Raw genomic sequence first — 54,589 nt, forward strand, 5'->3', positions numbered from 1 at the left:
CAATGGTGTGGACAACGCCCTGGCGGCCAAATTGGGTCGTTTGCTGGAAAGTTGTGATTTTCTGCAGGAACTTAATAAATAGCGAATAATCGGTATTGTAATCAATATTCAACAGGCCACCTCAATGGCACCTTTATGCAACTGCTGGTATAGCAATAGTCTTAACTCAATTCTTTCTTTAACGCTACAAGTACCAATACTAGCAGAATAATGGAGTAGAGATAATTACAAATAACACAAGGGGCAATGCAACTTAAATCGTATTTCAAAATAACAAGCCCCATCCGAGCATCAATACCACCATTGTAAGAATAAACCAAGCAACTGCCTTAATCAAGGGGTGTGCTGAAATACGAAGTAGCTTGCTTGCAAGAGTAATGATCTTGTAAAATACCTGTAATCCATTAATTAATGTATTTTCACAACATTTGGGGAATCCAGTTGTTGCTATTACAATCGGTTATAATATTGATCGCGCATGAAAAACACTTTGATAATTCTAATCCTGCCCGTTACTCTTGTCTACAAAAATTCTGCAAGGGCTCAAAAAGCCTACGATTGGATTAGTATAAGTCAATTGTAAGAGCAGCCAAGCAACACTAAAATTGGCAGACGGCTATCTGCTGGCGAATAAAATAACCATCCGCACAAAATTCGGAAAGTAGGTATTTACGCCCTTGGCAAATGAGCCGGATCAACAGGGTGAGTTAAGTTCGAACGCGCGAATTCCACTGGAAAGCACATAGGCAACTCTAGATCATGAATAATGCTTAAAAAGTTAAACGATGCGGAATATCCATCACAGATTAAATCAGTTTACTGGGATGGTAAGGTACAAAAAGTGGTAGTCTTTAAACAGCAGAATTGAATATGAAGTTCGAACGGACTGTGAAAGAAGCAACAATTACAAACTAAATTGGCAACACAGAATGCGATATTTACTATTTATCATGTTAATAAGCCTGAATTTTTATCTGTTATTCTCCTTTTCTAAAAAATTTGAACGGCAATACCTCCTAAAATTATTTCCGGCCATGATACCAATTGTTATCGTATTGTTTTTCGGGTTCGGTTTCGCACTGAAATTATTGCACATTCAGATGAATTTTGTTACCAGCGAGACCTTAATATCAGCTATGATGTCGTTGATTGTTATATCATTGATCAACTTTGTAAACCAGTTTTTTTCTTACATAGTAGATCTGGTTGTCACATTTCATCAAAAGAAAAATGCAGCAAACTTGGGCAGACATCCGATAAAGTTTTTTGTTGATAATCAAATTATGCTAAAGCGTGTTACTACGCTAATCTGGTTTTTCGGTTCTGCATTGATGCTTTATGGTATATGGCTCGGCGGTTAGCTGTAAGTTCATTTAAATATGTGCTTTTAAGTTTGCAATGATATGAAGGCAATTAAATTAGCGTAGTACATATTGCTGGTGGTTTTTATCCCAGTCTCAGCGATCCTGGTTAAGGCTGTTAATGAATCCGCAACATGGTCTTAACGACATTGGTCAGTCACAAGATTTCCAGGTAGCCGTTACTGCAGCAGTAATGGAAAGATATATTATCTAAAAGGTGGGTTGGGATATTTTCCGGTTGAACAGGCTGATGTAGCGACTTTTCAGGCGCGGAACACGGTTAATGACCGGGGAGTAATTTGGTAAGAATGCAAAGCATTTATTTTACAAGACGTCTATCATTTCTATCGTCAATCCAGAAGCGATCGTTTACTTAGGGAATAATTATTTTAAAGCGGGCAGCAATGTATTTATGGAAACACATTATTAAAAGCAGCCGATGCAGGTTCCTTAAGTTTATCAAAGGATATTATACAGCTGATAAAAGCCACATATACTATAAACAAAGTCTGGTTACAGTAGCAGAAGCTAATACTTTGAATTCCGACAAAAATTATAAGCTTCCTACCGAATACATGGCTGACCGGCAAAGGTATTTTACAAGGGCGAGGTAATCGAGTCTGCGTATCTCGGTACATTCACAATTATCTCTATAGAAGATGACTACTGGGAAACCCAGTATGCATTTAATGATAACTATTATTTTTTTAAGAAATATCCTATACTTGTAGATCATGATGAACGAAAAAAACATTTACGGCTGTTTAGCATCAATAGTGGCAGAATCGGAGAGTTCAATAAGCTCTTTCCCATCACTCGCAATGATTGACACCTCAAATCCTTCTCTGATTAACATCTCAATTATACTCTCGTGGAATCACAACTCGTCTTCGGCATATCCGATACGAATAGATAATTTTTTTTTGCTCTTTTGATCCTCCATCTGAAATTGAGTTTCGGTTCTCTCCTCAGAATAAACAACTAAAATGCTTTGAAGAGCAAAAAAAAAATTCTAATTCGCCTCCTATTTAAACAGTAATCAAAATGTAATTAGCATTTCAATTCGCAAATACAAGGAAAAACCTGTGGCTAACTTCGAATAGCTAAATCCTTTCTAGCTCAATAATCACCAAACGGCTGGAGCGTGCTGAATACCCTTCATTGGTAAGAAGTTACTCCAAAGTACGAAACTAAACTGGAGGAATCGCCGTATAACGAATGGTACGTACAGTGATGTGAGAGGACAGGCTGAGAAATAATTCCAGTCTTCCCACTCGATTTTAAGAGCATAATTATTAATCAACTTTTTTTAATACTTATGGCAAGCCCACCTCCATTGGCAAGCTTTAGTTTCAAAATTGTACCTGCATTGACCTTTAAGGTTTCGATTTTATAAGCTTCGGGATTATTCTTCCAATCAGCCTGATCTGCATCTTTATAAATTGTAGCTATATACTTTGCTCCTTTCTCTAAAAAAGTAAGCGGAATAACAGCAGTTCTACCATTTTCATCAGTAATTGAGCCAATAAACCAATTATTAGTTCCTTTCCCTTTTCTGGCAATTGTAACGTAATCACCTGGCTCAGCTTCAATTATTTTAGTATCATCCCAATCGGTTGGCACATCTTTAATAAACTGAAAAGCATCCATATGTGCTTCATAGTTTTCAGGGTAATCGGCCGCCATTTGTAAAGGGCTATAAAGCGTTACGTAAAGTGCCAGTTGTTTGGCAAGTGTTGTATGAACCTGTCTGCTAGGCGCATAAGAAGCATATCCTTTCAATTTGAAAATACCAGGCGTGTAATCCATTGGCCCACCCATAAGCCTTGTAAAAGGTAAAATGGTTTCATGCTCGGGGGCATTTCCATCACTAAAAGCATTGTATTCATTTCCTCTTCCTGCTTCGCTTGCTATAAAATTTGGATAGGTTCGGTGCAGGCCAGTTGGCCGCATTGCCTCGTGCACATCGATCATCACTTTGTGATCGGCGGCCTTTTGATTAACGCGATTAAAATGATTAACCATCCATTGCCCATCATGATGTTCTCCCCTTGGGATAATCTTACCTACATAACCTGTTTTTACCGCAGGGTAATTAAATTTATTCATAAACCTAAAAGCGGTATCTAATTGGCGTTCATAACTGGTTGCTGAGCCCGATGTTTCATTATGCATAATCATTTTCACTCCTTTTGATTCGGCATATGCTGTAATCTCTTTCAAGTCAAAATCAGGATATGGTGTAACAAAGTCAAAAACTTCTTCCTTCCAATTGCCAAACCAATCCTCCCAGCCAGTATTCCAACCTTCCACCAAAACTCCTCCTATTCCATTTTTTGAAGCAAAATCAATATATTTTTTTACATTTTTTGTGTTGGCTCCATGCTTTCCACTAGCTATTAAATTACCATCCATATCAACAGAATTCATACTTTCTGCATAACTCCAGGTGCTTTTTCCGGTTTGCATTTCCCACCAAACGCCTACAAATTTCATCGGTTTAATCCAGTCTGTATTTTTAATTACAGATGGTTCGTTTAAATTCAAGATCATTTTCGAATTCAATATATCACTAGCCTTATCGCTAACAATGATTGTCCTCCAGGGCGTATTAAAAGGAACGTGTAGATAGGCTTTATTTCCTAGAGCATCGGGAACTAAATTTGTAGATAGACTCGAGCTGGAACGATCTACATGTAACTGCATAGCTGGATAATTAATTAGAGCAGCTTCATGAATATTAATGTATAAACCGTCGGCAGTTTTTAGCATTAAAGGTGTTTGAACTGCAAATTGATCAGGTACCGTTCTTACGGCGATATCTGTAGCAGCTTTTTGAATCTTCCAGGCATCAACCTGACTCAATGCAGAAGTTGTGTAAACATATTCATTTGAGTCATAATCGCCAGGAATCCAAAATGATTTATGATCGCCAGTCAGGCTAAACTGTGTTAATTCTGCCGTAATGATAAAATAATTGAGTTCTGGCTGCTTAGGAAATTCGTAACGGAAAGCAAATCCATCTTCAAACACCCTGAAAACGACATCAAGTAATTTAGGATTTTTGCCTTTTTCCTTTAAATGAACTTTTAATTCCTGATAATGATTACGGATCGAACTTACTTCGCCCCAAACTGGTTTCCAGGATTCATCTTTATCACTTTTATCGGCTCCAAGCAATTCAAAATTGCTATTTAAATTTACCTGATCAGCAAGTTTAAAACCCATGGCAGATTTTTTTATAATGGGTTTACCTTTATACCAGGCTGCATATTGCGGAACACCATTCTGATCAAGTATAAATTCCAATTTTGTATTACCCAGTTCAGCAACAGCAGAATTTTTCTGTTGTGCCATGAGGTTCGTTGCAATCGCTAAACCTAACAAAAAGGTGGCTATCTTTTTTATCATCATAAATTGTGTTTAGCTTTTAGTGTTTTCTACCAAAAGCGGGATTATATTCTGTAGAAAAAATTGGTTTAAATCCTTCAAACAGATTATTATAAAAACTATTAAATTCTGTGCTGTATGAATAAGTTATTCTGTCAGCCCGATAAGGTGTGTTTGTAATGCCTTCCGGTGTAATTAGTTCTGCAACGGTTTTATTGTTTCGTAAAACAGATAACTTAACGATTCCTTCTTTCATTGGAAATTTTGAAACAGAAAGACCACCTGATGCATTAATGAACTGATTATTCAACCTGATTTTTGCTGAAGATTTTAATATAGTGACAACTTCTATTGAGTCTTCTGTTTCAGGAGAAATGGTTTCTTTTTGAAAAGCGACTACAGGAATATGAAATGGTTCGGGTAAAATATCATGCCTATACTTTTTGAAGAAAACAATACCAACATCTTTTCCTGCGTAAGGCGATTCGAGCCCTTTCCATTTGCTTTTATAATAATTTAAGAGGATTGAAAATCCTTCATTATGATTAATTTCCGGTGCCAGATGATGTCCTTCAGGATAATCGTTCCAGGTAATTACATTAATTATTGAAGCATCTTTTTCAATTCCAAACTCCAGAAGTTTCCTGAAATTATAGGAAAGCCCAGTGGTGATATATTTTCGTTCTACATTGTCAATTCCAGCGTTTACAGCATCTTTTACGTTGTGATACATGTTCCATGTTCCTTTTTTAAGCAACTTAGATGTATAAAAATCATTAAAAACAGAAGCTGTGAAGGTTCTTTTCCGTTCTTTGCATTGTGCTGCAATTCGATTTCCAATATAATTGTGATCATAAGGTAATGTCCAGATCCACGTTGCCGGGAAATAATCCAGAAATGCATTTAAATCTTCTTCGCTAATCTCTTTATTGATGGTAAAAACACAAGCAAATCTTTCATTTACCGCATTGGATAATCTTTGGTAAGCCCTCGCGATGTAATATTGATTTGGTAAGCCTTTTTTATCATTAGGAATATCGGCCAGATTTTCACCATCCCATTGATAAATAATTAATCTGCCATCAGGCGTACGAAGCCAATGTTTATTGGTTCTGCCCGCAGCATCTAATATGCTATTCATTCTTCTGGCGAATTCGGCTATCTTCTGTTCTTCAGTACTTCCATCAGGATGAGAAATGCAAAAGGTAAATTTAAAATCAATATTTTTTTCGTCCGCAACCTTTAAATAGGCTTTGATAATCTCATCCGATGAAGGATTTCCTAAAGTATAATAAAATTGAAATCCATCAATTCCCGAACGAATAGCAGCTCTCATTTCAAATTCAACAGCCTCTTCTAATGATGCATTTGCAAGTAAACTATCAGACATTACTTTTACCTGCGTTAAGCCACCTAACGGAGCCGAAACGTTGCCCTTTCCAGCATAATAATCTGGGTTACAACTATCTTCAAGTGGATGTCCCCTAAATCGAATAATATTAGTCATGCAATGTGCAATTACTAATTTCTGATCGGTAAGCGGCAGGCTATACTCCGGCAGGTTTTTCAGAGAATCTTGTGCCCATAAATAATTGCAGCTGCTGAGAAAGAAAAAACAAAAGACAAGAAGAATACCTTCGGTCTTTAATGCACGAATAAGTGTCATAATCTAAAAGATAAATGCATGCAAGACTTGAAAAAATAAGTCTTGCATGTATAGATTTCTAATAACCAGGATTTTGTTGTCCTGCTATTTTAGCATTTGCATTAAACTCTGTTAAAGGAATTGGCCATGAATAGCTTTTTGCCTCGTTAAAGGTTAATGGTGTACTTAAATTTCTGGCTGTTCCGTAGAATGTTGCCTCCTGAGGGCCAAGCCTCCAGCGACAAACATCGAACCACCAGATTCCTTCGTGAAAAAATTCTGCCCAACGTTCGTAACGCAATGGATTTGTTCCTAAAACCGGGTCGCTAATTGCAGGAGTTGCAGCCGTTAATGAAGTATAATCTCTTGCAGAAACTGTATTAATTGGTAAATCATAAGCTCTTCTATGAACTTTGTTAATATATTCCAAACCAGTTACAGCATCTCCCGAACCGATACTAGCTTCAGCATAAAGCAAATAAATATCCGCCATGCGTAAAAAGTACCAGTTCCATTTATCATAATTCACATTGTTGATGTGGTAATCAATCGCTGCATATTTTCTAAATCCCCAACCATATGTATTCGGCTGTCCGGCAAGGTAATCTGGTTTAGAAACAGGTACATTTTGTTTTGGTGCACCATTCCAATCTGTATTTAACACATCAACCCAAGGTTGAACTAAGTTTACATACAAACGTGGATCGGCCGTTTTATTGGTTCTTACTAATTGAGCCTGGGCTTTGTAAACCGGATCCATTACCTGTGCCGGATTACTGAAACTAGCAGGTTTTGTATTATCAAAAGCAGGATTGGTAACCAAATTATAATAGCCCAAAGGATAACCGAAACGGGTTACGTTTTTATCATGAACACCCAAATTACCGCCATAGCCAAGTGGTCTTGCACCAGTTTCAGTTCCGGCTTCGCTTAAAATATATGGCGACCAGATTACTCCATTTAAGGTGGAAGCATTAGGAACACCACCCCAAGGACCATAATTACCCTTGTTATCTGCATCAACGTTAAGCTCGAATAAAGATTCTTCATTAAATTCGTTAGCTGTATTTCCGTTAAAAGCGTCTTTATATTTTGCGAAAGGCATTAAAGTTTTTCCGCTATTATTAATTACATCAAGCAAAGTCGTTTTTGCATTTGCCCAATCTTCTGTAAAAACATAAGCTTTTCCTAATAAGGCCTTAGCCGACCATTTTGTTGCTCTACCAATTTCTGCAGCTGGCCAAACTTTTGCATCTAATAAGGCAGCGGCATCTTTCAAATCTGCTTTAATAAAATCCCAAACCGCTTTTGTAGTTGCTCTTGCCTGTTGTGTAGTTTCGACATTTTTAGGTACTTCCTTGTATAAAGGAATCCCCATTTTACCTTCGTTAACACCGCCAGCTTTTATATAAGCTTCGCCAAAAAGTGTTTCCAATTGGAAATAGTAAAAGGCACGCATAAATTTGGCTTGGCCACGAATGGCGTCTATATCTGCTTTTTGAGCCGATGAAGCTTTATTTGCTTCAAAAAAATCAGCCGCTGCAAGAGTAACATTACATGTGGTTACGCCCGCATATAGGGCTGTCCAGGCATTTTGCGATTTTCCGTTTGTTACACTTAGGTTGTTGGCAGTCATTTCATTCCATGCCGCATCGCCATTATAATTTGCATCACCTGTATGGGTAGAATTTTCAAGTGCTTTAGGCATCAATTCAAATCCCCATAAACCAATACTTTTTAAATTTCCGTAAGCCGGAGCAAGTATTGTATTGAGTTCATCAAGTGTATTAGGAAAGGATGAAGTAGACACTCTATCGGTTGGAACAACCAGAGCGGGATCTTTTTTACAACCGGCTAATAATCCAAGAGCCAGTATTGTAATATATATTTTTTTATACATCTTATTGTTTTTATAGCTTTTAGAAATTAACATCCAGACCGAAAGAATAAATTCGTGTTTGCGGATATTGGCTTACCACATCTATTCCTCTTGCGGTTACACCCGAATATCCAGATGGTGAAAAAGAAGCTCCAAGTTCAGGATCAAGTCCGCTGTATTTGGTTATGGTGAAAAGGTTATTTCCCATTACAAATAACCTTAGGCTTCTAACTTTAATTTTCTGCATAAAGCCACCGGTAAAGGTGTAACCGATCTGAAGATTTTTAAGTTTCAGGTAATCGCCTTTCTCAACGAAATAGCTGTTTACAGAAGAGTAGTTTCCATTAGGATCAAGGTTGAAGCTTCCATTTGTATTTACTACACCTAAACGCGGTTGATCAGTAAGTCCGTTTCCAGCAAGGAAAGAAGCACCCCAAACTTTAGGCGAAGTATTTCCATCGGCGAAAGGACGCATTTCGTAGGCCTTAACCCCATTAAAAAGATCTACACCTGCAACACCATTAAATAAAAGGGCTGCATCAAAACCTCTGTAATTAAAACGAAGGTTTAAACCGTATACAAATTTTGGATTTGGATTACCAATAACTTGTCGATCCTGATCATTAATTACACCGTTACCATCCAGGTCTTCAAAATGCAAATCTCCGGCATGTGCTGCAATTCCATTAACTGTTTGCTTGGCAGCTTCGGCATCTGTTTGAAAAACGCCTAAAGATTTATAGCCATAAAATGATCCGAAAGGCAAGCCTTGTTTTGTTGTAGTAATGGTTTGATTTGGCATAATCTGAAAGGATACATCACCATTATTGTAATAGTTATAACCATCGCTTAATTCAGATGTGGTTTGCGAAGTTAATTTCGTCACTTCATTTTTGTTATAGCCACCAGTAAAACTTACATCAAAACCGAGTTTACCGATGTTACTTCTATAGCCTAATAAAAGCTCTACTCCTTTATTACTTACCGAACCAATATTGGTAATATATGCGCCTGAAATACCTGCACTAGGAGCCATCGGTAATGCATAAAGCATATCTTCGGTTTTCTTGTTATAGTATTCTACTGTAAAATAAACCTTGTTTTTAAGCAATTCTCCATCTACACCAAGATTAAACTCTTTTATAGTTTCCCAGTGTAAATCAGGGTTTGGAATTGCACTGTATGTTGTGCCAGGGATTATAGTCGCACCCGGGGAAAAGTTAACACCACCTGCACTTCCATTTCCTAAACTTGCAAAAGGCTGGTAAACTGATAAATAAGAATATGGAGCGATATTACTATTTCCTAGTTCGCCATAACTTGCTCTTATTTTTAAAATATCGAAGGTTGGAAGTACCTCTTTAAAGAAAGGCTCCTCTGAGATATTCCAGGCTGCAGAAGCTGCAGGAAAAGTTCCTTTTTGCTTGTTTGGACCAAAAACGGTAAAGTTTGCATCACGTCTGATTGAAGCTGACAAATAATATTTACCTGCATAATTATAATTTAACCTGGCAAATAGTGATTTAATTAAACCGTTATTATCATTCTGACCGGTAAATAAATAGGTGGTTTTAGCCGTTTGGATAAATGAGTAACCTGCAGCTGCTGTAGGTGATACATCGTTTGCAGTAACATTAACATTATTAAATTTACTTGTGATCTGCTCGTAACCAGCAACCGCATTAATATTATGCTTAGCAAAAGTCTGGTTATACGTTAAGATAAAGTTAGTCAATAATGACTGGCTCTCTACCGAAAGTTTATTTAAAGAGTTTGTTCCGGCACCTACACCTCCAATTGAAAAAGCATTTTGGAAGTAGTTTTGAGTTTGATTATAATAAGAATACCCAACGTTGCTTCGAAAATTTAAATGAAATGGCAATTGAACTTCTCCAAAAATATTCGCTTGTAAGTTATTTCTAAAATCTTCCACATTTGCATTATCAATTGCACCCACTGGATGGCTTCCTGAAAATGCTAGTCCCGGATAACCGGTTGGCAGAGTACCATAACTTCCGTTCTTGTTATAAAGTGGAATTATAGGTAGCGTTCTAAAAGGCGAATTATGAAGCTGGGCTTCTACCCCAACATTTTGTGGATTTGAAGTTTTCCTACGAGAAATAGAAAGTTGTTCGCCAAATTTGAAAATTTTACCAAGATTAAAATTTGTGTTAATCCTTGCGCCACCAATATTTGAAAAATTCTTTCTGGCTACTCCCTCTTGTTTATTATAAAAACCAGAAATAAGGTAATTTCCAATTGGAAACGAACCACTTAATGATAGGTTGTGATTCTGTTCATTTGCATTACTAAATGTTTCATCAACCCAATCGGTATTAGCTAAAGTATCTAACCTTGCCGCATTTGTAAACCTACCCGGATTGATGATGTTCTGCAGTTTGATATAACCATCCTTATCAAGCAATTCGCCTACCTTAGGGGTTGTTATGCCATAACGCATATTGTAATTAACCTGGGGAGCAGATGATGTTCCTTTTTTCGTGGTGATTAAAACCACTCCACCTGCCGCTGCCGCACCATAAATAGAGGCTGCTGCTGCATCTTTTAAAACATCCATTGATTCGATATCCTGAACGTTTACATTATTCACATCGTTTACACGAATTCCATCAACAATATATAATGGATTTGGCTGATTAAGGGATGATAAACCACGAATAATAATTGTCGGCTGTGCATCGGGCGCACCTGAGCTTTTAACAATATTTACACCTGCAATTCTTCCTTGCAAAGCTTCAGTAGCATTTGTTATTGGCTGATTTTTAAAAACATCTCCCTTAACTGATGATACCGAACCCGTTAAATCCTTTCTCTTTTGGGTTCCATAACCCACAACAACCACATCATTTAATGAATTGGGTTCTTCTTTTAGTTGAAGATTAATGATGGTTTGTTTATTTACATTGATTTCCTGTTTTTGAAAACCAATCATTGAAAATATCAACACCTCTGTATTGGTGGCTGATATGGTGTAACTACCATTTCCGTCGCTTGTAGTTCCCCTCGAGGTTCCTTTAACGGAAATACTAACACCTGGTAAAGCTGTTCCTGATCCATCGGAGATTTTTCCGCTAATGGTTACACTTTGTGCCCTGCCTGAGAAAGTTAGGAGCAAAAGCAAAGGAATAAAAAGAAACTTTTTAAGTAATAGTTTTTTGTCCATTGTACTCTTTGTTAAGTTTATATTTGGTACTCAAAGAGAAACTATAAATAAAAAGAGAACAAATTTCAACGAACGAATATAAATGAATTTTGAATTGTATTTTCGTAATTAACTGATAAACAGATAATTAATTTTAAGTCTTCACTCAAAAATATAAACGTAATATAATGGATTTTTGAAGTTTAAACTGCCTTGATCGTCATTATTGCATCTTCAAAATCATCATTCGGAATTAAAGATTTACATTTCAACCGAGCTTTATAGTTGTAAATGGTATTAACGGAATACCCTAAAATATGTGCAATCTTTTCAGTATCAGTAATACCTAACCTAATAAGCGAAAAAATCCTGAGATCAGTATTTAGTAATTGATTAGGTAATAAACTTACCTGATTTTCGGGAATGAACATGGTATTAAATGAGGGCACAAAATTTGGAAAAATCTTAAGAAAAGCCCGGTCAAAATTGACAAATAGTTCTTCTCTTTCCTTTTTCAAATTAATATTATCTACCAAAAAGCGAATGTCATCATACCTTTTTGTAATTAGTTTATTGTCAACTGATCGTTTGAACTTTTCGAGTTTCTCAATGTATTCAGAAATTAGGTTAAAATAATAACCAATATATTCTTCTTTAATTTTGTTAGCCTCATCCAATTTGTGAATGGTTTCCTGAAGGTTGTGATTGGCTTCAAGAATAATTTTATCTGCAATCTTAATTTTTCGAAGCTGTTTATAAATGATCACTGCAAATACAACCAAAATAATTGCCAAGGCAGTAAGTAATGATGCATAAAAAAATAATGCACGTCTTTGTTCCTCAACATTGTTAATCCTTTTGCTGGCAATTAAAGGCAAAATTGCACCCATTTGAATTTTACGCTGGCGGGCACCATAATAGGTTGCATCATCCATCGCTGCCTTTATAAAAATGTAGGCATCATCAACATCGCCCCGCTGGTGAAGTAACTGTGCCAGGTTACCTAGTGCGGCAGCTTCCTTTGTAGATGATTTTACATCGGCAATTGCGGCCAACATGAGCAAATTAATGGCTTTATCTCTTTGTTGGTTCTGAATAAAAATATCACTCAGTGTAGAAGCCGTAACTGCAAACTGATGATCGGATAATTTATAATCTTTTACATTGAGTAATTTCTCAAAATTGATAATTGCCTTTTCCTTATCTCCTGCTTTTAAAAATTTTAAACCATTATAATATAAATATTCAAAAGAGTTAACTGCATAAAGCGACAAGGCTGAATCGATATATTGACCTGCCGATTTGTTATATATCGGACTGTAATAATTATCTTTTGTAAAATCTGCCAGATCGTAATAGGTTCTCGCTGTAATTAAATAATATTCCTTTTTGGCTTCAGTTGATAAAAGATTTACTTGAACAGTTTTTAAAGAATCGAAGGTTTCTTTAAACATGCCAGATGACAGTAAGATAAATCCGAGCTTAATTTTACCATAGGCGATTTTAGCTTGATCATGATTTAAATGGCCAACCTCCTGCAATTTGGTTGCATAATTAAACGCCTTATCAAAATTAAATGATTTGTACTCATTATATAATTTAAGGTAAACATTGTACTTAAAATCTACGTTGTCATTTGTGCCAAGGGACTTTTCAAGATTAGAAATTCTCGTTGTTTTCTGCTCATCATATGCTCCCTTCTTATTTAATTCAGAATGTAATTTATTAAGTAAATTTTCTTCATTCAAAGCTATATTATGCTTCTGTGCCAGACAAATTACATGGAGAAAAATAAACAGATGAATAAAAAGCAGGCGTTTCATTAAGAAAGATCTTAGTTTGGTTAGGTTGATTACTTCCAAATTTAGAAAGCAATGATTCATTAAAATTAATAAATATATTGATTGTTTTATCTGGAACAAAAGCGGATTAAATCTGTTAATAAACAAATGTGTCCATTAAGCCACTTTTAATAAAGTTTTATAATGAATTACTAATAGTAAGGGTTTTAATTTAGACCCTGTAAAGACTAAGTTTACAAGCTTTTTCAGGAATCCAAATGTTGTTATTGTAGGAGAAAGATACAATTAAAGCGAGCAAATCCATTATTTGGTTCCTCAACTCAAGCCTGCCCCATTTAAGAAGGAAATAATTTTGGTTGGAAAAATAGAATTTTTATCTAAGGGGCAAGTCCGTCATGACCTAAATTAATGAATGTGGAATTTTTCACATCTATATTGTTCATTTTCGGATTCTTAATACATGTAAGTTACTGCACATATTTTTATTTTACGATCAAGGCCATGCATGTATTGGGTTTCATTTCTGGACAGCCATCTATTGTTTCTTTTTATGCATGCAACGGCACCTCCATTATTTTACCCAAGCCTAGGTTGAAGCCTATCTTTGAGTTAGAATGAAAAACGACAATGGATTGACTTCCTCTCGCCGGAAATTATATCACTAATTATCTTGCCGTTACGGATTTGGCGATACGGGGTCAAATAGATTGGTTTTTCACCTAGCAGGGTTCTTCATACTTTGTTGTGTCAGACGATATGCTTTAAGCTTTCGTGATTGGAAGTAGTGCACTGGGAGACTTTCCAAATTTTTTTTTAAATGCAAACGAAAAATGAGAAAAATCTTCAAATCCTACTTCAATATAAACATCGCTTGGTTTATGGTTATTTTGGGAAATCTGGAAATAGGCCTCATCAAGGCGTTTCTTCTTTAGCCATTGTCCAGGCTGTATATCGAAGGTTTTTTGGAAATCTCTTTTAAAGGAAGATAGGCTCCTACCGGTGAGGTAAGCAAACCTTTTCAAGCTTATATTAAACCGGAAATTGCGGTTCATGTAAGTTTCGAGCTCAGCCTTGTGTGGCATTCCGAAGTTGAAGAATATATTCGCCAGATCAGGTGCCGACTTAAGTAAGATGAGCAGTAGTTCTTCCCTTTTGATGGATGCAAATGTTTCATCCAATTGTTGGTCGCCTGAGTAATAAGGCGATAAAGATTGGATGTAGTTCTTAATCAGCTTATTTTGTTCAATCGAAAGGAAGGCATCCTGTGTTTTTGGGGCCTGAACTGGGTAGGTGTGCCGATGAAAAAACTCTTGCAAAAATGGCTCATCAAAAGTGATGATAATTTTTTCAAAAGATCCATTATCCCTTAACTTTGTATATCTAACCAAATGGTTTTTTCTGGCCAGATAACAGTCTCCAGGGTTTATTTCGTAATTTTTATGACCATCATAAGCTTTCATAGATCCCTTAAGTAGGTATAAAAAGTAATGTTCCTGAATTAACGATTCGGGAGATATTTCTGGGCCTAAATGGCAGGATTGTATATTGCTATCTTTCAATTGCTGAGTATCACGGTAAACAAAATTAAAAAAATAACCTAATACAAGCTATCTATGCTTGCCAAAAGGGCTTCTTCACGGTTAAGAGGTGTCAAACCTAGGATATCTAGCGCCTTTCTGTTTGAAATGACAGTATAGAACTCGGGAGCAGTTGGATGCATTTCTGCAATTTTTGAGGCCAAAGTTGGGCGTTCTTTTTTGATGAATTCTGCTACATCATAAAAGCTCATTGCGCCTTCAGCAGTTGCTAAAAAACGTTCGCCTTTAGCCTTCGGATGCAACATTGCGCTAATGTGAATAGCTGCTACGTCACGTACATCTACCACGTTGAACGTGAACGAAGGACTTTCCTTAATTGACCCCTCAATAATACCTTTTATAACGGTATCCAACGAGGCTGAACTGATACCGCCAATTACAGGGCCGAAAATTCCTACAGGATTAATTACCGTTAGTTCCATGTCACCACCTTCTGTTTCCATAAAATTCCAGGCCGCTTTTTCAGCAATGGTTTTTGATTTTACGTAGGCAGCAATAGGTTTATTCTCATCTGTCCAATCGGCCTCTGTAAAAATATAGCCATTTGGATCTTTACTGTAACCCACCGCTGCAAAAGATGAAGTAAGCACAACACGTTTTACACCCGCTTTTTTAGCAGCTTTTAGCACACGCAAAGCGCCTTCACGGGCTGGTATGATGAGGTCATTTTCATCTTTTGGATTTTCTGCCGGAAAGGGTGATGCAATGTGCAGTACATAATCACAATTTTTTGCTGCGTCATCCCAACCCTGATCGCTTGTAAGTTCTGCTTCATGAAAAGACACCCTCTCAGAATTGGTTATTCCTGCTTCGCTTAATGCCTGAAGTATCGTGTCTTTTTTAGCTAGGGAACGTAATGTTGTTTTAACGAGGTATCCCTGTTGTAACAACTGTACAATGGTGTGTATGCCTACAAATCCTGTTCCCCCTGTTACCAATACTGTTTGATTTTTCATTTCTTGATGTGTATGTATATAATATTCTTTAGTTGATGATACAAAATTAGGGCTTTTAATATCTAAAAGTTTTGTTGTGGAGTTCAATTTTTATTTGTTGTGAGGTTCAAAATAGCTGTGCAGTGATAAATAGGATATAATGGTCGTGAAAAAGTAAAAAGGATTCCAGGTTTCAATAATATATTCGTTAAACTGAGATAGGAATTGATATTACAATTGGATAAAATATATAATTTTCTTTAAAAATCAATCTCACGGATTTTTCTATTTATCCAATCATGATACACAACCTAATAGCATATTAAAGATGCTATTGGAATATATAAACAATGTTTTCGATTATCTTTATTCTTAATAAGAACTTAAAAATTCTGCCAACACTCAGCCAAATCACCCAAGATAACAGATAAAAAAGTGCTTTAAAGCCATCAAAAATAGCATTTTAACGATGCAATTGATAACATATCCACTCCGATATTAGATACGGAAAAGCATCGGGACTGAAAATGGTATAAGTTTAGCATCCTATTATGCACAACTTAAAATATTCATTATCTTTATAAGCAAATAAAAAACCGTTACAAATATTTAACGGGATTTCTTTTAAAAATTGTAATTGACTGATTAAGATTTAGTTAGAAATGGGTAGCGTCCGTCTGTTAATCAGAGGGTCGCTGGTTCGAGCCCAGCAGAGGGAGCCTTAGTGGGCAAGCACGTTTTAACGGTCGCTTGCCCCTTTTTTTTGCCTTCTAATTTGCTGTTAATCTGATAGATAAGCCTGAATAAAAAGCTTAGGTTAGCGGTTCGATGTTTAAGATTTTCAAAAGTGAATTTTTCGGGGAACATCGAACCAATTATCCTTCTTTGAACGTAAACGCCTGAATTACTGTAGATTGAAATAATATCCGTAAATTTGATAATTGCCTTGTCCAAAACCATTTCCACATCAGCCAATTCCATGAGGTTAATTGGGATTTCCGATAGCTTTGCTTCAAGTACTGCAATCTTTTTTTCCGCTTCAGTCTTTATTATCTTATAGTCATCGCTCTCCAGATCACCTGCCAATAATAGTTCCCTACATGTAGTAATGCGATTATTTAGCTCACTAATCTCCTGAATACATTTTTGCTTGTTCTCCCGGTCGTTTTTGGTAACTGCTTCAAAACTCTCCATTATAGCGATTTTGAAATGTTCTGCTGATACTTCATTCAGTGCACATTTTTCTAATTCGTCGAAGAATGCTTCATTTACCACTTCCACTTTCGTACGATAACCGCATTGAGAGGAACAATGATAATAGTAATAATAGGTGTTGCGTCCTTTTGATGCACTCGAAGTTAGCGTGCGGGAACATCTTGAGCAATTTAGAAACCCCCTCAATGGCATCTTGTCATGAGAAGCAATGGTGGTCTTGATTTTTCTTTTGCGGCCATCTAAAATATCCTGTACCTCATGAAACAGTGCTTCCGAAATCAAAGGCACATGCTGTCCTTTAACCAAATGCTGTTTTTCATCCTTGTATGCCACAATGATAATCTTACCGCAGTACATCGGATTTCTTATTGCCTGTAGGAAGCGATTTTTATTACAAGCTAACCCCAGTTTCTTCGCTTGATTGAATATCTGCTCGCTTGAATATTTATTCAACGCAATCTCATTGAATGCCCATTTCATCAATTTTGCCTGTAAGCCATTTGGGGCAATGTATTTTTTACCATCTGGACTACTCAGATTAATATATCCAATTGGAGCGCCACCAGTCCAACGCCCTTCTTTTCTCGCCCTACGCATCCCGTAAAATGTGTTCAAGGCCCTACGGTCGTTTTCGATCTCTGGTGCGGTCAGATAGATGGCAAGCATCATTTTATTTTCTGGCACTGACATATCCAATGGCTGTTCGATTGCCTGCGGTTCTACACCCAGTGTCTTTAACAGGTTAATCATCTGGTAGGCATCAGGGGCATTCCTGCTAAACCTATCCCATTTAGTAAAAAGGATTAGGCTTGTTTGACGTTTGTGCTGTTTGAGGCTTAACAAAAGTTTTTGCCATTCTGGTCTGACAAACGTCTTGGCGGAATGATCTTCAAATATGACATTACGGAAAGTAATTCTATTCTGTTCGCAATACTTTTTTAGAACTTCTTCTTGGCTACGCTGTGAATATCCCTTGTCTGCCTGTTCGTCTGTACTTACTCTTATGTATAAATCTGCTATTTTCATTTTATAAAATTCTGATCAACGACCACTCTAGCTAAGAAGTAAATGAGGTCAATATACTTCTCGGCTTCTTCATAGGTAACTTCGATTCCCCTTGTGCGAAAATCTTCGATTACCTTAAAAGGGGTCAAACTTCTTGTTTCTTCAATTAATGGGTCCATACTGCTCCTTTTGGGAACAATTATTGAAATTTCACCTAAAATTTAATGGTTTACCTTGGTATATCCCAAAAAGATTAACCTGGCTAAAAATAAATATAGTTTTATAACTAATTGAATTAAAGCAATTTAATGAAAAATATTAATTAATGCAAATGATTTAAAATCGATTCTATCGATGAAGAATGGCTAAAATCTAGAATAAAATCTATAGTGTAAATTTTTTGGTTTTTAATTTCGTATTATCGTTAAGCTGGTCATATTTATCTACATAAACATCAAACTTGATTAGATCACTTCTACCTAAATTACTGTAAAACAGATATTCTGGAATTATCTTTGATAACACTTGTTCTTCTGTGCCAGACAGTTTGCGTAAGGTTTGATCTAACTCTTTGAATACCCTTCTTCTATTATAAAAAGACATCAGCTGATTAAAAGACTTGGCTTGGGAAAGTGCCGCCTTTGGCGAATCGATGTGTTTGTTATCGGTTTTGCTTAAAAATGTATATGCATCAGAGACTGCGGAAGTTCTGATAACGTAGGAAACAAATTCCAGCCAATTTTGATGGATAGCCTCAGTAGATGCCATTTTCAGATTGTTCAATAGCCTCAAGTATAAGATTGATCCAGTGGAGATATTTATCGGAAGATATGTGGTTGTAACCGATAGGCACTGAGTTTGAAAAAATGCATTCGCGATTGTGTTGATGGTACCATAAGTTGGTGCCGTATTACAAGCGGAAAGAAATATAAGGGGCGCATGTATATTTCTCTCAACGATTTTTTCACCTGTCAGCTGTTCATCGCCAAGCAGCAAATACGAGCTGTTTGTGTTAGCATCATATCCTCCGTGGCAATCGAAAATAAGCAAGTCCGGTTTGAATTTTTCTATTGCTTGTACCATGTCATCGACGCTAAGGCAAACCTGTGTAGTAAAACCATGTGTCCGCGACAATGCATTCACGGGATTTTGCCAAACTTTAAAAGCTGGTTCGTCGCTTCCATAAATAACAAGGGTTTTCTCCAAGATATCAGTGGGCACGGAATATTCGAGTTGCTCATTGGTCGTAAAAGAAGCCAGAAGCCCATGTAGTGAGGTTTCAGGAATTCTGCAAACATCATGAGTAAAAGATAATGGAATGCCATCAATATCCAACCACTCAATTGGCAAGTCAGTAAGTGCAACAATTTGACGGTTCTTTGTAATAAGGCTCTGTTTTACCTTTTCGGATATTGTTCTTTTTGCCAAATCGTGACCAAACCGACTGATGGTTTTCTTGATGTTCTTGCGGTTCTTAGGCTGGCTTATTGCCCCCAGTGCTTCAGTTCTAAAAAATGATAAATTTCTATAAATTGATTTTCCTTGGCTTGGGAGTCGCAATATTGGAGAGAAATCAAATGAGGCATGTAATAGCGAGACATTGTCCAAATATTCGTTTTTAGATTTTGCCAGTTGGCCAGTAAGTTTTACTGCGTCCTCGCCGTGAGTTAAAGAATTGCCAATGTAGTTTTGTGTCTGCTCAATGTCCAATGACCTGAGAAAGGTTTTAAAAATTTCGTCCTCTCCATTTTGGTTGGCACTTTTGATGTGTCTGATATCTGGATTGTGAAATGGAGCAACGATTATTAGTGGCGAAAATATTGGGTTTATCTCATGTACAGGAGTTATCAACTTTTCCTTTGATAAGAGAAACGAGAAATAATCTATCTTTTTTATCTCTCTGCTGATCATATCCATTCGCGTAAATGAGTTGGGCTCCTTGAATGCTTTTTTCGATTCGTTGGAATGTAATTCTATCAATTCCTCCATTGTAGATTCTTTTCCTTTCCCGCACGTAAAGTTGCCCAGCATAGAATTGACAATATGATAGTTCGTCTGTGCTGGTATAAAGTAGGGATAGTCATAGAACCCCTTTTCATATACGCTAATATTTGGTGCTATGGGTTTTTTCGGAAAGTTCATCAACTCAAGTATCCTTTCGTTATTCAAGATGACCGACTCCATAAACTGGCCTGGAATTTTAACCTTGTTACCAACATTGAAATCTATCTCGTTCTCGACCCCAAACAAATTGTAATAGTGCAGATCGGAATCAGCTTGTTCGAGAGCATCAAGTACTTGCTTAATTGCTGGTATTTTACAATCTACAAAGAAAAGTTTTAACATATCTTTTCTTGCAACATCTAGGTACGTTTCTACATTGTTGCTATAGACAACGTGAAAACGAATTGGGTTATTTAGCCCTGTTCTCTTGATGAGCTCAAAATAATCCAGTCCACCAGGGATTTGAACAATGTCCTTCGGCAATTTGCTCATGAAGTTAAAAGCCTCAGACTTAACCTCTGTAGGAGGTAAAAAAGGTCTCAGCAATGGCTCGTGGTCGGTAATAAGTACATATTGTATCTCAGACTGCTGGTCTCCTCTAATTCTTATCATAGCTTGGGTTATATTTGGTAGGCGACAAAGATACTTACAATAATATCCTAATCGGAGTTGAATGCCTTTCTCAAATTTGCCGGTGAATTCCTTATTAATAAAAAATATTCTGGTATATACTATACTAACCCAATGGCTATAAAGCTAACCATTGAAATTTGCTGTATTTAAATCCCACTATGAAAAGTACAGCAACGTCCACCACAACCCCATTTTTTATCCGCATTGCTTCGGGCTCCTCGCAATGTCCTTTTCCCTTCAAAGAAAAGGAGCAAGCGGAAGTTAGGCAGAGCCTTACTTTATGCCCCTACGCTACTGCTACGGGGTGTGGAAGCATTCTCCGGGAATGCTTTACTAATCAAAATGTTCAGTTAAGTGGCAAAAGTGAATTCCCTAAAAAATTCCAACTGCTAATAAATATCGGATAACCAATATGGAAAAGGAAAACGTTAACACCATCAAATACCCTGCTATGCTGGATGCCAAACTGGATAAGATAGCTCTTGAGCTAGGGCTAAGCAAGCGGGCTTTATTCATCAAAATGGTAGAATACTTTTACAGGACAAAAAAAGATCCCACAGATGTAAGTGATGACCTGTTAAAGAATTCATTTGCCAAAAGCCATAAAACCTACACCAGTTTCATCAAGACCCAAGAACAGCTATTGCTCATCCCGATGAAAGAGGCAATGGACAAGATGATCTCCAATCAAAAGGATATCGTCAAATACTTCAACGAGCAGGTCGTTGGTGCAAACAAAACCATCCTTAAAAACCAGCAGGAACAAAATTCCAAACTTTTGGAAACAGAAAAACTGTTAGCCAAGGTGATAGATGGAAAGGAAAAACTAAAGGCAAATTTTATCCTAATCCTTAATGCTTACATCAGAAACCGCGAAGAACTGGGCTCGTTCAAATCAAGGGAAAAAGAAGAACTCATCGAAGATGTTAGAAAACAGGTAGCAAATCTTTAGGCAATGTACATCAATATAACCGATAGTGAAAAGGGAGATAACAAAGCCAGTAGCGGAGCGCTGGTACATTATCTGGACAAGGAGAACAGGCTGTACAAGCCCGAAGAACCAATGTTATGGTTCAATGGCAGTACCGATACCGTCCAAGCTTATGAGGTCAAGAATAAACTGGACAACAATGTGGCAAAACTATGCAGAGAAGATGCAAAATTCTTCCTGATCAACATCAGTCCAAGCCAAAAGGAGATCAGCCACCTAAAGGAACTTTATGGCGAGAATGGTGCAAGGGAAAACCTGAAAGCTTATGCAATCAAGGTGATGGATGGGTACGCAAAGAATTTCAAGCGTGCAGATATTAATTCTGGCAGTGACCTTTTATGGTTCGGCAAACTTGAAAACTACCGCTATTATTCATACAAGGATAAAGAGGTAAAAAGCGGACTGGTAAAACGGGGAACGGCAAAGCCTGGCGAACAGATGCATGTTCAGGTGATCGTAAGCCGAAAGGATATCACCAACAAAATCAAGCTGAGCCCGATGAACAAATCAAGGGGCAGAAATGCAGAACATTCTAAAAAATTGGGCCAGTTTGATCGGGTAGCGTTCAAGAACTCGGGAGAAAAACTGTTTGATCAGCAGTTTGGATTTGACAGGCCAATTTCAGAAACCTTTAAATATGCCAACACCAATGCAAAAGGGAACCTGAAGGAAAGGCTTAATATGCGTTCAGCAATTAGCCACCGAAAACCTCTCAAACCAGAAAATACCGTTGAAGCCACATTGGAACCAACCACCTATCTCAAGCTGCCAGAGCCGACCGACTATCTAGGTATTTTACTGGAAAAGCAAAACAATGAATCCTTGGGTGCAGGTCTTAAGAAGAAACGAAAACGCAGAAAACATAAATCACAGGATAACGAACAGGGATTAAGTATGTAACTATAAAAATATTATTATGAATACAGGAGAAGACATTCAAGGTCTAAGAAAGATCATCGACTTTACAAGGCTGATCAGCATTTTCATTTTGGCCATCCATTTTTACCTTTGCTGTTACGTTGCTTTTCAGCAATGGGGATGGACAGCCGAGATAACAGACCGATTGATCGGCAATATTTCAAGAACCGGGCTTTTTAAGGGACTGCTCATTCCAAAGCTTTCCGCACTGCTTTTACTGGTTGTTTCCCTAGTGGCGGTCAAGGGTAAGAAGGATGAAAAGATACAGAAGAACTCGATTATTGCCTACCTATTGACCGGACTGTTGCTCTATTTTATCAGTGCACTCTGTTTTTACCTTTATGCAACACCGAAAGTGATTGCGATTTTGTATATCGGGATTACCATAACAGGCTATATGCTGATCCTGAATGGTGGAGGCTTGTTGAGCAGGCTCATCAAAAACGGACTTAGCAAGGATGTTTTCAATTCGGAGAATGAAACTTTCCCCCAAGAAGAGCGACTACTAGAAAATGAATATTCCATCAATCTCCCTGCGAAATATAGGCTTAAAAATAAGGTAAGGGATAGTTGGATAAACATTATCAATCCATTTCGGGGGATTCTGGTTGCCGGAACACCTGGCGCAGGAAAGACCTATTTTGTGATCAGGCACATCATCGACCAACATATCAAAAAAGGCTTTTCGATGTTCATTTATGATTTCAAGTTTGATGACCTTTCCAAGATCGCCTACAATAAACTGATAAAATACCACAAGAACTATAAGGTAGTACCAAAATTCTATACCATTGATCTGGAAAATCCAAAGCACAGGTGCAATCCGCTTTCACCAGAGGGAATGGAAGATATTACCGATGCGGCAGAAGCTTCTCGGACGATTATGTTGGGACTGAACAGGGACTGGATCAAAAAACAGGGCGATTTTTTTGTGGAGAGTGCAGTTAACTTTGTTACAGCGGTAATCTGGTATTTAAGGAGATATCAAAATGGGAAATATTGTACACTGCCACATTTGATTGAGCTGATCCAGTATGATTATGACCCTTTGTTTGCCGTGCTAAAAGAGGAAGAGGAAATCAGGCCCCTGATTAATCCCTTTATTTCGGCATTACAGAGAAAAGCAATGCCCCAACTAGAGGGACAGATTGCATCGGCAAAGATTGGACTAGCAAGGTTGTCATCTCCACAGCTTTATTATGTGCTAAGCGGAAACGATTTTACCCTTGACCTGAACAATCCCGAAGAACCCAAGATTATCTGTGTGGGCAACAATCCGCAGAAATTGCAGGTGTATGGTGCGGTATTATCATTGTATATTTCAAGGGTAATCAAACTGGTGAACCGAAAAGGCCAGTTAAAGAGCAGCCTGATCTTTGATGAATTCCCAACGATATTTTTCAATAATATGGATAGTCTGATTGCAACGGCAAGGAGCAATAAGGTTTCAACCACCATTGCGGTACAATCTACCGAACAACTGAAAAAGGACTATGGTGCAGAACAGGCGGATGTGATTACTGGTATCGTTGGCAATATTATCAGCGGGCAGGTTACTGGCGATACCGCCAAAAAACTCAGTGAGGGTTTTGGAAAGATCGTCCAGGATAAGGAAAGCAAGAGCATCTCAAGTAGCGATGTTTCCATTTCCAGGTCTACCCAAATGGATTCGGCCATTCCTGCTTCAAAGATTGCTGCCCTGTCATCTGGTGAGTTTGTTGGCATTGTGGCAGATAATCCAGATGAGAAGATCAGCCTGAAAATGTTCCATTCGGAGATACAGAACGACCATGATGCCATTGCGGAAGAAGAGGCTGGTTATAAACCCATTCCAGCAATCAATAAAATCAGTCAAGCGGATATTATGGAGAACTACATTTCCATTAAGGCCGACATCGATCGGTTGGTAAAAGAGGAATTGAAGAAAATCGAAGCTAAAAATCCAAAAAATCAGGAAGAAGTTAAAAAAGAAGATGAAAAAGGTGGAGATGAGCCAATAGAACAGCAGGGAATTGTGATGTAACCTGAGTCTTTATCTCAAAATCTAAAGATAAGAGGAGAAATATATCAAGAAAATTTAACGCTGTGCAATAAATTCAATTATATGGCGTATTTATATACGAGAGCGTTAATTTAGATAAGCGGGAATGGTCATTAAAAACTATTTCCGCTTTCTTTTTGGCTAAAAATTTAATAGTGGGGAATTATTAAGGAAATATTTTTTTAATATTGGCGTTGATTTTTAGTAAATTACAGGGGATATCTTACGGCAATGCTAGACTACAGCAAATATTCAGATGAAGAACTGACCGCTTTTTTAAAGCGGAGGGATCATGCTGCATTTACTGAAATCTATGATAGATATTGGCAACCCATGTTTATTTATGCCCTGAAAAGATTAAGGGATGAAGATCAGGCAGCTGACATTATCCAAGATCTCTTTACGCAGGTTTGGAACCGGGCAGATCAGCTATATATTGATACCGCTTTAAAATCCTATCTGTTTACCAGTGTCAGGAATCAGACTTTAAACATCCTCGCCAAAGACAAACGCGTTGAAGCGTACACAGAAAAATTGGCGTTTGCCTTTGTGGAGGGTTTAAACACAACTGATCAAGAAGTGAGTTTCCGTGAATTTTCTGCACTTTTAGAACAGGAGGTACGCAACCTGCCGCCAAGAATGCAGGCTGTTTATATCAAAAACAAAGAGCAAGGCTTATCTCATAAAAACATTGCTGAAGAATTGGGCATTACGGAAGACAGTTCAAAAACCACATTGAACCGTGCATTGAACGAACTAAGAATCAAACTTAAACCTTTCCTTTCTATCCTGCTGATTTTCTTCGGATAAATTATTTCACTTTTTTTATCTTTTGATGTTTACCTCGCAGGGTTTCATTTGTCATTACTATAGACAGCAATAAAATACTGTTTATAAAAATGACTAAAAAGGAAGCCCAGGAACTTTTGAATAAATATTTGAACGGTACATGCACACCGGAAGAAAAGATATTGTTTGAAAGTCTTGATAACAAAGTATTCAAAGAAGAGCCTGCAATTATCGAAAGACTGGACTATGATTCGATTAAGGCATCAATCTATAAAAATCTTCCTGCACCAGATCGCAGGCCGATTTTCAAACGTTTTATTCCTTATGTTGCTGCGGCTTCAGTAGCAGTATGCATTATTGCTGCTGGTCTGCTTTACTTCGGCAATAATACTGCATCTGTTGAACAGGGACAAGTAGCTAGTATTATTCCTGGCGGCAACAAGGCCATACTAACTTTGGCGAATGGCACGAAAATAAGCTTGTCAGATGCCAAATTGGGGCAGGTTGCTGCACAGTCCGGTGTAAAAATATCTAAAACAGCAAATGGACAATTGGTCTATGATGCTTCTGCTACGACTGCTGATATTGGTAAGATTGAATACAACACTATCGAAGCTCCGGCAGGAGGTCAATGGGAAGTGAGACTACCGGACGGCTCTGTCGTATTTCTGAATGCCCTGTCCAGCATTACCTACCCTACAAGATTTGTAGGAAATGAAAGATTGGTCAAAATGCAGGGCGAGGCGTATTTTGAAATTGCACATAATAGGGCGATGCCTTTTAAGGTGAGCAGTTTGGGACAGACGGTTGAGGTCTTGGGAACACATTTCGACGTGATGGCCTATGCCGATGAAAAAGTAATCAAGACAACTTTATTGGAAGGGTCGGTAAAAATCTCTGATCACGGACAGAACAAATTATTAAAACCGGGAGAACAGGCACAGGTCAGCGCAACAAATATCATTGTTACGAGTGATGTTGATTTGGAGGACGTAATGGCCTGGAAGAAGGGATATTTCAAATTTAACGAGAGCATTCAAAGTATCATGGCAAAGGTTAGCCGTTGGTACAATGTCGAAGTGATCTATGAAATGGATGCCAAGGCGAATCTTGCTTTTGGGGGTAAGTTGTCCAGGTCAAGGGATATTAAAGACCTTTTAAAAATTATGGAACGAACGGGGAAAGTACACTTTAAGATCGAAGGAAGGAGGATTACGGTGCGGGAATAATTCTACTTAAAGGTGATCCAAAAAAAACCGTCCCGGCGGGAACCGGAACGGCGATAGCTTTGGTAGCCTAATTGCAAAATTAAACTATTTATTGACCGCAGAATGCCAGAACCACTCGAAATGAAACGGCAAACTGCACCAGACAAGCTAAACAAATGTACAATTTTTACTTTAAGAAATTGATGCAGCCTCCGCGCTGCGTCCCTAAAATACTGATGATTATGAAGTTAACCACGCTTTTGCTCATCTTCTCAATTACGCAGGTTAGCGCGACATCTTTTGCACAAAAGGTCACGTTGAACAAGAAAAACGCGCCTTTGATCCAGGTGATGGACGAAATAAGAGCGCAGACTGGCTATGATTTTTTTTATGATCTAGAATTGATCAAATCCGCAAAGCCTGTCACCATTAATATTAAAGATGCGACTTTAACAGAAGCTTTAGAAAAATGCTTTGATCAGCAACCTTTTGTTTATGAAGTAGACGATAAAGCGGTAGTGTTGAAGGAGAAGGTGCCTTCCTTTTTGAATAAAGTTATTGATCGTTTTAAAGCCATTGACATTCATGGAAAAATCCTTGACGAAAATGGTTCTCCATTAATCGGAGCCACTGTCCTAATTAAGGGTGGTCGTACAAGTACGACCACCAACAATAATGGCGAGTTCTCCATGTCAAATGTCAAAAATGATGCAACACTACAGATTTCCTTTATTGGATACCTAACTAAAGAAGTTAAAGCCAGTTCGGATTTGTCACGAATTACACTGAACATAAATACGTCGAAATTAGATGAAGTACAAGTAATTGCCTACGGGACTACAACCCAACGTTTCAACGTAGGCAGTGTAACAAAGATTACTGCTGAGGAAATAGGGAAGCAGGCGATCAGCAACCCACTGGAAGCACTTCAAGGAAGAGTGCCGGGCTTAACCATTTCTTCTACAAGCGGTATACCGGGTGCATCTTTTAATGTACAGATCAGAGGGCAAAATACGTTGAAGCCCAGCACATCGTTTATCAGACCTAAAGATAACCCCCTCTTTATAATAGACGGGGTTCCCTTTGCGCCACAAAACGGTAATATCAATCAGTTCTCCTCCCTCGCTTCGCCAGGTATCGGTAATTTGTATAATAACGCCTATGGAGGACTAAGCCCATTTAACAGCATTAACCCCGGCGATATAGAAAGTATAGAAGTTTTGAGGGATGCAGATGCGACGGCCATCTACGGTTCGAGAGGAGGAAACGGAGTAATTTTGATCACAACGAAAAAGGGAAAAGCAGGCAAGACAGACTTCTCTTTAAATGTACGCGATGGCGTAAGTTTTATCGGCAAAACAATGCCGATGATGAATACCCAGCAATACCTGAGTGCAAGGAAAGAGGCGTTTGCTAATGATGGGTTAACTCCTAATGCCACATTGTATGACGCCGCTTATGCTCCCGATCTCACCATATTTGACACAACGAGGTACACGGATTGGAAAAAGGTATTTTTGGGAAATACGGCTCATAACCTTAATGTGGCTGCGTCGGTTTCGGGTGGTAACGAAAATACCCAGTTTAGGATTGGTGGTAGTTTCAATCGTGATACTTATATTTTCCCAGGCGATTTTTCAGATAACAGGGCAAACTTTGCCACTAACATACATCACGCTTCATTGAATAAGAAGTTTTCTATAGACTTTACAGCAACTTACTCTTATGACAAAAATAATTCTTCAGGAGCACCCAATATACTCGCCGCCTACACGCTTGAACCAAATTATCCGGCCTTAATAGATGCTCAAGGAAACCTTATCTGGGATTACAAAGGGGTCTCACTGGATGGCTCATATGCTGGAAGCAATCCTTTCGCTTATTTGAAAAGGATGTATAACATCACCAATCTGAACCTGAACAGCAATGTTTTATTGACCTATCAGGTTGTTAAAGGTTTGACACTAAGAACAAGCCTCGGATATAACACATTCGATAGTAAAGAATATTCCAACACCCCACAAGCTTCGCAAAATCCTGCATTTAACCCGTCATCATTGGCACAATTTGGTAATAATAATCTGTCAACATGGATAGCAGAGCCGCAAATTGAGTACAAGAGTAGCTACAAAAAAAATAACTACAGTATTTTAGTCGGTAGCACCTTCCAGCGGAATGCTTCGTCAAAAACGGAAATGGACGGTTATGGATATATCAACGATGCGTTATTAGGTTCCATATCCGGCGCAACCACTACATCTGCCTCTGATGCTTTTAGTGAATACAAATACTCGGCAATTTTCGGCAGGATAAACTATCGTTTTGATAACAAATATCTCTTCAATATTAATGGCAGAAGAGATGGTTCGAGCAGGTTTGGCCCGTCAAAACAGTTCGGTAATTTCGGTTCAGTGGGTGCTGGCTGGCTTTTTAGTGAGGAATCGCTGATTAAAAATAACTTCCCTTTATTGAGTTTTGGAAAGCTTCGGGGAAGCTATGGGATAACCGGGAGTGATGCAATTGCAGACTACCAATATGTATCCAGGTACGCTCCTGCGAAATACACTTATGGCGGGAACTTAGGCTATTTGCCGCAGAATCTGTATAATCCGCGGCTAAGCTGGGCTAATACAAAAAAGCTGGAGTTTGGACTGGAACTTGGTTTTAATCAGGATCGGGTGCTATTCAATGCCACATGGTATCGTAACAGATCAGGTGACCAATTGATTACCTATCAACTACCGGCGCAAACAGGCTTTCAAACAGTATATGAAAATTGGAACGCTGTTGTGCAGAATACGGGCTGGGAATTTTCAATTCAGTCTACCATTCTCAAAAATGGTCGGTTTTCTTGGAACAGTTCATTTAATTTAACCATTCCTCAAAATAAGCTTTTATCCTTTCCAGGGATTGAAAATTCAAGCTATTCGACAACGTACTTCGTCAGCAAATCTGTTAATACGGTTACGGGATATAATTATGCAGGTGTTGACCAAGCCACGGGTCTTTTCCAATTTGTTGCTGCCAACGGGCAACTGACCTCCACACCTACGTATGCTTCTCAAGGTAAAATGAACGACTACATCATTATTGGTAATACAGATCCAAAATTCTATGGAGGCTTTCAAAATTCCTTTAGTTATAAAGGGCTTCAATTAGATGTCTTCGTTGAGTTTAAAAAACAGCTTGGCATAAACTATCTCTCACAAGTTTATTCTCTTTTACCAGGTCTTGAGCAAAACCTACCGGTAACCTTATTACAAAGATGGCAATCACCCGGACAACAAACCCAGTTTCAACGCTTTTCATCTCAGTATGGACAGGAGTACGATGCCGCAAACAACTTCGTACAATCAAGCGGAATATATAGTGATGCTTCTTACATAAGATTGAAAACGGCTACACTTTCTTACACTATTCCTACAAGATTTCTGGGTAAAATAAACGTTCGCAGCTTGAGACTATTTGCAACCGGCCAAAATTTATTAACAATCACTAACTATAAAGGAAACGACCCTGAAACACAAAATTTTTATGGGATACCGCCATTAAAAACCATCAGCTTCGGCCTTAATCTTAACCTCTAAAAATATCGTTATGAAAAAAACATATCCTGTTTATTTAAGCATCGTTTTGTTAGCGATGTTTATTCAATCTTCGTGCAAAAAATTTGTTCAGACAGACGGCCCACGAAACCAACTTACATCCGCAGCTGTTTTTGCGGATAGCACAGATGCAAATGCCGCTATTCTTGGAATCTATGCCAATATGATGCAAGTAGGGTCTTTCGGCTTTTGTTCAGGTGCATTATCGCTGTATCCGGGCTTGTCCGCCGATGAACTTTATTTGTCTGCGAATGATGCTTCGGCAGCACAGTTCTATAACAATCAATTACTTCCAGATAATGATAAGTTGCAATCTTTATACATATATGCCTATAAGTATATTTATGAAACAAACGCTTGTATTGACGGCATATCGACTTCGGTTAAAATATCTGATTTGAATAAAAGCGCAATGATTGGAGATGCAAAGTTTTTGCGTGCGTTCTTCTATTTTAATTTGGTCAATTTGTATGGTGCCGTACCGCTTGTTACCACAACTGATTATAACGTATCAAGATTAATTGCACGATCTACAACAGATTTGGTTTATGCGCAGATAATAGCCGACCTAAAATATGCTCAAGCTAACCTTCCGGTAAATTCAAGCCTGAAAGAACGAGCGAACTATTATTCAGCAACTGCTTTGCTTGCGAAAGTGTATTTATATTCCGGTCAATATGCGGCGGCGGCGGCTGAGGCAGATAAAATAATCACGTCTGGAAAGTTCGCAATGGTCAGTAACTTGAATAGCGTCTTTTTATCTTCAAGCAGCGAAACTATATGGAACCTTTTGCCTGTATTACCACAACAGGCAACTTTTGAAGGATTATATTTCGTACCGACCACCAGTACGGCAAAACCTAAATATGTAATCGCAAATAGCCTTTATAACTCTTTTGAAGTGGGTGATCTGCGAAAGTCCACTTGGATAAAGGCCAATAATGTAGTAGGGCAAATATATCCGTATCCTTACAAATACAAAATTGGCAAAACAACTGGAAGTATAACGGAATATTCTGTCGTATTTCGCCTTGGCGAAATATTTTTGATCCGTGCAGAAGCCAACGCAAATATCGGCAATCTAAATGGTGCGATAAGTGATTTGAATGTGATCAGAAAACGAGCTGGTTTAGCTGGTACAACCGCCGTTGACAAGCCAGCCCTATTATCCGCGATTGAAAAGGAAAGGCAGGCAGAACTTTTTTGTGAATGGGGAAACCGATGGTTCGATTTAAAGCGAACAAACAGGGCTACTCAGGTACTTGGCCCGTTGAAGGTGAATTTTAAAAGCACCTCGGTTTTATATCCAATATCGGTGTCTGAATTAAACGCCAATCCAAATCTAACCCAAAATACGGGCTATTAATACTTATAAAATTATGAATAAGATACTTTCAGCTATAATTTTAACGCTAATACTTGTGAATCACACTTTTGCACAACGGATTCCAGCAAAACCTCAAGAGTTAAAAATTGGCGATACCATACCTGACATCACCATAGGTAACATTATTAATTATCCGGCGGCTACTATAAGGCTATTCGATTTTAAAAACAAGCTACTCATTCTTGACTTCTGGGCAACCTGGTGTGCATCATGTATAACACATTTTCCCAAAATGTATGCGTTGCAGCAATCCGAAATCGGCAAAGTTGAGATTTTACTGGTCAACAGTAAAGATACCAGAGATACAGAAGTTGGCGTAACCGCATTCTTAAATAAAAGAAAAAGCCAGTACAGTTTCCCCTGCGTAGTTATGGATACCGCTTTAAACAAGTTGTTCCCACATCATAGTTTGCCGCATTACGCAATTATCAAGAATAATAAAGTCGTCGCCATCACAGATGCAGAAAGCATTAATCACGCAAGTATAGATCACCTGTTAAATGATACAACATTTTCAATGTTTGTTAAAAACGACAACATCTTTGATAAGGCAAAGCCGCTGTTTGTTGACGGTAACGGGGGTGAAACTCCGGCATCCATCTACAGAACAATGATGACGGGGCAAGTTAGAGGACTAAATGGTTACTTTGGATTTCAAAAGGGAAAAGAGGGTTTGATTACCCGCGTCTATGCAATAAACCAAACACTGGCATCACTGTACATAATAGCTAATCCCTCTTATGGCGAATTTGAAAAAAGCCGCATTTTGTACCGGGCTAAGAATTTTGAGTTATTTCCCGATGATAAGAATAGCGACGAAGACATTTGTAAAAAGCAATTTACTTATGAATGCTCGTTTCCGCCATGTGATAAAGTTTCGGCATTAAGCATCATGCGTGCAGATCTTAGCCGGTATTTCCATCTTAAAATTGATAGTGAGTATAGAGATACGCTTAGTTATGTGCTAAGGTTGAATAACCCCAAACGAATAGCGATAGCTCCTGCGGAATTAAAGGCTGAAACTAACATTGATGAAGTTAACAATGCGCCGAAATTCCTGAACAACCTGCCTGTGGATTATTTACGTCGCGAACTTCAAGAGTTTTACAAGATACCCTTCATAAATGAAACTAAGTTAACGGATAACATTATTCTAACTCTTCCGGCTAATTTGATGGATATTGCAGCACTTACAGAAAGCCTTCGAAAGCAGGGCATAACACTATCCCGTGAAAAAAGAAAGGTATCCTTTCTCACATTAACAGAAAAGCGAATAGCCGATTAGAACATCATTGATTATTTATCCAAATTCTTATGCTAAAATTAAGAAAATGAAACCATATACTATGCCTTAAAGCCCTTATTCCAGTAAGAAGCTACGGTCAAACCATAACGGGAACCTTACGTGATGTAAAGTAGTATGCTTGATCACCTTACGATTGTTATGACGAGTATTTATACATATCACACTCGTAGATGGGATGTTTGATGATCGGAAAGTTGACGAAAAAGTTTTTAAAGTCTCTTTGTTCTTTATAGGTCAGTTAATATTAGAGCGTTTCTGAAAGAGCAGGAGGAATTTCAAAATTAAAACCTTGTATTAATCTTCTGTTAAGTTACTAATGAAATTGATCATGTAATGAAAAAAGCACGTTAATAGTTTCAACCAACGATTCTGGTGCGCTGGAAGGCACTGGTGCGTTGGTTTACAAGTTTCAGTAACGTGCCTAAGTAAAAAACATATTGATATTATTTGCAGAATAAATGCACACCTCTTAAATACTCCGTCGTTCTTTAGTTTTTTCATTTTAATAGTATGAGAAACAGTTAGTTAATAGATTAAAAAGTGCCTGTTGATGGAGCGATAGGCCTTTTTTATGTTTTGAGTTAGTTTTAGTTCATAATAAATGTGGGCACTGATTGGAAACTATCAGCGTCTTTTTAGATTGAAACGATAATGATTAATGTGCCTATGGTGAGATTATATGCGACTTATTTATACAACTATGAAATATGAATTGGAAAAACCTGGAAAAGCTGGTGTCGAGGTTGCGGACGGCTTCTACAGTTTAAAAATATTTCTTGGTATGAGCGGTTCGGAATTTCCATTTTTCACGAGCACAATCTTTGTTCTCGGCTGTACTTTTTGAGGCGAAAGGTAAAAAACCCTCACCAATATTTTTAGAATATCGCCCCTAATTCCCCACATAGGGTATAAACCACAACGAACTTGCTTAAAAAACAGATAAGCATGAAAACAATTGATTTTGAAAAAGCAAGTTTTAAAGACTTCGAGAACATTGAAGGAATGGATCCCTATGGATGGGCGAAATTATGGAACCAGTATGTAATTGACCGTAGCAAGAACGGGCAGTTCAATTATCGGCAGGAAAATCTTTCAGGTTGTGGGCCAGAGATCGAACTCAATTTGCCCAGTAATCCGCACCGCAATTTTGTGAGTTTGGTGTCGAACGATTACCTCGGGTTTACACAGCATCCAAAGGTAAAAGCATCAGCCATTGCCGCAATTGAAAAATACGGTTCTGGCGCTGGAGCATCTCCCGCGATTGGAGGCCACTATATCTTTCATCAGGAAATTGAAGATAAGATTGCAAAGTTTTTCAAAAGGGATAGTGCGATCGTTTTCAGTACAGGCTATACTGCCAACAGTGCGTCATTACAGGCTCTGCTCAAAAAAGAAGACTTGGCGATACTGGATATGGCCGTTCACGCAAGTGTGTATGAAGGTTGCCTGAATACCAATGTGAAAACATTTCTGCATAATAACCTTGAAGCGTTGGAACGCATACTACAGAATTCGAAAGATAAATATAGAACCCGAATGGTAATTATCGACGGTGTATATTCCCAGGATGGGGATTTGGCTCCATTGGATAAGATCGTTCAGTTGACCAAAAAATATGGTGCCTATTTAATGGTGGATGATGCACATGGAACTGGGGTAATTGGCGATACGGGTAGAGGTGTTATCGAACTACATAATTTATATAAGGAGGTGGACATTATTACGGGAACGTTCAGTAAGACCTTCGCCCATCTTGGCGGTTACTTGGTGGCTAGCCCAGAACTGGTTGGTTTCTTAAAGTTTCAGGCAAGGCAACATATTTTTTCGGCTACCCTTTCTCCCGCTTCCGCCTGTATTTCGAGGGCAATTGAACTGGTAGATGAAGAACCGATATGGATGCACAAGCTTTGGGACAATATCGACTACTTGAAAACAGGGCTGGAATCCCTTGGTCTGGATACGGGAATAACGCAGTCAGCGATCATCCCGGTAAAGATCGGCGACATCAGCCTGAATGCAAAAATATGTGGGATGCTGCTTGAAGCGGGAATATATGCCAACCAGATCAATTATCCAGCCGTTTCAAGGAAAGATGCAAGGGTAAGGATGAGCGTAATGGCAACCCATACACATACACAATTGGACAAGGTGCTGAATGCCTGGGAATGGGTAATTAAGAAAACACATTTGAATAAATAGCAATAATCGGGTTTTGACAAAGAGACGGCTAAATAAGATCAGGGATGCTGATGCAACAAAAAGAAAATTTTTGGATGCAATTGGGACGATTTTGACCCAGCAGGGCTTTAGTGCCATCAGAACGAACAATATTGCTAGGTTACTCGGGAAGGATAAAAACTTGATCCGTTACCATTTTGGCAGTTTAAATGGACTGCTGAAAACCTATATACAGGATAAAGATTACTGGAAGCCATTTTTTGAGCGGTTTCGTTTTTCGGATAATCCAGATGCGAAAGAGATTGAAGCGCTTTTTGTTGGCTTGATGCAGGAGAACTTCAAGGTATTCTCAGCTAATGAGGAAATGCAGAAGATTATTCATTGGCAGATTTCAGAAGCAAGCGCACTCATGAGAAGCATTTCTGACGAACGTGAACTGGAGGGTGACAAACTGTTAAAAATGGCAACGCCGTACTTCAGGGAAAGCGGGGTAAACTTTAAGGCAATAATCGCTTTGCTTTTGGGAGGAAGTTATTTCATGGTGCTTCAACACAAAGCGATCAATGGTGTGATCTGTGGCATCGACCTAAATAGTGAAAAAGACAGAGGGAATGTACTGGTAGCCATAGAAAAAATAATAGAGTGGTCTTGGCAATATGCCGAGAACAACGTTAACGATAAATTACAATCTACCGAAAAGATGACTTACGAATTTGAACAGCTCGAAAAACTATCGGAAAGCTTGCTTAAAGACGCGACCGACCCTACTGCTTTTAGCGAATTGGAAAAAGAACTTAAACGCTTAGAAAGAGTGTTGTTGAAACAGCTGCTGGAACTTTCCAATGAAACGCAGATCAGCAATTTCCTGCAAGTCAACCTCTACCGGATGGGCGAAATATGCGACAGCCATTTTGATCCGAATAGTGAAGGCAATGAAGTGGCGCAGGCGATACTTAACCTGATGGATCATTTGACTTCGCAAGTGGAACCACTATTGCCAGATACTATGAGTCTTCCGAAATTGTTCTGCAAGCAACAGTCCTTGGCCTATCAAGATAAATGGCAGTTTCTGAAAAACTGGCTCCAGAAAATTGGAATAGATGAACAGCTTTTACTCATAACGGGTCTGCCATTTGAGCAATTTACCCATGATGGAAAAATGCGCTGGCACAACTATAAATACCTTAAAAAGTTCGAAAAGGTATTCGAAGAACTTGGTGAAGAACTTCCACAGGACAACTACCAGTTGATGCATTTGCTGATAGGTCTGGGTTTCAACCACGTTCGGTTTGAAAACTACTGTACCAAAGCGTTTGTTGCCAAAATAGATGGCCTTGCTGGTGCCGAAGCAAAATCAATCTTAAAAACTGAAAGAACGAGACTATTTCAGGTCAACCTGTACACCAAAATGGTATTTGACCAGGATAGAAAACCAGTAGACGAGGCCTTGGCAAAATGGATCGATGCGACCATCAAGGGGCTGGCAGATCGTCCGAAGGAAATTCAGCTAAATCCGTTAAAGCTGAAAACAAGGCTGACGGCGATGCAACTGGCACTTTTTGAAAAAACGCTCTATGCGCACGGCTTTTATGACGAGCCCAATCTTGATGTTTTTTCCGAAAAGATTGCCTGTAATTTTTCTACCAAGGGGCAGGATGTACTTTCGGCGCCGAGCGTAAAATCAAAAATGTACACCAAGGATGTTTCTGCAATCAAGCCACTGGAACCGATGGTGGCGGCGGTGCTGGAAGACCTTCGCAGTTTTATGGGATAGCATAGTTTTTAGTTTAGTAATAGTTGGGGCTGGGCAGATTAATCTGTCCGGCCTTTTTTATGGATCGATCAGGTGCCCCATCTGGTTCACCTCCAAATACTCTACATACTCATAGATCAGTTGCTGGGTAAATCCCGGCAAGGTCAACAGGTTAACCGTTCGATGTTGTAACAGGTCTGAAAAGGAATGAAAGCCGAGTATTTCCGTGATTGTTTTGAACTCGGTACTTAGTGGGCTTTTGGCAATTGGCTTATCCAGAATATCTGCCTGTACTGATTGCTTCATAAGATTGGTTTTAATCTGCCATCCCGAAATGCAGAATTCTATAAAACGATATAGCGCGGGACACGAACTACACCTGTCTTAGAGGCCCCGCGAAGAGCCCGAGTACAAGATAAGCCGCACCCGCGCTACAGCGCAGGCGAACAGCCTATTTTTCTCTTGTACTCTTTTGAAATTTCGCGGGTTTCTAAGACAAGTCAAATAGCTATCGCTATATAATATTTTATATTGGGCAAATATAAGCATAAGGTTGATAAAACGGTGTACATGTTTTATACATCCACTTTTTCCCCGTGCAGGGAATTGCGTCTTTTGACCATCACCTGCCCAGTGGAAGTTCTATCAGTCAACTGGTTATGGCAGGTATCATTTAATCCCAGATGTTATGATCCAAGAATTGAGTAGCAGATTGCTAAAGCAATTGGAACCCGAACTGGAAGAGATTTCCTTTCAGGCGCTTAGTCCCATCAAACGGTTAACAACTGCCATGAAACCGATCAGGCAGGCCCTTAAAAAACTAAAAAGCTATATCGACGACCATCCTTTTGCATCCCCAGAGGAGGAGATCAGGTTTTTTAAGTACATCAAACCAGATTTCTACCAGTGGCAGATCTACTTCAATGAACTCTATACCATAGAGGAGAATATTCCGTTCGCCGATGCGGATGCACAGCGATTGCATTTTGAAAATGAGCTCATCTATGTACAACGCTTTTTTAGGGAATACAATTTTCAGTACCAGTATTACAAACGGGATGCGAGCGAGCTTGACAACCTCTATTTTATCAGGGGAGCAGATAACGGAAGTCCGCTGGTACCCAATGTTCCAGAACTGGATGCCAGCTTTTCTACCAATAGCGATTACCTGTTTTCAAAGATCAAGGCCTTTGAAATGCTGCGGGAATGGCTGAGTGAGCGGATCAACCACCTGAAGAAAAATCCATTGGCCAGTTATCAGCCCGGTTCGGACAGCGATGGCATACGCTGGACTGGTGAAAGTATCAACTTGGCCGAGCTAGCCTTTGGTATCCACAGAACCGGACAGGTAAATAATGGAACTGCTAGTATAGGTGCAATCTTCAGATGGTTGGAAGATAGATTTCAGGTCAGCATCGGCATTCCCTCCAAACGGCTGAGCGAGATCAGGCGAAGGACTTCCATCAGCCGAACCCGATACCTTGATGAAATGATCGAAATGGTCATCCAAAAACTGGACAAGGAAGATGAATACACGCCCGATAAAAATGGCAGAAAATAGCAATTGACTGAAAAGCAATGACAAGTAAAAAAATAGCTAGGGATATACCAACATGGATCAATAAAAAACCTGTCGTCTTTGAAAATTTGCTTTCAGAATCCTGGCGTAATTCAGCGGCAGGAAAAAAGAAATTTTTATGCTACAACAATTTACATGGCAACATTTTTTGGTTGCCACATTGGTACTTACCCTGATCTGGTACCTCGCCGTTATCCTGCTCTTTTATCGGGAAGAATTTTTTGGGCTGATCACCAGAAAGAAAATTGATGGTTCCGATAACCGTCTACCCCACCGATGGGAAAAGGGCGTTGACCAGTTGGATGTCAATATCGAAGAAGAGCCCGAGCTGATGGGTGCTTCTAAGCTTCCAGAAGGGATGAGCCTTACCACCAGCGATGCCTTTGGGTTTTCGGGCGGTATTTCAGAAGACAGCAAAATGGAACAGGTGGGTCTGGTGCCCGATGTACTCCAGGAACTTAAAGCTGTTTTTGCAAAACTTTCGCAGAACGATGGCAACAAAAGGGATTTTTTGGAAATGATGGCAGAAGTAAGGGAGAAGTTTCCAAAGCTGGTCTTCAATCCAAACATCGGAAAAATCAATGGTTTCATTTCCGAACATGCCCCCTTTCACCTCAGTGCCCAAGAGCTGGAAGATATTTGGGACTAGGGCAAAACATTCTCAATAAGCTAATTTTTAATCTTAACCATTTCAACATGAAAATCGAGTTCAATAATCCCAAGCAACAAAATTTTGCCAAGTTCCTGATTCTGGGAATCATCATCTGTGCGGTAAATATGCTCATTGGCAGCGATCTGTTTGCCCAAGATGGGAATGCGGGTATAGCCGAGGCCACCAATAAGGTCAAGAGTTATTTTGATACCGGATGTGACCTGATGTATGCCATCGGTGCAGTTGTCGGCATCATAGGAGCCGTAAAAGTTTTTAATAAATGGAACGCCGGAGAGCCTGATACCAACAAGGTGGCTGCTGCCTGGTTCGGTAGCTGTATCTTTTTGGTGGTAGTGGCAACCGTCCTTAAGTCATTTTTTGGGATCTAGTCATGGCCAGTATTTATCAGATCAATAAGGGCGTGTCAAAGCCGATTGTATTTAAGGGCCTGAAAGCGCAGTACATCGCCTATCTGGCGGTAGGCCTAGTGCTTTTGCTCATTGCTTTTGCAGTGCTCTACATTTCTGGGGTGAGTTTATTCATCGTATTGCCACTCATCCTTACACTTGGAACCCTGCTCTTTGTGGTCACTTTCAGGTTGAGCCACAGATTTGGAGAATTCGGGCTGATGAAGTACCTCGCCAGAAAAGGTTTGCCCAGAAGCCTGAAGTTCCGTTCCAGACGAATATTTACATCACTAAAAAATTCAGATTATGGTAGAAGCTAAGAATATACTGCCAATCTATAAGGTAGAGCACAACTGCATACTTTCCACCCAAGGAGATATTACCCTCGCTTATGAAGTTACACTGCCAGAAATCTTTACCCTTTCTGATCGGGACTATGAGACCTATCACCAGGCTTGGGTAAAGGCGATCAAGATCCTGCCACAGTTCAGCGTGTTCCACAAACAGGACTGGTTTACTGAGGGTGCCTATAAAGCGGATTTCAGCAAAGAAAACAACAGTTTCCTATCTGCAAGCAGTGAACGCTTTTTTAACCAGCGAGCCTGTTTAGACCACAAGTGCTACATCTTTCTGACCAAGAAACCATTGGGAAGAAAACCTTCATCTTCTGCATACTCTGGCATCCTTCGAAAATCGATTGTTCCCCCACAAACAATAAGCCCGCTACTTTTAAATGATTTTCTCGACAGCGCAGGCCAGTTTGAGCGGATACTTTCCGATAGCGGTTTCGTTTCGCTTAAGCGGTTGACCGATGATGAACTTGCGGGAACGGGGAACACTGCAGGTATCATCGAACGCTATGTTTTTCTTTTGGGAGCAGGACAGATGCCGATGATCAGTGATATCCAGATCAAGGAGGGCATCAGTATCGGCGACAAGCAGGTTGAACTATACACCCTTTCCGATGCGGAGGATATGCCTTCGCTATGTGGCAGCAGGATCAATTACGACAGGTATAGTACCGATCGGACAAAGTTTTCTATAGGCTTTGCAAGTCCGCTGGGAAGCCTGCTCAACTGTAACCACATTTTTAACCAGTACATCTTTATCGAAGATGCGCAGAAAACGATCAAAAGACTGGAAGCAAAAAAACTTCGCCTACAATCATTATCGGGCTACTCCAGGGAGAATGCCATTTCCCGTGATGCGACCAATGATTTTCTGAACGAGGCAATTGCCTCCCAGCGAATTCCGGTTAAAGCGCATTTTAACGTACTGGCCTGGTCGGATGAGGCATCCAAATTGAAAGACCTAAAAAATCTGGTGGGTTCGGCAATGGCGCAGATGGATGCGGTGGCCAAACGGGAAACCGATGGACAGGCGCAGATTTGGTTTGCCGGACTTCCGGGCAACGAGGCCGATTTTCCCATGAACGATACCTTTGATACGTTCGTGGAACAATCTGCATGCTTCTTTAACCTAGAATCCAACTACCGATCAAGTATCAGTGGCTTTGGAATGCGCATGGGAGATCGGCTTTCTGGAAGGCCTGTCCATGTGGATATTTCGGATGAGCCGATGAAACAGGGCATTACCACCAATCGGAACAAGTTTATACTTGGCCCCTCGGGTTCGGGCAAGTCCTTTTTCACCAACCACATGGTACGGAGCTATTATGAACAGGGAGCGCATGTGGTTTTGGTAGATGTTGGCCACAGTTACAAGGGACTTTGCGATCTGGTTGGCGGATATTATTTTACCTATTCCGAAAACGACCCTATAAAGTTCAATCCATTCTACCTTACTGATGGCGATGTACTGGATACCGAAAAAAAGGAGAGCATCAAAACGTTACTGCTTGCGCTTTGGAAAAAGGATGATGAACCGTTCCGAAGGTCTGAATATGTGGCGCTTTCCAATGCGCTCACCCTGTATTATGAACATCTGGGACATAATACCGATTTGTTCCCCTGCTTCAATTCCTTCTATGAGTTTCTGATGTCCGAATACATGCAGGTGCTGGAAAATGGAAAGGTGAAGGAAAAAGATTTTGATGTCGGAAACTTTCTTTATGTACTCAATCCATACTACAAGGGCGGTGAATTTGATTACCTGTTGAACGCTACCGAAAGCCTCGATCTGCTCCACGAAAGGTTTATTGTATTCGAGCTGGATGCGATCAAGGATCATGCAATCCTGTTTCCGGTGGTAACGCTGATCCTGATGGAAATGTTCATCTCCAAGATGAGAAAGCTAAAGGGAATCCGCAAGGTATTGCTGATTGAAGAATGCTGGAAGGCGATTTCAAAGGATGGAATGGCGGACTACATCAAGTACGTTTTTAAGACGGTAAGAAAGTTTTTTGGAGAAGCAATCGTGGTTACCCAAGAAGTGGAAGACATAATTTCCTCTCCGATCGTAAAGCAGGCCATCATCAATAATTCGGACTGCAAGATCCTTTTAGACCAGAGCAAATACCAGAACAAGTTCGATCAGATACAGGAACTTTTGGGACTGACCGATAAGGAAAAGGCGCAGGTACTCTCGATGAACAAGGCCAATGACCCCAAGCGCAAGTACAAGGAGGTCTTTATTTCCCTTGGTGGCCAGTACAGCAAGGTTTACCGAACCGAGGTTTCCCCAGCAGAATATTATGCCTATACCACCGAAGAAAGCGAAAAGATGCTCGTACAGCAATACGCCAAAAAATATGGAAGTGTGCAGAAGGGCATTGCCATGCTGGTCTCTGATCTCAACACTAAAAACCAAAATCGTTAAACCCTAAATGAAATGTTATGAAAATCAAGATCATTTTAATGGTGCTATCATTTGCCATCCTATTTGCCTGCAATCCCAAAAATAACCGATCGTTCTTGCCCGGCATATATGTAAATAATGCCGCTGGTAAATACAGTGTCGCCAGCGACACCCTTGTCATTGAAGCAGTGGAAGGAAATAGGTTTGAGCTCAACCGAAAGACCGGCTTTAACCTCATCAGGGATGGCAAAAAGGGCAAACGGGAATATGAGACCGAAAAATGGAACCCTGTTTATGATGAGGAAACTGGCGTACTGACAGAAAGCCGTAGGGGAAAAACACTCACGTTCTATCCCGATTCGAATGTGCTAAAGATCGGCAGCAGGTCGTATCAAAAAGTCAATTAATCAATTATGAAATCATTATTAAAAATATTGGGTCTCTCGTTCAAGTTGAGGCCAGGAGGAAATCGTATGAAAAAATATATGGTTATCCTGCCGCTGAGCGCCATGACGCTGTTTGTTGGATTGCCCCAAGGGGCAAATGCACAGATTGCCGTTCTGGAAGTGATCAAGGCAGGGGTAAAAAAAGTAATCAAGGCGGTTGACCTTAAAGTTCAGCGCCTACAGAACGAAACGATCTGGTTACAGAATGCGCAAAAGGTACTGGAAAATCAATTGTCAAAGCTAAAACTGACCGAGATTGCCGACTGGACAGAAAAGCAGAAGGAGCAGTACAGCAAATATTACGATGAGCTTTGGCGAATCAAGTCCGCCATTACCTATTACAAGCGGATCAAGGATCTGACCGAAAAACAGATAGATATCGTTGACGAATACAAATGGGCATGGGGACTGTTCCAAAAGGACAAACATTTCAATCCCGAAGAACTTGATTACATGCAAAAAGTCTATTCGGGAATACTGGATGAGAGCATCAAGAACCTCGACCAGATATTCTTGGTGATCAATTCCTTCAAGACCCAGATGAGCGATGCAAAAAGACTGGAGATCATAGCAAAAGCTGCTGATGAAATGGATGCCAATTATTCTGCATTAAAAAAATTCAACGCTACCAACATCGGAGTAAGCATACAACGTTCCGCTTCGCTGGATGAAACAGCTAAACTCAGGGAAATCTATGGGATCAATTAGCATAAAATCAGCACTCATCATTATGATGCTCCTTAGTGGTATCTCCAGTAGTTTCGGTCAGAACTGGAACGAGATCTTCAGGCAGAAAAAGACACAGCAGAAATATCTTCTGCAACAGATCGCAGCATTGGAAGTCTATACCAGCTATCTCAAAAAAGGATATGAAATCGTAAATGGTGGCCTGCAAACGATCAGGGATATTTCCAATGGAGAATTCAACCTGCATAACGCCTTCATCAGTGGACTCAAAAAGGTAAGCCCTGCCATCCGTAATGATGTCAGGGTAATCGAGGTCATCGAAATGCAGCTGGAAATTGGCAAGGCATTCAGGGGCATCAAGTCCAATCCGAACCTTAGTGTTTCCAATCAGCTCTATATCCAGAACGTGAGGGAAAACCTTTGGGAGGAAAGCCTGAAAGACCTGGAAGAACTGCTGATGGTGATTACCTCTGGCAAAGTTGAGATGAGCGATGACCAGCGGATTGAAAGGCTGAACAAGGTCTATTTCTCTATGCGGGACAAGTCGGCATTCACCCAAGATTTCATCAGCGAGATCAGCCTTTTTATTAGACAGAAGGAAATGGAAAAAAGATCAATTGAACAATTAAGGGAAAGTTATGGAATCAGGGAATAAGATCAGAAAATACCTATGCCTGCTGTTATTGCTTTTGGGATTTGGTATTACCGTAAAGGCACAATCGCAGGAAGCCCAGCAACTGCTGCTGAACGTTGAAAAGCTGAGCCAACTGAAGAACATCCTAGCTGATATGAAAAAAGGCTATCAGGTGGTCTCAGGCGGGTACAACACCGTCAAGAACATATCTAAGGGCAACTTTTCACTGCACGAAGTATTTCTGGATGGGCTGATGCTGGTCAGTCCGGAAGTGAAAAAGTACAGGCGTGTTGCCGATATCATCAATTACCAGAAGAACATCATCTCCGAATACAAGTCTGCCTTTAAGCGGTTCAATGCCTCTGGAAATTTTAATCCTACAGAGATCGGTTATCTGGGCAGAGTCTATAAGCAACTGTTCGAGCAGAGTATAGATAACTTGGATGAACTGGCAATGGTAATCACTTCGGCAAAGCTTCGGATGAGCGATGATGAACGGCTACAGGCCATTGACAGGATTTTCCTTGATGTGCAGGATAAACTGGTATTCCTTCGGGATTTCAACAGCAAGGCAACCACACTTTCCCTCGCCAGGGAAAAACAAAAGTCCGATCTGAAACAGAGTATGGAACTCTATCAATAGCTATTCTATATGAAAAAAATTATAAAATTATTGGGGATGACCGCATTTCTGGTACTGTTATTCCCCTTCGGTTCACATGCGCAGGGGCTCGCTAATCAGATTGGTGGACTGCATGCCGTACTTGAAAAAGTGTACGATGAAATGATCCCGCTCTGCTCGGATATGATTGGCGTTGCAAGGGGCATCGCTGGATTTGGCGCACTCTGGTATATCGCCAGCCGTGTATGGCGCCAGATTGCATCCGCCGAACCCATAGATTTCTATCCGTTATTGCGCCCCTTTGCACTCGGACTTGCCATCGTCCTTTTCCCCGCCCTGCTTGGGGTAATGAACGGGGTGCTCCAGCCCACCGTTTCGGCTACTGGTGCAATGGTAAAAAATAGCGATGCCACTATCAAGGCACTGCTGAAGCGCAAGGAAGCAGAGATGAAAAAATCCACCAAATGGAAAATGTATGTCGGTGAGGATGGTAGTGGAAATCGCTCGGAGTGGTACAAATATACCCATCCCAAAGACCCGAATGCAGAAGATGAAAACTGGATGGAAGCCATTGGCAATGATATCATGTTCTGGGCAGACCGTCAGGACTATAAGATCCGCCACAGCTTTAAGCAGTTCATGAGTGAACTTTTGGAACTCGTCTATCAGGCCGCATCACTGTGTATAAATACGCTTCGTACCTTCTTTTTGATCGTACTAGCCATTCTTGGTCCACTGGTACTTGGGTTTGCGGTCTTTGATGGACTCCAGCATACCCTTTCGGTCTGGGTGGCAAGGTATATCAACATCTTTCTATGGCTTCCCATTGCCAATATCTTCGGTGCCATACTTGGAAAGATACAGCAGAACATGATCAAACTCGATATCGATGAGATAGCACAGAACGGAGATACGGTGTTTTCCAGCACGGATACGGCGTACATGATATTTCTGATCATTGGCATAGTGGGGTATTTCTGCGTGCCAACTGTTGCCAATTACGTGGTACATGCAGGGGGCGGAAACAGTATTCTGACTAAGATCAATTCAATGACCTCTGCTGGAGCAAGGGAAACCAAGCAGGGAGCAAACAATAGTATTGCAGGCCTGAAGTATGGTGCAGGAATGATCTCGGATTCCTTTGGAGATGGGAAACGCCAAATGTCCGGGATGGCGGAGGCATCTGGACAGGATTATTTCAAGGACAAGATTAGTGGTAAACTTTAAACTAAAATCAAAATTATGTTCACACAATTTAAAAATATAGATACCGCATTCAAGCACATCAAACGGTTCAGCATCTTTCTGATATTGGCCTGTGTTATAATTTCGGGGTTTGCCATCTACAAAAGTTTTGATCTGGTCAGTACCATGCAGTCAAAGGTATATATCCTGGCAAACGGCAAGGCAATCGAGGCTTTCAGTACCACCAGAAAAGACAATCTTCCGGTCGAACTAAGGGATCACATCAAGACTTTCCACCATTACTTTTTTACCCTTGACCCTGATGACAAGGTAATACGGAACCATATTGCTATGGCACTGAACCTGGCTGATGAAAGCGCAAAAAAGGCAAATGATAACCTAAAGGAAAGTGGCTACTACAACAACATTATTTCCGCTAACATTTCCCAGGAAATCGAGATAGACAGTATAGCCATCGATATCAAACAGTATCCATTTTATTTCAAATGCTACGCTACCCAAAGGCTGATCAGGTCAAGTTCTACCACAATCCGGAAACTCGTTACGCAGGGCTACATTCGGAATGTATCAAGGTCGGACAATAACCCGCATGGATTTCTGATCCAGCGGTGGGAAACACTGGAAAATGTAGATCAACCCTTAAACCCTTAGCCATGGGACTATTCAGAAAAAGAAATCAAATTGTGCCAGAAGGCAAACTTTCTTGGCAGGTTGGCGAATACCTGAACCAAAGGCAAAGAAAACTGGCAGACTACCTGAACAATAAAACAAGAAATGTTTCAGCTACCGCTATCCTATTTGGGCTAATTATTTTCTGTGCCGTATTTGGAAGTTACCTGATCTACCTATTGACCGGTGCATTTGGAGTGTTCAACTAATCCGATTTATTCAATTTAAAAAACAATAAAAAATGAGAACAAAACTTAAGCGGGACAAACGCAGGATACTGCTTTTTATCCCCATCCTGATCTTGCCCTTTATGGCACTGGGATTTTACGCAATGGGCGGTGGCCGGGGAAACGATAGGGAATCAAAACCTTTGGCAGGTATCAATACCAATCTGCCCAATGCATCCTTTTCAACAGATACCCCAAAGACCAAGGCTGATTATTACCAGCAGGCAGACCGAAATTCTACGAAGGAGGATGACAATGGAATTGCCGGTATTGCAGGGCAATTTGGGTTTTTGGATGGTAAAGAAAAAAGTGGCTCGGCGGATGAGCAGACCAAACAGATCAACGAAAAACTGGAAGCGTTGAACAGGGAGATCAGTAAGCCTGAACCAATAATTGACAAGTCAAAACCACTTGTCAAGGAACAGCCCTCGACCATCAAAAATGATGTGGACCGTTTGGAAGCACTGATGAAAACAATGCAGGACAACAAATCCGAAGACCCCGAAATGGCACAGCTCAATACGATGATGCAGAACATATTGGATATCCAGCACCCAGAGCGTATTGTTCAGAGGAACCAGTTTGCTCTGTCGCTAAGTCCCGACAGCCAGTTCAGGGCAACACCAGCGGTCATAGTTGAAAACCAAAAAGCGGTACAGGGTGCAACGGTAAAAATCAGGTTGCAGGATACGCTCCGCATTGGCGGGATGCTTATTCCAAAAGGACAGGAACTGTTCGGTGCCTGCAGGATTGCCAACCAGCGCCTATTGCTTGACATTAAAAATATCAGGCTAGGCACGTCCATCATTCCAGTTGACCTTTCGGTCTATAGCCTGGATGGGATGATCGGCATCGAGGCACCAGAAGCCCTGCTCACTGGCGCACTTAACAAGGGAACCGATGATGCGGTAAGGAGCGTTGGATTTGGAGGTTTCGACCAAACCGTTGCCACCCAGGTTGCAGGTGCCGGAATAGATGCGGCAAGGCAACTGATCAGTAAAAAAGTAAAAAACATCAAAGTGAGGCTGAAAAGTGGGCATCCCATTCTCTTGCGGAACAACCAGCTTAAATCACGGTAACGTGTGGAATTAAAATCAGGGAACTATGTCGCGATTGATCAAAAAATTGGAAATGGCGAGTGGCTGATCGATTATTTACAGCAGCAGAAAGCAGGTGGCTACGATTGGGTGGTATATGATACAGATAATCCGATCACCTCAAAATGGGACCTGCACTGCTTTATAGATGAGAGCGAAGCACTTGATTTTGCCAAAGAGTACCAGCAGATATGGAACTGGCATGAAGCTGTACCTATCGGCACCATGATCTACGATTTGAAAGAACTGGAAAGGTTTCGATCAAAGGAAAGTGACCTAATTAATAATAATGGAACATCATTAAAAACAAGAAAAGCTATGAATTTGAACAATCTGGAAGATCTCAAAGATGAGATGAAAAAACTTGGCTTTAGCGATCCGCTGATTGCCAAAATGGAAGAACACATGAAAAATGACGACCCTGCCTTTAAGCTTTACGATGAGGTAAAAGCAAGCAGGGGTCAGGTGGATATTACCCTCCACTTTAAGCAGTCCGGGCAGTCTGATTATTATTACCTCAACAGGTTAGAGGCGGTACATAACCAGGGCAAACCTTTGGAAGAAGGACAAAAGTACATGGTCATTACCAAAACCGAGGAAGGAAAGAACATTGTCAAAAAAATGGAGAATGTTGGCGAAGCCATCGATTTCTTCAAGCAGCAGAAAGGCAACAGTGAGCTTGCCGTTGGCAAGGATGCCGCAAACAAGTCGATGCTCGCCAATATGGAAGAGGGCAAGATCAACTACGTTTCAAGGGATTTCAAGCGTGAATTCTATGCTCCACCATTGCCACAGACTTTTTGGCTGGACCATGGAAAGGGATTTTCAAAAGAACAGGCCTCCAATTTGGTTCAGGGAAGATCGGTTTATCGTGATGACCTTTTGAGCAGGGAGGGTACTCCTTATAAAGCTTGGATGCAACTGGACACCGAAAAGGAAAGAGACCGCCAGAATAATCTGACCTTCCGCCAGTTTACCGATGCCTACGGTTATGATGTGAAAGCTTTGCTTGATGATTATAAGATCAAGGAAATGGCAGATCCGAAAAAAGCAGAGTCTTTGGTAACCGCGCTAATGAATGGCAACCGACCAATGGTTACCGTTGAAAAAGATGGTCAGGAAACCAAGATGTATCTGGAGACTGCTGTTCGTTACAGCAAGCTAAACTTCTATGCTGAAAATGGAAAGCCTGAAAAAAGGGAGCAGTTCCAGAAAGAAACAGGGCTTGAAATGAGCAACGTGTTTGCCAAGAAAATGGAGCAGGGCAAGGATAAGGAAGTGGCACAAGGCCAGGGAATGGGCGTTTAAACAGAAAATTATATATTCGCTTTAGCGAGAACTAATTAATTAAAATAATAAATAAGATTAAAACCATGGAAAAATTTGAAAAAGTAAAACAGCTTGTTGCAGACATCGAAACTGATGCTGGAAAATTCTATAACTCCAATAATGGTGCCGCTGGCACTAGGGTTCGCAAAGCAATGCAGGACTTGAAAGTACTGGCAAGCGAAATCAGAAAAGAGATTTCCGAGAAGAAAAGCGCAAAGTAAAAACAGAGTTTTCGGAATTGAACCTGATCGGCAACGGTCAGGTTTTTTTATTTAGGATTTCAGTAGTCTTTATAAGATACTCAATGCTGTGGCGATACTTCATTTCGATCCCTTTCAGGAATTCCGGAGGAATGCCAATCCGAGACATTATTAGAAAACTTAACGTGGCCTTGAGCAGTTCCGTATAATGCATTAGCTTTCTAGAACCAGCCTTTTTCTTTAGTCCAGAAGGATCTAAATGTGTCAAGTAGTTTCGTGAATTTACCATCTCCTTGATCCATATCTCAATTTGTTGTTCTGTAATGTTAGGCATTATTAATATCAACTTTGGGATAATCTCTGCAAACCTTTGTTTTGCAGTCATTTCATAAGCGAAGGTGAGCTGGGCTGTCAACTTTGCAGTTAGATCTGGATCATCGATGAAATCCAGTATAGACTTCATGTATTCTTTATGAGTTACCTTCAATGCCGCTGTATCTTGCAGAAATCTACGGTGAAAAGCTTCCACCCCTTGAAATGCTGATAAAAACTGGTTATCGTCAAAAACTGACTTACTTGCCAAGCATTCCAGCAAAATATTTGCGATAGGAACCAAATCTACCTGTTTTTGATCATACCAATTTGAAAGTACTTCAGGAAACACATTAATTATGTCTGCGTATTTTATCGGAAAATCATCAATTACAGATTTATTTAGATTATCATCCTGGTCATTAAAAAATAGATGTATTTCCTCAAAATGAATTTTATCTGTTGTTGGATTAATCAGCTCTATTGTCTCATTTGAAGAGATAAGAACGAGCTGATTGATTTTTGTTTTTGTGCCGATAAAAAATGAGAGTAGTTTTCTAAAGTCCCTTATGAAAGAGATCATATTAATCAGACTCTTTGCATTTGTAGAAGAAATTGAGAAAAATGTTCTTTCTTCCAGTTTGAAATCGCGTGCCTGTATCGGAAATGTCTGTCTGAAAAAGAATGTTCCAACTAAATCACCGGTTATGGGAAATTCTATGTTTTCTGGAGCATTGTATTTAAAGGTTAGATTTTTAAATCCATCCTGAAATGACAAACTGCTTCCAGTTATACCTATCCACTCAGCTAAATGATCTATATCTACTGTTATTTCGTTAAAAAAAGGCTCGTCTTCAGATAGGACGTGTGTGCCAATCAACAGTAATTTTGCTTTGAATTGCTCTAGCTGAGAGACACCAAACCTAATCTCGAAATTTTTATTGGAACAGGATAAAAGCGTTGCTTTTTTTCCATTAAAAAGATTTCCATAAATGGTGGTGCCAGAAGATCTTGTAGACCCGAAAAAATCATTCAATGATCCGAATAGTTCTAAGCCAATATTTCTGTTTTCATCTACTGTAAGAACTCCAGAAACCAAATTGTCTGGAAACTCGGGATAGTAGAATTCTCCTTTATATTCCTTCATTAGTTCAATTTATTTAGTTTCATCATCGTATGTGCTATTTTTAATTAGAACGAGTTTCATCTCTTCATTCCTAGAAGCATAATTCCAAGGTATGCGCATACCTTCATATACAACAAGGTTCTCATTACTGGCTTCAATATAAGTTGTCGCAATTATATTTGTGCTGATTATTGGAAAACTGAAATTGGGGGTTTGTACATTCAAACTCAAATATTGTGTTTTATCTTCTTTTAAAGGATCAGCCCTGCTGATTGTCAAGTAAGAGGTTGCGGTCGTACCGTCAAACATTTTAAACGTCGCCTCATGCAAAATGGAAATTATACAGACAATCACACTATCAAACGAGTTAGTAATAATTTCCAAATCTAGACCAAGTTTTTGTTCTGAAATTATACGTGAAATGCCAGTTATAAGGTCTTTCTTTAAATCAACGTCATTAAAAGCACTAATCCCCGTTGTTGTTCCCCGAATGAATTTCAACAAATCATCAAGAAACAAATAATCTCTACCTTTAATTTCAGGTTTTATCTGGTAATAGCCATTCGCTCGATTATACGCAGAAAATACTATTGTTCTCACCTTGTGCTTATTGATTTTGTAATATTTTAAAAAAAGATGCTCAGGAATTTCTTCAATTCCTTCCTTAATAATAATCTCAAAAAGGTCTTTTTTAATTTGCGGTGTTTGAATGTAACTAAGTATCTGATCAGAAAAGAACGGCCAGGGCTTATCAGTATTATTTGCAAATGTTCCATCATCATGCAACCGCTGCTGACCTTCATCAGCAAATTTCATTTTACCATAACGAGAATTTATTGTGATATGGCACATGCCCCTAGCCCTCTCCGGATGCGCAACGAAATCCGCTACTTCCCTAAGAAAAGATTCATCCATCAATAAATCCCTGATCTCTATCAATAGCAGTTTAATATCCCTTTCGTCGAAGGTGTTATTTTCCAGTCTTTTTAAACTTTCCAGTAAGTACACATTTCGTTTTACACTCATTTATATAAAAGTAGGGTTAAAAATCAATTTTTAAACGAGGTATAAGTGCGATAAAATTATCCCCAACCTTTTTGTGCCAAAATTTCTGAACAATCCATTAGCCTAGTCAAGACCAAGCCCTTCGGGTTTGCTAAAAAAAATCTCCACACCTCGCTGCGCTCGGGTAGTATTTTTTTTCGCAAAGTCTTGCCTGCCTACTGGATTGTGGTCAGGTGATGGCATTTAACAAAAAGGCAGAGGCTCCTGCCGACTGAATTTTAAAAGGAAAAAACCCATGCGCACAACAAAAGGCAGAAGCCCACCCACCGACCCGAACAGCGAAAAGGCAGTAGCATTTCGCACAGGCAGAACCGCCCTATTGGGGCAAATCATTCAAATCATCATCAGTAGAAATTTAAAAATCAGAAATCATGAAAACAACAGTAATTGGAAGCGAAAAACAAAATGGAGCAGTTAAAAACACATCAACCGATAAATCAGCAATCCGTCCGGCAGTACCATTAAAGGAAAATGCAAATCAAGTTGACCCCGACAAGGAGAAACCAAAGGTAGAAACCGAAACTGCACAATCTACGGCAGTTAAAGCCGAAGAACAGCCAAAGGATAATACAAAAGCGGTATCGGTAATTGCCGAAGTACCAAAGGCAGAGCCAACCAAAATGGAAATCAAGGAACAGTTGAAAGAGGAAAAACCTGCAATGAACTTGGAAGCAACCATAAAATTGGCTTTGGACTTAAACCGCCGTATCAACCAAAGGGGCAAGCTTTTGGAAACAATCGGAACATTGGAAACCTTTGAGGTGGCACAAAAAGACGATGCAGAGGAAACCGATAGCACACATTTTCAAGGTTGCGAATTAACCATTGAAGATGATAAGGGCAGGGAGTTTACCACCAAAAACCCCTTTATCATTAATGCAGTAGCAAAAATGGTCAATGCGCTTTGCGTGGATAAATTGGCTGAAATCGAGGGTGAAATCTTTATTCCTGTTAAATAAACAATTAAACGCCCTGCCTTTGGGTGGGGTGTTTATCAATTTTTACTAATCCAAAAATCATGTTCGAAGCATTTATAGAATTCTTAGACCAGTTATACTGGTCGGGCTATGGGTTGGAATTCGAGGAGGAAAACCCAAAAGCATTTTACAAGCAGTTAGATAAGTTCAAAAAATTACATACCCAAAAAAGATGAAGTACGAAACCCTATTTATTATGGTTCGCGTGGCAGTCCATGCCGACCATACCCAATTATCGGATATTGTAAACGAGATAGAAACGCAGTCAAAATTGAGCCTTAGCGATACCGCTAATATCAATATTCTGGAAACTGAAATTCTATTATCGAGAGTAAGGAACACTAAAAACATTCATCATGGCACACAACCTAAATTATAACAGCAAGGCCGATAAGCACAGCTTTTTTTCGGTCAAAGAAAAGGCTTGGCACGGATTGGGAACAATCATAGAAAACTATCCAACAAGTGCAGAGGCGATAAAACACGCAGGTTTGGATTATACCGTAGAAAAGCGAAACCTTTTTACCTATGGAGACGACACCACGCCCGAAACGGAGGACAACGATATTGTTATGGAGTGGCGTTTGGATGTTCCAAACCATTATGCAACGGTACGAACAGACACGGACGAGGTTTTGGGGGTAGTTGGCAGGGATTACCACGTTGTACAGAACGTAGATGCATTTTCATTTTTCGATAGCATTGTGGGCGGAAAAGATGGAATTAGATATGAAACTGCTGGCGCTCTGGGAAAAGGAGAACGCATTTTTATAACTGCTAAGTTGCCCGAATACATCAAAGTAGGCAGGAATGATTTGATAGAGCAGTTTCTGTTTCTCACAACTTCGCACGATGGTTTTGGAAGCATTACCGCATCGTTTACGCCAATTAGAGTTTGTTGCAAAAATACCTTAAATGCTGCTTTGCGAAATCAAAGTAATGCTATCAGAATACGACACACGGCAAGCGCACACGACAGGTTAAAAGAAGCACACAAATTGCTAGGCATTACCAATCTATTGGCAAAAGAAATGGAGGAGATTTTTAACCAATGGTCAAAGGTCAAAATTACGGATAAGCAGGTTAAAAAACTGGTGCAGATTGCAATGGCTCCTAATAAGGAGATAATGCAAAATTTGCAGAAAGGAAAGCAGGACGAGTTTTCAAGTGTGTTTACTAATATGGTGGATAATGTTTTAGAATATGCCATCACAAGCCCGACCCAGCAAATGGAAACCACCAAAGGCACTTTGTTTGGTGCTTACAATGCTGTTACAGGGTATTTTCAGAATGTGAAAAGCTATAAGGACACAGAAACAAAATTCAAAGCCATTATGACGGGCAACGCTTTGGGAAAGGCACAAGCTACGTTTGATTTGTGCGATGATTTTGCTAAAGTGGGCGTGAATGCGCTGAATTAAGGCTTAACTACACTTCTAACGGCACTAAGGGCAGTTTGTTCTTAGTGCTTTTTTATGCCCAAAATTTCGGGCGGCCCTTGCGGGCAATAACGGCTCCAAGTGATAATAAAGTCATCAATATTCTATCAAATTTGATAGAATATTGATTTAGAAACACTATTTATCAGGAATTTCATCAAACAGGAATGCACTGCCTTTTGGACAACCCTTTGGAAAGAAAACTTCAACCCCGCCACCACATAATCCATAATTCGGGGTCACAGTACCGAAAAGAATTGGAGTTCAGGGGGTATTTGCATATACCAATAAATTTGACCCCCTTTCGCCAATTTTAAATTGACCCCCAGAGTTGTTGCTTGAAAAAAGCAGA

Annotated in this window: 42 protein-coding genes; 30 read left to right on the forward strand and 12 right to left on the reverse strand. The window is 39.7% G+C overall.

Going from position 1 to position 54,589, the window contains the following annotated elements; genetic code table 11:
• Positions 1–1,034 precede the first annotated feature (1,034 nt).
• On the forward strand, positions 1,035–1,361 hold the full coding sequence (locus H7U22_RS20450; RefSeq protein WP_187073204.1) for a hypothetical protein: 327 nt from the start codon (positions 1,035–1,037) through the stop codon (positions 1,359–1,361).
• Between the two features lie 404 nt (positions 1,362–1,765).
• Positions 1,766–1,975 carry a hypothetical protein gene (locus tag H7U22_RS23510; protein ID WP_379017103.1) on the forward strand — a complete coding sequence of 70 codons (210 nt, stop codon included), beginning with the start codon at positions 1,766–1,768 and terminating at the stop codon, positions 1,973–1,975.
• Between the two features lie 685 nt (positions 1,976–2,660).
• On the opposite strand, the gene H7U22_RS20455 is transcribed toward H7U22_RS23510, so the two are convergent.
• From H7U22_RS20455 to H7U22_RS20495, 9 genes are all read right to left on the reverse strand, one after another.
• Positions 2,661–4,775, reverse strand: a complete 2,115-nt coding sequence (locus H7U22_RS20455) for a glycoside hydrolase family 97 protein (RefSeq protein ID WP_187073205.1) — start codon at positions 4,773–4,775, stop codon at positions 2,661–2,663.
• A gap of 16 nt (positions 4,776–4,791) precedes the next feature.
• Positions 4,792–6,258: an endo-1,3-alpha-glucanase family glycosylhydrolase gene (locus tag H7U22_RS20460; RefSeq protein ID WP_187073206.1), complete on the reverse strand. Its 1,467-nt coding sequence runs from the start codon at positions 6,256–6,258 to the stop codon at positions 4,792–4,794.
• Positions 6,259–6,475: 217 nt separating this feature from the next.
• The gene (locus H7U22_RS20465) at positions 6,476–8,296 is read right to left on the reverse strand and encodes a RagB/SusD family nutrient uptake outer membrane protein (RefSeq protein WP_187073207.1); all 1,821 of its coding nucleotides are present in this window, start codon (positions 8,294–8,296) and stop codon (positions 6,476–6,478) included.
• A gap of 19 nt (positions 8,297–8,315) precedes the next feature.
• Positions 8,316–11,459, reverse strand: a complete 3,144-nt coding sequence (locus H7U22_RS20470) for a SusC/RagA family TonB-linked outer membrane protein (RefSeq protein ID WP_187073208.1) — start codon at positions 11,457–11,459, stop codon at positions 8,316–8,318.
• Between the two features lie 182 nt (positions 11,460–11,641).
• Entirely contained in the window at positions 11,642–13,186 is a 1,545-nt protein-coding gene (locus H7U22_RS20475) for a DUF6377 domain-containing protein (protein WP_248284818.1), read from the reverse strand.
• A gap of 815 nt (positions 13,187–14,001) precedes the next feature.
• Positions 14,002–14,799: a helix-turn-helix domain-containing protein gene (locus H7U22_RS20480; protein WP_187073209.1), complete on the reverse strand. Its 798-nt coding sequence runs from the start codon at positions 14,797–14,799 to the stop codon at positions 14,002–14,004.
• A gap of 38 nt (positions 14,800–14,837) precedes the next feature.
• Positions 14,838–15,794, reverse strand: a complete 957-nt coding sequence (locus H7U22_RS20485) for an SDR family oxidoreductase (RefSeq protein WP_187073210.1) — start codon at positions 15,792–15,794, stop codon at positions 14,838–14,840.
• A 663-nt stretch (positions 15,795–16,457) separates the two neighbouring features.
• Positions 16,458–18,014 carry a recombinase family protein gene (locus tag H7U22_RS20490; RefSeq protein WP_187073211.1) on the reverse strand — a complete coding sequence of 519 codons (1,557 nt, stop codon included), beginning with the start codon at positions 18,012–18,014 and terminating at the stop codon, positions 16,458–16,460.
• Positions 18,015–18,377: 363 nt separating this feature from the next.
• Complete coding sequence (locus H7U22_RS20495) at positions 18,378–20,609, reverse strand: CHAT domain-containing protein (RefSeq protein WP_187073212.1); 2,232 nt, start codon at positions 20,607–20,609, stop codon at positions 18,378–18,380.
• 433 nt (positions 20,610–21,042) lie between these two features.
• On the opposite strand from H7U22_RS20495, the gene H7U22_RS20505 reads away from it, so the two are divergent.
• From H7U22_RS20505 to H7U22_RS20550, 10 genes are all read left to right on the forward strand, one after another.
• Positions 21,043–21,582 carry a BfmA/BtgA family mobilization protein gene (locus tag H7U22_RS20505; RefSeq protein ID WP_187073214.1) on the forward strand — a complete coding sequence of 180 codons (540 nt, stop codon included), beginning with the start codon at positions 21,043–21,045 and terminating at the stop codon, positions 21,580–21,582.
• 3 nt (positions 21,583–21,585) lie between these two features.
• Positions 21,586–22,521 (forward strand): DUF5712 family protein, encoded by a 936-nt coding sequence (locus tag H7U22_RS20510; protein ID WP_187073215.1) that lies wholly within the window; start codon positions 21,586–21,588, stop codon positions 22,519–22,521.
• A gap of 16 nt (positions 22,522–22,537) precedes the next feature.
• On the forward strand, positions 22,538–24,562 hold the full coding sequence (gene mobC / locus H7U22_RS20515) for a conjugal transfer protein MobC (protein WP_187073216.1): 2,025 nt from the start codon (positions 22,538–22,540) through the stop codon (positions 24,560–24,562).
• Positions 24,563–24,811: 249 nt separating this feature from the next.
• A complete protein-coding gene (locus tag H7U22_RS20520; protein ID WP_187073217.1) occupies positions 24,812–25,390 on the forward strand; it encodes an RNA polymerase sigma factor in 579 nt (192 codons plus the stop codon).
• An 89-nt stretch (positions 25,391–25,479) separates the two neighbouring features.
• On the forward strand, positions 25,480–26,598 hold the full coding sequence (locus tag H7U22_RS20525; protein WP_187073218.1) for a FecR family protein: 1,119 nt from the start codon (positions 25,480–25,482) through the stop codon (positions 26,596–26,598).
• Positions 26,599–26,819: 221 nt separating this feature from the next.
• The gene (locus H7U22_RS20530) at positions 26,820–30,164 is read left to right on the forward strand and encodes a SusC/RagA family TonB-linked outer membrane protein (RefSeq protein ID WP_187073219.1); all 3,345 of its coding nucleotides are present in this window, start codon (positions 26,820–26,822) and stop codon (positions 30,162–30,164) included.
• Positions 30,165–30,174: 10 nt separating this feature from the next.
• Positions 30,175–31,548, forward strand: a complete 1,374-nt coding sequence (locus tag H7U22_RS20535) for a RagB/SusD family nutrient uptake outer membrane protein (protein WP_187073220.1) — start codon at positions 30,175–30,177, stop codon at positions 31,546–31,548.
• A 13-nt stretch (positions 31,549–31,561) separates the two neighbouring features.
• Positions 31,562–32,854 (forward strand): TlpA family protein disulfide reductase, encoded by a 1,293-nt coding sequence (locus H7U22_RS20540; RefSeq protein WP_187073221.1) that lies wholly within the window; start codon positions 31,562–31,564, stop codon positions 32,852–32,854.
• A gap of 966 nt (positions 32,855–33,820) precedes the next feature.
• Positions 33,821–35,074 (forward strand): aminotransferase class I/II-fold pyridoxal phosphate-dependent enzyme, encoded by a 1,254-nt coding sequence (locus H7U22_RS20545; RefSeq protein ID WP_187073222.1) that lies wholly within the window; start codon positions 33,821–33,823, stop codon positions 35,072–35,074.
• Positions 35,075–35,087: 13 nt separating this feature from the next.
• Positions 35,088–36,827 (forward strand): TetR/AcrR family transcriptional regulator, encoded by a 1,740-nt coding sequence (locus tag H7U22_RS20550; protein WP_187073223.1) that lies wholly within the window; start codon positions 35,088–35,090, stop codon positions 36,825–36,827.
• Positions 36,828–36,884: 57 nt separating this feature from the next.
• Here the strand turns inward: H7U22_RS20550 and H7U22_RS20555 are convergent, their stop codons facing one another.
• Entirely contained in the window at positions 36,885–37,112 is a 228-nt protein-coding gene (locus tag H7U22_RS20555; RefSeq protein WP_187073224.1) for a hypothetical protein, read from the reverse strand.
• A gap of 382 nt (positions 37,113–37,494) precedes the next feature.
• Here H7U22_RS20555 and H7U22_RS20560 point away from each other — a divergent pair, with 382 nt between their 5' ends.
• The 15 genes from H7U22_RS20560 (at position 37,495) to H7U22_RS20630 (ending at position 49,339) form a co-directional block, all read left to right on the forward strand.
• Complete coding sequence (locus H7U22_RS20560) at positions 37,495–38,367, forward strand: RteC domain-containing protein (RefSeq protein ID WP_187073225.1); 873 nt, start codon at positions 37,495–37,497, stop codon at positions 38,365–38,367.
• 136 nt (positions 38,368–38,503) lie between these two features.
• Positions 38,504–39,034 (forward strand): hypothetical protein, encoded by a 531-nt coding sequence (locus H7U22_RS20565; RefSeq protein ID WP_187073226.1) that lies wholly within the window; start codon positions 38,504–38,506, stop codon positions 39,032–39,034.
• Between the two features lie 47 nt (positions 39,035–39,081).
• A complete protein-coding gene (locus tag H7U22_RS20570; protein ID WP_187073227.1) occupies positions 39,082–39,426 on the forward strand; it encodes a DUF4134 domain-containing protein in 345 nt (114 codons plus the stop codon).
• Positions 39,427–39,428: 2 nt separating this feature from the next.
• Positions 39,429–39,764: a DUF4133 domain-containing protein gene (locus H7U22_RS20575; protein WP_187073228.1), complete on the forward strand. Its 336-nt coding sequence runs from the start codon at positions 39,429–39,431 to the stop codon at positions 39,762–39,764.
• The gene (locus H7U22_RS20580; protein ID WP_187073229.1) at positions 39,751–42,222 is read left to right on the forward strand and encodes a TraG family conjugative transposon ATPase; all 2,472 of its coding nucleotides are present in this window, start codon (positions 39,751–39,753) and stop codon (positions 42,220–42,222) included. The genes H7U22_RS20575 and H7U22_RS20580 overlap by 14 nt, the downstream gene beginning before the upstream one ends.
• Before the next feature lie 17 nt (positions 42,223–42,239).
• Positions 42,240–42,608 carry a hypothetical protein gene (locus H7U22_RS20585; RefSeq protein WP_187073230.1) on the forward strand — a complete coding sequence of 123 codons (369 nt, stop codon included), beginning with the start codon at positions 42,240–42,242 and terminating at the stop codon, positions 42,606–42,608.
• Positions 42,609–42,614: 6 nt separating this feature from the next.
• Complete coding sequence (locus tag H7U22_RS20590; RefSeq protein WP_248284819.1) at positions 42,615–43,355, forward strand: conjugal transfer protein TraI; 741 nt, start codon at positions 42,615–42,617, stop codon at positions 43,353–43,355.
• Positions 43,356–43,377: 22 nt separating this feature from the next.
• On the forward strand, positions 43,378–43,989 hold the full coding sequence (locus tag H7U22_RS20595; RefSeq protein ID WP_187073231.1) for a hypothetical protein: 612 nt from the start codon (positions 43,378–43,380) through the stop codon (positions 43,987–43,989).
• Positions 43,973–44,611 (forward strand): TerB family tellurite resistance protein, encoded by a 639-nt coding sequence (locus H7U22_RS20600; protein ID WP_187073232.1) that lies wholly within the window; start codon positions 43,973–43,975, stop codon positions 44,609–44,611. The genes H7U22_RS20595 and H7U22_RS20600 overlap by 17 nt, the downstream gene beginning before the upstream one ends.
• Before the next feature lie 9 nt (positions 44,612–44,620).
• Positions 44,621–45,817 (forward strand): conjugative transposon protein TraJ, encoded by a 1,197-nt coding sequence (gene traJ / locus H7U22_RS20605; protein ID WP_187073233.1) that lies wholly within the window; start codon positions 44,621–44,623, stop codon positions 45,815–45,817.
• Between the two features lie 15 nt (positions 45,818–45,832).
• Complete coding sequence (gene traK, locus H7U22_RS20610) at positions 45,833–46,447, forward strand: conjugative transposon protein TraK (protein ID WP_187073234.1); 615 nt, start codon at positions 45,833–45,835, stop codon at positions 46,445–46,447.
• Positions 46,448–46,449: 2 nt separating this feature from the next.
• Positions 46,450–46,674 (forward strand): hypothetical protein, encoded by a 225-nt coding sequence (locus tag H7U22_RS20615; protein WP_187073235.1) that lies wholly within the window; start codon positions 46,450–46,452, stop codon positions 46,672–46,674.
• Positions 46,675–46,706: 32 nt separating this feature from the next.
• A complete protein-coding gene (traM, locus tag H7U22_RS20620; protein ID WP_187073236.1) occupies positions 46,707–47,771 on the forward strand; it encodes a conjugative transposon protein TraM in 1,065 nt (354 codons plus the stop codon).
• Between the two features lie 3 nt (positions 47,772–47,774).
• The gene (locus H7U22_RS20625) at positions 47,775–49,097 is read left to right on the forward strand and encodes a hypothetical protein (RefSeq protein ID WP_317173016.1); all 1,323 of its coding nucleotides are present in this window, start codon (positions 47,775–47,777) and stop codon (positions 49,095–49,097) included.
• Between the two features lie 65 nt (positions 49,098–49,162).
• A complete protein-coding gene (locus tag H7U22_RS20630; protein ID WP_187073237.1) occupies positions 49,163–49,339 on the forward strand; it encodes a histone H1 in 177 nt (58 codons plus the stop codon).
• Positions 49,340–49,376: 37 nt separating this feature from the next.
• Here the strand turns inward: H7U22_RS20630 and H7U22_RS20635 are convergent, their stop codons facing one another.
• Both H7U22_RS20635 and H7U22_RS20640 read right to left on the reverse strand, forming a co-directional pair.
• Positions 49,377–50,777, reverse strand: coding sequence for an ApeA N-terminal domain 1-containing protein (locus H7U22_RS20635; protein WP_187073238.1), 1,401 nt, complete (start codon positions 50,775–50,777; stop codon positions 49,377–49,379).
• A 9-nt stretch (positions 50,778–50,786) separates the two neighbouring features.
• A complete protein-coding gene (locus H7U22_RS20640) occupies positions 50,787–51,764 on the reverse strand; it encodes a hypothetical protein (protein ID WP_222621919.1) in 978 nt (325 codons plus the stop codon).
• Between the two features lie 428 nt (positions 51,765–52,192).
• Between H7U22_RS20640 and H7U22_RS20650 the strand changes: the two genes are divergently transcribed.
• The 3 genes from H7U22_RS20650 to H7U22_RS20660 all read left to right on the forward strand — a co-directional run bounded on the left by H7U22_RS20650 (position 52,193) and on the right by H7U22_RS20660 (position 54,219).
• Positions 52,193–52,780 carry a hypothetical protein gene (locus H7U22_RS20650; protein ID WP_187073241.1) on the forward strand — a complete coding sequence of 196 codons (588 nt, stop codon included), beginning with the start codon at positions 52,193–52,195 and terminating at the stop codon, positions 52,778–52,780.
• Between the two features lie 190 nt (positions 52,781–52,970).
• Complete coding sequence (locus tag H7U22_RS20655) at positions 52,971–53,177, forward strand: hypothetical protein (protein WP_187073242.1); 207 nt, start codon at positions 52,971–52,973, stop codon at positions 53,175–53,177.
• The gene (locus tag H7U22_RS20660; protein WP_187073243.1) at positions 53,155–54,219 is read left to right on the forward strand and encodes a DUF932 domain-containing protein; all 1,065 of its coding nucleotides are present in this window, start codon (positions 53,155–53,157) and stop codon (positions 54,217–54,219) included. The genes H7U22_RS20655 and H7U22_RS20660 overlap by 23 nt, the downstream gene beginning before the upstream one ends.
• Positions 54,220–54,589 lie beyond the last annotated feature (370 nt).

The organism is Pedobacter fastidiosus (genome assembly GCF_014306625.1).
Classification (GTDB): domain Bacteria; phylum Bacteroidota; class Bacteroidia; order Sphingobacteriales; family Sphingobacteriaceae; genus Pedobacter; species Pedobacter fastidiosus.

Coding starts and splice junctions, on each gene's coding strand:
- H7U22_RS20450 (WP_187073204.1), top strand. CDS start 1,035: ATGATACCAATTGTTATCGTATTGTTTTTCGGGTTCGGTTTCGCACTG.
- H7U22_RS23510 (WP_379017103.1), top strand. CDS start 1,766: ATGTATTTATGGAAACACATTATTAAAAGCAGCCGATGCAGGTTCCTT.
- H7U22_RS20455 (WP_187073205.1), bottom strand. CDS start 4,775: ATGATGATAAAAAAGATAGCCACCTTTTTGTTAGGTTTAGCGATTGCA.
- H7U22_RS20460 (WP_187073206.1), bottom strand. CDS start 6,258: ATGACTAATATTATTCGATTTAGGGGACATCCACTTGAAGATAGTTGT.
- H7U22_RS20465 (WP_187073207.1), bottom strand. CDS start 8,296: ATGTATAAAAAAATATATATTACAATACTGGCTCTTGGATTATTAGCC.
- H7U22_RS20470 (WP_187073208.1), bottom strand. CDS start 11,459: ATGGACAAAAAACTATTACTTAAAAAGTTTCTTTTTATTCCTTTGCTT.
- H7U22_RS20485 (WP_187073210.1), bottom strand. CDS start 15,794: ATGAAAAATCAAACAGTATTGGTAACAGGGGGAACAGGATTTGTAGGC.
- H7U22_RS20490 (WP_187073211.1), bottom strand. CDS start 18,014: ATGAAAATAGCAGATTTATACATAAGAGTAAGTACAGACGAACAGGCA.
- H7U22_RS20495 (WP_187073212.1), bottom strand. CDS start 20,609: ATGATAAGAATTAGAGGAGACCAGCAGTCTGAGATACAATATGTACTT.
- H7U22_RS20505 (WP_187073214.1), top strand. CDS start 21,043: ATGGAAAAGGAAAACGTTAACACCATCAAATACCCTGCTATGCTGGAT.
- H7U22_RS20510 (WP_187073215.1), top strand. CDS start 21,586: ATGTACATCAATATAACCGATAGTGAAAAGGGAGATAACAAAGCCAGT.
- mobC (WP_187073216.1), top strand. CDS start 22,538: ATGAATACAGGAGAAGACATTCAAGGTCTAAGAAAGATCATCGACTTT.
- H7U22_RS20520 (WP_187073217.1), top strand. CDS start 24,812: ATGCTAGACTACAGCAAATATTCAGATGAAGAACTGACCGCTTTTTTA.
- H7U22_RS20525 (WP_187073218.1), top strand. CDS start 25,480: ATGACTAAAAAGGAAGCCCAGGAACTTTTGAATAAATATTTGAACGGT.
- H7U22_RS20530 (WP_187073219.1), top strand. CDS start 26,820: ATGAAGTTAACCACGCTTTTGCTCATCTTCTCAATTACGCAGGTTAGC.
- H7U22_RS20535 (WP_187073220.1), top strand. CDS start 30,175: ATGAAAAAAACATATCCTGTTTATTTAAGCATCGTTTTGTTAGCGATG.
- H7U22_RS20540 (WP_187073221.1), top strand. CDS start 31,562: ATGAATAAGATACTTTCAGCTATAATTTTAACGCTAATACTTGTGAAT.
- H7U22_RS20545 (WP_187073222.1), top strand. CDS start 33,821: ATGAAAACAATTGATTTTGAAAAAGCAAGTTTTAAAGACTTCGAGAAC.
- H7U22_RS20555 (WP_187073224.1), bottom strand. CDS start 37,112: ATGAAGCAATCAGTACAGGCAGATATTCTGGATAAGCCAATTGCCAAA.
- H7U22_RS20560 (WP_187073225.1), top strand. CDS start 37,495: ATGATCCAAGAATTGAGTAGCAGATTGCTAAAGCAATTGGAACCCGAA.
- H7U22_RS20565 (WP_187073226.1), top strand. CDS start 38,504: ATGCTACAACAATTTACATGGCAACATTTTTTGGTTGCCACATTGGTA.
- H7U22_RS20570 (WP_187073227.1), top strand. CDS start 39,082: ATGAAAATCGAGTTCAATAATCCCAAGCAACAAAATTTTGCCAAGTTC.
- H7U22_RS20575 (WP_187073228.1), top strand. CDS start 39,429: ATGGCCAGTATTTATCAGATCAATAAGGGCGTGTCAAAGCCGATTGTA.
- H7U22_RS20580 (WP_187073229.1), top strand. CDS start 39,751: ATGGTAGAAGCTAAGAATATACTGCCAATCTATAAGGTAGAGCACAAC.
- H7U22_RS20585 (WP_187073230.1), top strand. CDS start 42,240: ATGAAAATCAAGATCATTTTAATGGTGCTATCATTTGCCATCCTATTT.
- H7U22_RS20590 (WP_248284819.1), top strand. CDS start 42,615: ATGAAATCATTATTAAAAATATTGGGTCTCTCGTTCAAGTTGAGGCCA.
- H7U22_RS20595 (WP_187073231.1), top strand. CDS start 43,378: ATGATGCTCCTTAGTGGTATCTCCAGTAGTTTCGGTCAGAACTGGAAC.
- H7U22_RS20600 (WP_187073232.1), top strand. CDS start 43,973: ATGGAATCAGGGAATAAGATCAGAAAATACCTATGCCTGCTGTTATTG.
- traJ (WP_187073233.1), top strand. CDS start 44,621: ATGAAAAAAATTATAAAATTATTGGGGATGACCGCATTTCTGGTACTG.
- traK (WP_187073234.1), top strand. CDS start 45,833: ATGTTCACACAATTTAAAAATATAGATACCGCATTCAAGCACATCAAA.
- H7U22_RS20615 (WP_187073235.1), top strand. CDS start 46,450: ATGGGACTATTCAGAAAAAGAAATCAAATTGTGCCAGAAGGCAAACTT.
- traM (WP_187073236.1), top strand. CDS start 46,707: ATGAGAACAAAACTTAAGCGGGACAAACGCAGGATACTGCTTTTTATC.
- H7U22_RS20630 (WP_187073237.1), top strand. CDS start 49,163: ATGGAAAAATTTGAAAAAGTAAAACAGCTTGTTGCAGACATCGAAACT.
- H7U22_RS20635 (WP_187073238.1), bottom strand. CDS start 50,777: ATGAAGGAATATAAAGGAGAATTCTACTATCCCGAGTTTCCAGACAAT.
- H7U22_RS20650 (WP_187073241.1), top strand. CDS start 52,193: ATGAAAACAACAGTAATTGGAAGCGAAAAACAAAATGGAGCAGTTAAA.
- H7U22_RS20655 (WP_187073242.1), top strand. CDS start 52,971: ATGAAGTACGAAACCCTATTTATTATGGTTCGCGTGGCAGTCCATGCC.
- H7U22_RS20660 (WP_187073243.1), top strand. CDS start 53,155: ATGGCACACAACCTAAATTATAACAGCAAGGCCGATAAGCACAGCTTT.